Raw genomic sequence first — 55592 nt, 5'->3', positions numbered from 1 at the left:
TATGGCCCTGTGCGAGAAGCTTAAGCTGGACCGCGACACCTATTCAGTATCCATCCCGCTGGGAGCGACCATCAATATGGCGGGCGCGGCTATTACCATCACCGTGCTGACGCTGGCGGCGGTACACACCCTGAACGTTGGGGTCGACCTGCCGACTGCGCTGCTGCTGAGCGTGGTCGCCTCGCTTTGCGCCTGCGGCGCATCCGGTGTGGCGGGCGGCTCGCTGCTGCTGATCCCGCTGGCCTGCAATATGTTCGGCATCCCGAATGAAATCGCCATGCAGGTTGTCGCCGTTGGTTTCATCATCGGCGTTCTGCAGGACTCCTGCGAAACGGCGCTTAACTCCTCCACCGACGCGCTGTTCACCGCCGCGGCCTGCATGGCCGAAGAAGAGCGACTGGCGAAAAACGCCCTGCGTAATTAATCCGCCCTCCTCCGTCAACGGGCGGAGGGGGTCTCTTTTTGCATCGCGGTTTCGACTTTAAACGGGTCGATACCGCGTTTTTGCATCCGCCGGAAGCGAATAATATTCAGGCCGTTCATGACCAGAAAACTGCCTTCAATTAGCGTGCCGCCGATCGATCCCAGCCAGAAGTTATGTATCACCCAGCATGCCGTCGCACACCACATCACGCAGCGTACCGTTAAGCCCTTACAGCGAAACAGCGCCCAGGTGCTGGCCAGCGTACCGGCAATCGGCAGCAGCTCCATGCCATGCTGCAGTTTCGCCAGCCCAAGCACCAGCGTCAGCACGATAAAAACAATCATTACCCAGAGGTTACGGGTGCGCATCGAGACAAGCGTGCGCAGCGTATTAAGCTCAGCGCTCATCCCCGCAGGCCATGCCCCCATCAGAAAAAAGTGCACGCCAATGGTGGCGCTGTAGATAGCAAGCTGCAGCCTGAAGCGGCGTTCATCGCGGTTAAAAAAGGTGGTTATACCGATAAGAAAGGCGATAACGCCGACGCCCTGGGCAAGCCAATACGCGGACATGAAAGATCCTTGTGAGGAGAAAAAACAAACGGCGCTTCATATTATGAAACGCCGTTTCTGAAACGCCACTACTTTCTTCGTTTTACTACCCTCTACCGCGCCTGCTGTGCGACAAAGGCAATCTTATTACAGGGTGACGCCGCTTTTGAAAATCGCCAGTTCCCGGAACTCGTTACGCTCGTTGCAGGTCTGCTTGCCGTTAGCGAATTCAACAATCACATCAACAAACTCGCTTAGCAGTTGCGGCATGGTTTTGCCGTGAATAAGCTGGCCGGCGTCGAAGTCGATCCAGTGCTTTTTCTTCGCCGCCAGTTCACTGTTGGTGGCAATTTTCACCGTCGGCACAAACCCGCCGTAAGGCGTACCGCGACCAGTGCTGAACAGCACCATGTGGCAGCCCGCGCCGGCCAGCGCGCTGGTGGCGACGGCGTCGTTGCCCGGCGCGCTCAGCAGGTTAAGGCCGTGGCGCTGAAGACGTTCACCGTAGCGCAGAACATCAACCACCTGGCTGGCGCCCGCTTTTTGCGTGCAGCCCAGCGACTTCTCTTCCAGGGTGGTGATACCGCCTGCCTTATTGCCCGGCGATGGGTTTTCATAAATCGGCTGATTGTGCGCAATAAAGTACTGTTTGAAGTCGTTCACCATGGTGACGGTCTTTTCAAACGTCTCTTCGTCACGACAGTGGCTCATCAGGATCCGCTCTGCGCCGAACATTTCCGGCACTTCGGTCAGCACGGTGGTGCCACCGTTGCTGATAACAAAGTCAGAGAAGCGGCCCAGCATCGGGTTTGCGGTGATGCCGGACAGGCCATCTGAGCCGCCGCACTCCAGGCCGAATTTCAGCTCGCTCAGTTTACCCGGCTCGCGTTTGTCATGGCGCATCGCTTCGTACAGTTCGTACAGCTGCTCCACGCCCGCTTCCACTTCGTCGTCCTGGTGTTGGCAGACCATAAAGTGGACGCGTGCGGGATCGTACTCGCCTAGCGTTTCACGGAAGGCGTCGACCTGGTTATTTTCGCAGCCGAGACCAATCACCAGCACCGCGCCCGCGTTCGGGTGGCGCACCATGTTTTGCAGCATGGTGCGGGTGTTGATGTGATCGTCGCCAAGCTGTGAGCAGCCATAGGTATGGCTGAACAGATGCACACCATCAATATCTTCGGCGTTATGGGTCTCTTTCAGAAAGCGGGTCTGGATCTGGCGGGCAATGCCGTTGACGCAGCCCACCGTCGGCAGGATCCACAGCTCATTGCGGATGCCCACCTCGCCGTTCGCCCGGCGATAGATCTCAACATCGCGATCTCCCGCCGGCGCGCTTTCATCAATAAGATCGGGTTGATAGCTATACTCATCCAGATCGCTCAGATTGGTGCGCGCATTGTGGGAATGGATATGTTCGCCTGCGGCGATATCCGTTGTTGCATGCCCAATCGGCAGGCCGTACTTGATGACATTTTCCCCTGTGGCGATGGCCTGCAGAGCAAATTTATGCCCGCGGGATACCGCCTGGGGAAGCCGTATTTCCTGACCGTCAACAACGACTTCCGTGCCTTGCGCGAGATCCGCCAGCGCTACCGCGACGTTATCCAGCGAGTGGATCTTGATGTATTGCATATCAACCTCAAACGGCCTTAGTTCAGTTCAATCGCGAAGTAGTCACGCGCATTGTTAAAGCAGATGTTTTTCACCATCTCGCCCAGCAGTTGAATATCCGCTGGCGCTTCGCCCGCTTCCACCCAGCGGCCAATCATCTGGCACAGAATGCGGCGGAAATATTCATGACGGGTATAAGAAAGGAAACTGCGGCTGTCGGTCAGCATGCCCACAAAGCGGCTCAGCAGGCCGAGCTGCGCCAGCTGGGTCATCTGACGTTCCATACCGTCTTTCTGATCGTTAAACCACCAGCCGGAGCCGAACTGCATTTTGCCCGGCATTCCTTCGCCCTGGAAGTTACCGATCATGGTGCCCAGCACTTCGTTATCGCGCGGGTTCAGGCAGTAAAGGATGGTTTTCGGCAGCAGGTTCTCTTCGTTCTGCTTGCTCAGCAGTTTCGACAGCTCTTCGGCCAGCGGACGGTCGTTAATGGAGTCAAAGCCGACGTCCGGCCCCAGCAGTTTGAACTGGCGCAGGTTGTTATTACGCAGCGCGCCAATGTGGTACTGCTGTACCCATTCGCGACGGGCATATTCCGCACCGAGGAAGACCAGCACCGCGGTTTTAAACTGCGCCACTTCATGCTCGCTCAGGGTTTCACCCGCCAGGCGACGCGCCAGAATGCTGTCCAGTTCCGCTTCGCTCGCTTCGGCAAACAGCACCACGTCCAGCGCGTGGTCAGACACTTTACAGCCGTGGGCGGCAAAGTGATCCAGACGTTTGGTCAGGGCGGTTTGCAGGTCGGCAAAACGGCGGATGTCGGTATCAGACACTTCGCCCAGCTTCGCCATATAGTCGTTGAAGGTCGCCAGTTCGATATTGAACGCTTTATCGGGACGCCAGCTCGGCAGCACTTTAATGGTGAAGTCGGTATCTTTCGCTACGGCGGCATGGTGTTCCAGCGAATCGATCGGATCGTCAGTGGTGCCGACCATTTTTACATTCATCTGCTGCATGATTCCGCGCGCAGTAAAACTATCCTGAGCCAGCAATTCATTGCCGCGATCCCAGATTTCGTCCGCTGTTGCAGGCGAAAGCAGCTTACCTGTAATACCAAATGGGCGGCGAAGCTCCAGATGCGTCCAGTGGTATAACGGGTTGCCAATGGTGTGCGGTACGGTTGCTGCCCACGCGTCAAACTTCTCACGATCGCTCGCATCGCCAGTACACAGGCGCTCCGGCACGCCGTTGGTGCGCATCGCACGCCATTTGTAGTGGTCGCCTTTCAGCCAGATGTCATACAGATTTTTAAAACGGTAGTTATCTGCAATCTGCTGCGGAGGCAGGTGGCAGTGGAAATCAAAAATCGGCTGATCTTTCGCGTAGTCGTGGTACAGGCGGCGCGCAAATTCAGTATCTAACAGGAAATCTTCGGTCATAAACGGGGTCATTATCGTCTTCCTCTCAACGAGTGCGTCTGATGCTTACCTTTTATGCTGCAAAGTTATCACACCAATTTCTAGTAGCCGAAGAGTTTTTCGTGAGTTAGATCAATAAACGATGACAAATTTTTACAAAAACCCCCGGCGGATCGCGGCCCAACCCGCGCCGCGTCTGGCCTGGTGCGGGAAAGTTAAAGACCACACAAAGAAAAACACTTTTGTGATGTCACTCACCTTTTAAAGTTGTATGACAAGTTATCTTGCTGCCGTCGAATACATAAGCCGACGGAATGCATTGCCGATAACTATTCATCGGCCTTGACGGTAAGGATACCGAATTAAGCACACCCAATAGCAAGGTTCGGGTCGTACCGGGAAAGCGCCGGTGACGTCCTCCCGTTTTCACCGCCGTTCGCAACCGGCTGGTGACCGCGCAAGCGGAATTAACATGACGATGAGGTTTACATGCGTAAAATTAAAGGCTTACGTTGGTATATGATAGCGCTGGTGACCCTGGGCACCGTGCTGGGTTACCTGACGCGTAACACCGTGGCGGCGGCCGCGCCCACCCTGATGGAAGAGCTGCATATTTCCACCCAGCAGTACTCCTATATTATTGCGGCCTATTCCGCGGCTTATACCATTATGCAGCCCGTCGCCGGCTATGTGCTGGACATTCTGGGCACCAAAATCGGCTATGCTTTCTTCGCCATCACTTGGGCTATTTTCTGCGGCGCGACTGCGCTGGCGGGTAGCTGGGGCGGTCTGGCGCTGGCGCGTGGCGCAGTAGGCGCTGCCGAAGCGGCAATGATTCCGGCGGGTCTGAAAGCCAGCTCCGAGTGGTTCCCGGCGAAAGAGCGTTCTATCGCGGTAGGCTACTTTAACGTCGGCTCTTCTATTGGTGCAATGATTGCGCCGCCGCTGGTGGTCTGGGCCATCGTGATGCACAGCTGGGAGATGGCCTTCATTATCTCCGGCGTACTGAGCTTCGCCTGGGCGATGATGTGGCTGGTGTTCTATAAAAACCCGCGCGATCAGAAAAAACTCACCGACGAAGAGCGCGACTACATTATTAGCGGTCAGGAGTCTCAGCATCAGACCAATAACGCGAAGAAAATGACGCCGTGGCAGATCGTCCGCACCCGTCAGTTCTGGGGTATCGCTCTGCCGCGTTTCCTGGCAGAACCGGCCTGGGGTACGTTCAACGCCTGGATCCCGCTGTTCATGTTTAAGGTTTACGGCTTTAACCTGAAAGAGATCGCCATGTTCGCCTGGATGCCGATGCTGTTCGCTGACCTGGGCTGTATCGTGGGGGGTTACCTGCCGCCGCTGTTCCAGCGCTGGTTTGGCGTTAACCTGATCGTGTCCCGTAAAATGGTTGTCACCATGGGCGCGCTGCTGATGATTGGCCCAGGGATGATCGGCCTGTTCACCAGCCCGTATATTGCCATTGCGCTGCTGTGCGTTGGCGGCTTCGCTCACCAGTCTCTCTCTGGCGCGCTGATTACCCTCTCCTCTGACGTATTTGGACGTAACGAAGTGGCGACCGCCAACGGTCTGACCGGGATGGCGGCATGGACCGCGAGCACCATGTTTGCTCTGGTGGTCGGTGCGCTGGCCGACACTATCGGCTTTAGCCCGCTGTTCGCAGTTCTGGCGCTGTTTGACCTGATGGGCGCACTAGTTATCTGGACGGTGCTGAAAAGCAAACCGATCAGCGAACTGGAGAAAGAAAAATCGGTAGGCGGGCCCGCCACGCAAAGTTAGTTAATGCGTTGATTATCCTGCTCTCCCCCCAGGCCGCCCGCTAAAACCGGGCGGCTTTTTCATTCCCTGTTGTGGTGAGAAGGGTGTAAAAGTGGTATAACAAATCTATTATTGCCTTACCTCACCTGGAGCATATATGGAAATCTCCGAATCACGCCGTTTGTACCAGCAGCTTGCCGCTGAGCTGAAAAGCCGCATCGAGCAAGGCGTCTATCTTGTCGGCGACAAACTTCCTGCTGAACGTTTTATTGCCGACGAAAAAAGCGTTAGCCGTACCGTGGTTCGCGAAGCCATCATCATGCTTGAAGTTGAAGGCTACGTTGAAGTCCGTAAAGGTTCGGGTATCCATGTTATCGCCAATCAGCCACGCCATACCCAGGCGCCGGATGAGAACCTTGAGTTCGCCAACTACGGTCCGTTTGAGCTGTTGCAGGCCCGTCAGCTTATTGAAAGCAACATCGCCGAGTTCGCCGCAACGCAGGTGACCAAGCAGGACATCATGAAGCTGATGGAAATCCAGGAGAAGGCGCGCAAAGAGAAGTGCTTCCGCGACTCCGAATGGGACCTGCAGTTCCACGTTCAGGTGGCGCTGGCGACACAAAATAGCGCGCTGGCGGCAATTGTTGAAAAAATGTGGACTCAGCGCGTTCACAACCCGTACTGGAAAAAACTGCATGATCACATTGATTTACGCACGGTGGACAACTGGTGCGACGATCATGACCAAATCCTTAAAGCGTTGATTCGCAAAGACCCGCATGGCGCCAAACTGGCAATGTGGCAGCATCTGGAAAATACCAAGCAGATGCTGTTTAACGAAACCAGCGATGATTTCGAGTTCAATGCCGACCGCTATCTGTTTGCTGAAAACCCGGTCGTTCACCTGGATACAGCGGCAAGCGGCGCAAAATAACAGCTTTTATCGTCAGGCGCGCATTCCCTCTGCGCCTGACGTTTTTGGGTAAGCAAAAAGTATAGAGTGTCAGCGTTTGTAAATACCCTCGCCTCCCTACCCTCCGCAAAGCAAAATCATTTTCTGATATCGCGTAATTTCTCTGACGCAAAAGAAGGGCATTTGTTACAATTAGACGTAATTTTGCCACTTCGTGAGTTAGTGCTTGCTCACCGCGTTGTTATGTCTGTCAGGCAGCAGGATGTGCCACGAGCGACCATAATGTCATGATAATTAAATTCGCCGTGCTGTTTGACCGTAACTGACGTGCCGTAAACCGATGTACCAGGAATAGTGAATGGAACTTTTAAGCCAATTGCTGCATGCCTTGTGGAGCCAGGATTTCGAAACCCTGGCCAACCCGTCCATGATCGGCATGCTCTACTTTGTATTGTTTGTCATTTTATTTCTTGAGAATGGCCTTCTTCCTGCGGCGTTCCTGCCCGGCGACAGTTTACTGATTCTGGTAGGCGTGCTGATTTCCAAGGGCGCGATGGGCTACCCGCAAACGATCCTGCTGCTCACGGCGGCGGCCAGCCTCGGCTGCTGGCTCAGCTATATACAGGGAAGGTGGCTTGGTAATACCCGCATTGTGCAGAACTGGCTCTCCCATCTGCCCGCCCACTACCATCAACGGGCGCACCACCTTTTCCACAAGCACGGCCTTTCCGCCCTGCTGATGGGCCGGTTTATCGCCTTTGTCCGTACGCTGTTGCCGACCATTGCCGGGCTCTCCGGTCTGAACAACGCGCGGTTCCAGTTCTTCAACTGGATGAGCGGGCTGCTGTGGGTACTGATTTTAACGACGCTGGGCTATTTGCTGGGCATTACGCCGGTGTTTCGCAAATATGAAGATGCGCTGATGTCGTGTCTGATGCTGCTACCCGTGGTTCTGCTGGTCATTGGGCTGGTGGGCTCACTGGTAATGCTATGGAAGAAAAAATACGGAAACCGGGGTTAAGACATGGAATCGCAACGTCCTTTTTTACGCCGACTCGTCACCAGCGTCGCCGCCGTGGCGCTGTTTTGTTCGCTTTTTTTCGGCTGGGTAACGCTGCAAAACCGTGAGTCTACGCTGGCGATCCGCCCTATCGCCCAGAACGTTAGCGTGCCGGATGGGTTCTCCATCTGGCACCATCTCGACGCAAACGGCATTCATTTCAAAAGCATCACGCCGCTTAACGACACGCTGCTGATTAAGTTTGAATCCAGCGCGCAAAGCGCCGCCGCGAAAGCGGTGCTGGATAAATCCCTGCCCCACGGCTATATCATCGCCCAACAGGACGATGACAGCCAGACCGCCGCCTGGCTTAATCGCCTGCGGGGAACAACCCATCGCCTTGGGTGAATTTCCTGGATTCTGAATCTTTTCACTTACTTTGGTGCTTTAGCTTTTCACCATCTATGCTTGTGTAAAGGGAACCGGAGTCCATGTTATGTCACTGGATGCTGGCGCTAACAGTTAACGCCAGCCAACAACGGAAGGTTTCAATTATGAAATACCGCATCGCACTGGCGCTTACCTTTTTCTCGTTGAGCGCGGCCTCACAGGCCGCATCCCTCTGTCAGGAAAAGGAGCAGGAGATTCAACGTGAAATCAGCTATGCCGAAAAGCACCATAATCAGAGCCGGATCGATGGCCTGAATAAGGCGCTGCGTGAAGTGCGCGCTAACTGTTCTGACAGCGAGCTACGCGCGAATCATCAGCATAAAATCGCTGAGCAGCGAGAAGAGATCGCCGAACGTCGCCACGAGTTAGCCGAGGCAAAAGCGAAAGGCGATGCGGATAAAATCAGTAAACGCGAACACAAGCTGAAAGAGGCCGAGGACGAACTCAAGGCGCTGGAGGCGCGTGACTATTAGTTTAATGGAAGTTAACACTCACTCACTGGAGAGAATTATGGCTAAAGAGGCAAACACAGACTATCTGCGCGCTGAGTTGAAATCCCTGGCAGATACCCTTGAGGAAGTACTGAGTACGTCCGGCGAAAAATCGAAAGAAGAGATGAGTAAACTGCGTGCTAAAGCTGAGTACGCGCTGCAGGAGAGCCGCCAGCGTCTGGGTGAAACCGGCGACATTATCGCCCGTCAGACTCGTGAAGCGGCAGCAAAAACCGATGAATATGTTCGTGCAAACCCATGGGCCAGCGTGGGTATCGGCGCCGCAGTCGGCGTTGTACTGGGCGTCCTGCTGACGCGTCGCGGCTAATGGCGGATTCAAGATACGCACAGGGACCGGGCAAAAGCGTAATCGGAATCGGGCAGCGCATGGTTTCTATCGTGGTAGAAATGGTAGAAACGCGGTTGCGCCTTGCAATGGTTGAACTGGAAGAAGAGAAAGCGAATCTCTTTCAGTTACTGCTGATGGTAGGCTTAACCATGCTGTTTGCCGCTTTCGGTCTGATGAGCCTGATGGTATTAATCATCTGGGCCGTCGATGCGCAATACCGACTTAACGTCATGATCGCCACTACGGTGGTGCTCCTGGTGCTGGCGTTAATAGGCGGTATCTGGACGCTACGCAAAGCCCGTTCCTCAACCATTCTTCGCCACACGCGTCATGAACTGGCAAACGATCGTGCGCTGCTGGAGGAGGATAAGCATGAGTAGTAAAGCGGAGCGCTTAAAGCGTAAAGCCCAACTGCTTAGCGATATTCAGCAACAACGCCTGGATCTTACCGCCACTCGCCGTGACTGGCTGGAAGCGACCGGCGCTTACGACCGCGGCTGGAACACGTTCCTTAGCCTGCGTTCATGGGCGCTGGTTGGCAGCAGCGTTATGGCGCTATGGACGATTAAAAACCCCAATGTGCTTATCCGCTGGGGTAAGCGCGGTCTGGGGGTATGGAGCGTCTGGCGGCTGGTGAAATCCACAATTCGCGAGCAGCACCTGCGCGGTTAATATTCCGCCGTACACCTCTCCTCTTAGCCCCGGCCGCCTTGCGTTGCCGGGGCTATTATTTTCTGCCTTCTCCCACCCTATTTACTTCCTCAGAATCTTTGAAGAAGACAGACTGTTTTTCTGGCTAACAATCCGCTCTCGCCGCGTTTAATATCCTCTCCATCGACAGCATGCATGCGGCAGACGCCCGTCATAGCAGCGCTTTTAACAAAAAAAGACAATATGGTTCCCTGGAGAGAAAGATGAAAAAATTAGAAGATGTTGGTGTTCTGGCAGCGCGTATTTTGATGCCGATTCTGTTTATCACCGCGGGCTGGGGCAAAATCAGCGGCTACGCAGGCACCCAGCAGTATATGGAAGCGATGGGCGTTCCCGGCTTTATGCTGCCGCTGGTTATCCTGCTGGAGTTTGGCGGCGGCCTGGCCATTCTGTTTGGCTTCCTGACCCGCACCACGGCACTCTTTACCGCAGGCTTTACGCTGCTGACCGCATTTATCTTCCACAGCAACTTTGCGGAAGGGGTGAACTCGCTGATGTTTATGAAAAACCTGACTATCGCCGGTGGCTTCCTGCTGCTGGGCATCACCGGGCCGGGCGCGTTCAGCATTGACCGTCTGCTCAATAAAAAGTGGTAAGCCTTCTATACTGATGAGGCGAGGAGAGTGCTCCTCGCTTTTGCCCTCTGAAGGAGAATGCAACGTGGGACAACTTATCGACGGCGTCTGGCATGACACCTGGTACGACACCAAATCCACCGGCGGGCGGTTCCAGCGCTCTACCTCCGCATTTCGCAACTGGCTGACCGCTGACGGTTCAGCTGGCCCCTCCGGCGAAGGCGGCTTTGCGGCAGAAAAAGACCGTTACCATCTCTATGTCTCCCTCGCCTGCCCCTGGGCGCACCGTACCTTAATCATGCGCAAGCTCAAAGGCCTTGAAAACCTGCTCCCGGTGTCGGTGGTGAACCCGCTGATGTTTGAGAATGGCTGGACCTTTGCTGACGACTTCCCTGCCGCCACCGGCGACAGGCTCTACCAGCACGAGTTTCTTTACCAGCTCTATCTGCATGCCGATCCGCACTACAGCGGGCGAGTGACCGTACCGGTACTGTGGGACAAGAAAAATCACACCATTGTCAGCAACGAATCCGCTGACATCATCCGCATGCTGAACACGGCGTTCGATGCGCAGGGCGCGCGCGCTGGCGATTACTATCCGCAGGCGCTGCGTTCGCAGATCGATGAACTGAACGGCTGGATCTATGACACTGTGAATAACGGCGTCTATAAGGCCGGTTTCGCCACCAGCCAGGAGGCTTATGACGAAGCGGTTGAAAAGGTGTTTGAATCGCTCTCTCGCCTGGAGCAGATCCTCGGGCAGCACCGCTATTTAACCGGCGATCAGCTTACCGAGGCGGATATCCGCCTGTGGACAACGCTTATCCGCTTCGATCCGGTCTATGTTACCCACTTCAAGTGCGACAGGCACCGGATCGGCGACTATCTCAACCTGCACGGTTTCCTGCGCGATATTTATCAGATCCCAGGGATCGCGGAGACGGTGGATTTCGCCCATATCCGTAACCACTACTATCGCAGCCATAAAACCATCAACCCCACAGGCATCATCTCTGTGGGTCCGTGGCAGGATCTGGACGAGCCGCACGGGCGTGATGTGCGATTCGGCTAGCGAAACGGGCGCTGCGCACGCGCCCGAAAATAGTTAACGCAGCCTGATTTTGCCGTCTATTCTTACAATGATCGCTGATAAAACAATAAATTGACTGTTGATCGAGGTTGAGAAATGGACTGGTATTTCAAGGTGCTTCGTCACTACGCCCGCTTTAACGGCCGTGCGCACCGCCGTGAGTTCTGGATGTTTATGCTGGTCAATATCATCCTCTCTGGCGTTTTGATGGTGGTGGACGCCATCATCGGCTGGCAGCGCGTCGCCGGCGTCGGCATACTGAGCCTGATTTACGTTCTGCTGGTTTTTATCCCTTCTCTTGCCGTCCAGTCGCGCCGCCTGCATGACACCAATCGCAGCGCGAAATGGCTCTGGCTATGGTGCATTCCGCTGCTGGGCTGGATTATGCTGCTCTCATACTGGAGCCAGCACGGCACCCCCGCCGAGAACCGCTTCGGGCTGGAACCCAAAACGTTTCCATGAGCTACGAGGCTATTTTTGCGCAAACAGTTTGGGGATTTCGCGCAGGCACCAGGCTTTCGCTTCCCCCATGCTGTCACGACGCCAGGCCATAATGATATCGATCTCGCTGGTGGACTCCGGGCTGACCACCCGTAACCGCCCCTCGGCGATGTCCTGCTCGACCAGCGGATAGGGCATGGTCGCCACCCCCAATCCTGCCAGCAGCGCCTGGCGTTTGTCCTCAATGGTGCTTACCGTCAGCCGCGGCTGTTTATCCAGCAGCTGCACGGTCAGCACCGGCCGCTCGCGGGCCGTATCCGCCACCGCCACGCCCCGGTACTTCACGCGGGTGACTTCCGACAGCGGCTCCGGCTCCTGATGAATCGGGTGGTCCGGCGCGGCCACATAGACGTTCATCAGCGTGTAGAGCTTGCGGGAGTTGATTTCGGATGAAGAGCGGAAATGCATATCCGGGGCGATGACGATATCCGCCCGCCCCTGCTCCAGCCGCTCCCAGGCACCGGCCAGCACTTCTGTTATTAGCGAGAGCTGCGTATTGGCTTTCGCCGCCAGCCGGTCGATAAGCGGGAACAGCGCGGGCGTTGGCACCAGCGCCTCGGTGACCAGCGTCAGGTGTGTTTCCCATCCGCGGGCCAGCGCCTCGGCGTCGGTGGTCAGTTTATCCGCCGCCTCCAGCAGGACGCGCCCGCGCTCCAGCAGCATGCGGCCAACGTTTGTGAATTTAGTCCGGTGGCCGGAGCGGTCAAACAGCACCACGTCCAGCTCTTCTTCCAGTTTTTGCATGGTGTAGCTGAGCGCGGAAGGTACGCGCCCCAGCTCGTCCGCTGCGGCAGCAAAACTACCGCGCCGATCAATCGCGTCCATTACGCGTAATGCTTCCAGGGTCAGGGCTCTGTCTTTCGCCATTATTTGTTCTCATTCAGGAAATTTGAACATACCGGGCAGAATATCTGGCTAACAATGCACCGTCCAGCCCCTTAACATGATAGGACGCAATGAGAGGTAAAGAACTATGATTACTACCCGAACAGCCAGGCAGTGTGGACAGGCAGATTATGGATGGTTGCAGGCCCGCTACACTTTCTCCTTTGGGCACTATTTTGACCCTAAACTGCTGGGTTATGCGTCCCTGCGCGTCCTTAATCAGGAGGTGCTGGCTCCCGGCGCCTCATTCCAGCCGCGCACCTACCCAAAAGTCGATATTCTGAATCTGATTCTTGACGGCCAGGCGGAATACCGCGACAGCGAAGGCAACCATATTCAGGCTAAAGCGGGTGAGGCCTTGCTCATCGCCACGCAGCCGGGCATCAGCTATAGCGAGCATAACCTGAGCAAAGATAAGCCGCTTACCCGTATGCAGCTGTGGCTGGATGCCTGCCCGGAGCGGGAGAGCCCGGCGGTGCAAAAGGTGTCACTTAGCGGAACGGCGCGCCAGCTGCTGGCCTCCCCCGACGGCAGCGACGACAGCCTGCAACTCCGCCAGCAGGTCTGGTTGCACCATATCGCTCTCGAACAGGGAGAAGCGTTGAATTTTCAGCTGCACGGGCCGCGCGCCTATTTGCAGTCTATCCACGGTACAGTACACGCGGTCATGCCTTGTGAATCACGCGAGGCGCTCACCTGCGGCGACGGCGCTTTTATTCGTGATGAGGCTAACATTACGCTGGTCGCAGATACGCCGCTGCGCGCTTTGCTGATAGATTTGCCGGTGTAAATACGTGGGATTTACGGAGTACGAAAGTGAAAAAGAGTAATAGCAGAACGTCAAAGAACGTTTCCACACAGCAAACTCTTCCGGCAGCATCGCCTCAGACGTTTGGTTACGACGAGATGCTCAGCGAACTGGAAGCTATCGTCGCCGATGCAGAGCGTCGGCTTGTCGAAGAAGAAGAAACGGCGTAACAGAAGCCCAGGCGAGAGCCGGGGCTTTTTTTCAGGCGCCGGGCAGGATGTCGGATGCGCTACGCTTATCCGACCTACGGACAGTAGCCACGGTAAGCGCAGCGCACCGTGGACAGAAAAGCAAAACCCCGCCATTTGGCGGGGTTTTTATAAAGAGTGAAACTGACCGATAAGCCGCGTTCTTTCCTGTATAGCGTCGTGGACAGTCATTCATCTTTGGTTATCTAAAACAAAACCCCGCCGAAGCGGGGTTTATATAAAGAGTGAAACTGACCGATAAGCCGGGTTCTGTCGTGGACAGTCATTCATCTAGGCCAGCAATCGCTCACTGGCTCAAGCAGCCTACCCGGGTTCAGTACGGGCCGTACCTTGTGAACCCCTATTTGGCCTTGCTCCGGGTGGAGTTTACCGTGCCGCGAACTGTTACCAGCCGCGCGGTGCGCTCTTACCGCACCCTTTCACCCTTACCTGATCCCACTTGCGTGGGCCATCGGCGGTTTGCTCTCTGTTGCACTGGTCGTAGGCTCTCGCCCCCCAGGCGTTACCTGGCACCCTGCCCTATGGAGCCCGGACTTTCCTCCCCTCCGCCCGTCTCCCCCGAAGAGGACGACGACGAAGCGGCGACTGTCTGGTCAGCTTCGGCGCGCAGTATAGAGGGTTTGCGCGCCGATGTCACCCCTCGGCCAACATCCCCACGCGTAAGGTGGCGGCAATGTTGCGCGAAGCGCGATAAATATTGTCAAATGCGCCCCGGAAGGCCTCCTCCAGCGTCCCGATACTGGTCAGCACGCTAAACACCGCATCGATACCGTATTGATGGACGACGCCCACGTCGCGCGTCAGGCTGCCAGCGATGCCGATAACGGGTTTATGGTATTTTTTGGCGACGTGCGCCACGCCGACCGGCACTTTCCCGTGGATACTCTGGCTATCGATACGGCCTTCGCCGGTCACTACCAGCGTGCAGTCGTGGATATGCTCTTCCAGATTCAGCGCCTGGGTAACAATCTCGATGCCGCTTTTAAGCTCCGCGCCAAGGAATGCCATCAACGCGGCGCCCATTCCGCCCGCCGCGCCAGCGCCCGGTACGTTTTTGACGTCAACGTGCAGCGATTTTTTAATCACCTGCGCGTAGTGGTCAAGATTGCGATCCAGTTCGACAATCAGCGCTTCTGTCGCCCCTTTCTGCGGGCCGAAGATACGAGAAGCGCCTTTTTCACCGGTCAGCGGGTTGGTCACATCGCAGGCCACGCGGATCGCGCAGTCGCTCAGACGGGGGTCCAGACCGGAGATATCAATAGAGTTCAGGCTCATCAGGCTACCGCCGCCGTGGCCGATATCGGTGCCGTTAGCGTCGCATAGCTTCGCCCCCAGCGCCTGTACCATGCCCGCGCCGCCATCGTTGGTTGCGCTGCCGCCGATACCGATAATAATATTTTTCGCCCCCTGTTCCAGCGCGTGCAGAATTAACTCTCCCGTGCCGCGCGACGTGGTAATCAGAGGATTGCGTTTTTCAGGAGGAACGAGCGCCAGCCCGCTGGCGGCGGCCATTTCAATAAAAGCCGTTTTACCGTCGCCGGACATTCCCCAGAATGCATCAACGGTTTCACCTAACGGACCGGTTACTCTGGCTGAATGCTGAGTTCCTTTCGTGGCGGCAATCATGGCTTCAACTGTCCCTTCGCCGCCATCTGCGACCGGAACAGAAACGTAGTGAGCATCAGGAAAAATTTCCCGAAATCCTTTTTCTATCGCCTGGGCTACCTCGGTAGCAGAAAGGCTTTCTTTATAAGAGTCTGGGGCGATTACGATTTTCATAGTTGATTAGCCTGACATTGCCGCGCAAGGCATTCATTCCACCCTGCCAACAGCTTGCGACAGGGTGTTGATGCATAAGAAATTCAGGGCGCGCCGCCGCGCCCTTCTTATTAGCGAGAGATTTCTACCTTCGCCAGTTTTTCGTAGTAGCACGCAAGGGCGCTATGGTCATCACTGCCATGACCGTCAGCGCGCAGCGCCTGCATCATCTCCATTACCGCCGCGGTTAACGGCAGCTGTGCGCCCACGCCATGAGACGTATCCAGCGCGTTAGAGAGATCTTTAATGTGCAGGTCGATACGGAAGCCCGGCTTGAAGTTCCGGTCCATCACCATCGGCGCTTTAGCGTCCAGCACGGTGCTGCCCGCCAGGCCGCCGCGGATCGCCTGATAAACCAGATCCGGGTTAACGCCCGCTTTGGTCGCCAGAGACAGCGCTTCGGACATGGCCGCGATATTCAGCGCCACGATCACCTGGTTTGCCAGCTTGGTCACGTTGCCCGCACCGATATCGCCGGTGTGAACCACGGAGCCCGCCATCGCTTTCATCAGGTCGTAGTACTTATCGAAAATCGCTTTGTCGCCGCCGACCATAACGGACAGGGTGCCGTCGATCGCTTTCGGTTCGCCGCCGCTTACCGGGGCGTCCAGCATATCCACACCTTTCGCTTTCAGGGCTTCGCTGATTTCGCGGCTGGCCAGCGGGGCAATGGAGCTCATATCGATCAGAACAGTACCCGCCTTCGCGCCTTCAATAATGCCGCCTTCACCCAGCGCAACCTCTTTTACGTGCGGGGAGTTCGGCAGCATGGTGATGATGACATCACACTGCTCAGCAACTTCTTTTGCGGTTTTTGCAGACTGCGCGCCAGCAGCGGTCACTTCCGCCACGGCGTCTGCGTTACGGTCCAGGACCACCAGCGAGTAACCTGCTTTAATGAGGTTTTTACTCATTGGTTTACCCATGATGCCCAGGCCAATGAAACCAACTTTCATCGTCATAATTGCGTCTCTCTTTTCGTTAAATGGTGGTTTTATTTTTTAAAGGTATCTGCCAGTTTCTGCGTGGCGCCGCGGAACACGCCCAGGTCGCTGCCAACGGCAACAACCGTCGCGCCCCACTCCAGGTAACGGCGCGCATCGGCCTCAACCGGCGCCAGGATACCGCTCGGTTTGCCGTGCGCTTTCGCACGGGCGAAAATGTGCTGGATGGTGCGCTGCACTTCCGGGTGACCCGCATTGCCGATGTAGCCAAGCGTTGCCGCCAGGTCGCTTGGGCCAACAAAGACGCCGTCAACACCGTCGGTGGACAGAATCGCGTCGAGATTATCGACGCCCGCCTGGCTTTCAATCTGTACAATGATGGTGATGTTTTTGTTCGACTGCGCGAAGTAGTCCGGCACGGTGCCAAACATATTGGCGCGGTGGGAGACGGATACGCCGCGAATACCTTCCGGCGGGTAGCGAGTCGCCGCGACGGCAAGGGCCGCTTCATCGGCGGTTTCAACAAACGGCACCAGGAAGTTATAGAAACCGATATCCAGCAGGCGCTTGATCACAACCGGATCGTTAGTTGGAATACGCACTACCGGCGCGCTGACGCTGCCTTTCAGCGCCATCAGCTGCGGTATAAAAGAGAGCACGTCGTTCGGCGCATGTTCGCCATCCAGCAGCAGCCAGTCGAAACCGGCCAGACCCAGCACCTCAGTGCTTACCGGGCTACCCAGCGCGGACCAACAACCGATCTGCACCTGATTCGCCGCCAGGGCCGCTTTAAATTTGTTCGGGAAGATATCGTTACTCATCTTTTGCACCTTAATTTATTAGCCGTTGCTTACTTTTTCAGTTCCATACGTTTGATGTCGCCTACCACGAACAGGTAGCACACCATCATCATCAGCGCGGAGCAGCCGACGAAAATCAACGCACCGTTGAAAGAGTGCAACTCTTTGACCATGTATCCAATGACCAGCGGGGTAACAATGGACGCCACATTACCAAACACGTTAAACACGCCGCCGCACAAACCTACAATCTCTTTCGGCGCGGTATCCGAAATAACCGGCCAGCCCAGCGCGCCGAAGCCTTTGCCGAAGAACGCCAGCGCCATCAGGGCGATAACCAGCGGCGTACTCTCAGTGTAATTACACAGGATGATGCTGGAAGCCAGCAGCATTCCAAGAACGATGGGCAGTTTACGCGCCATGGTTAACGTGCAGCCACGTTTGATCAGATGGTCGGAGAAGAGACCGCCCAGCACGCCGCCGGCAAAACCGCACAGCGCCGGAATAGAGGCGACCAAACCCACCTTCAGAATCGACATGCCTTTCTCCTGCACCAGGTAGATAGGGAACCATGTCAGGAAGAACCAGGTGATGGTGTTCAGGAAGTACTGCCCAAAGAACACGCCCAGCATCATACGGCTGGAGAGCAGCTGCTTAATGTAATCGAGTTTCGGGCCGGACTGAGCGGCATCGGTTTTCTTGTGGTCCATATCCACCACCGCGCCGTTAGCAGAGATATAATCCAGCTCTTCGCGGCTCATACGCGGATGATCGGTGGGGTTGTGGACAAACTTCACCCACGCGGCGGTTAACACGAAGCCGATGACGCCCATAACGGTAAAGACGTGCTCCCAGCCCCATTCAAAGGTCAGCCACCCCAGCAGCGGGGAGAAGAGCGCCAGGGAAAAGTACTGCGCCGCGTTGAAAATCGCTGACGCGGTGCCGCGCTCTTTCGCCGGGAACCAGGCGGCGACGATACGCGCGTTGGCCGGGAAGGACGGCGCTTCGGAGAAGCCCAGCATAAAGCGCATACAGAACATGGAGATCCCCGCCCAGGCGATGGGGAAGACGTCGACAAAGCCCTGCAGGAAGGTGAACAGCGACCAGAAGAACAGGCTAAAGGTATAGACTTTCTTCGAGCCGAAGCGGTCAAGCAGCCAGCCGCCGGGGATCTGCATCAGCAGATAGGCCCAGCCAAAGGCGGAGAAGATATAACCCATTGATACCGAATCGAGCCGCAGCTCCTTCGCCACTTCCGTTCCCGCAATGGAGAGCGTAGCGCGATCCGCATAGTTAACTGCCGTTACAATGAATATTATCAGCAGAATTAAATAGCGGGTCGGTATCCCCCGTTTTACTTCAACAGAATCTTGTACAGCCATGATTATTCCTCGGGCACTACTGAATTTAAAATATAATTTTTTTGATGTGTTAAGTTACCTGAATTAAATTAATGCGCGGGTGTAGCCAAATATCAGGTAATAGCATGTGCAAATTTATTACCGCTCAGTATAATCAGGCTTACCGGGTGACGCATTGTTACCTTGCTCAATTTTGAACGTCTTGCAAGAGATTATTTTGAGCATATGCACATAAGCCTGGGCGCTGATGCACAGATCTTGTAATTGCTACGCCTGCTGGCCGGGCGATGGCGAAAATAAGTGACGTAGATCACATTTTAATATGAGAACTCCTGACATCCTTTATTCATCAAGCAAGGCTTTCATTTCTGATAATAACAGAAACGTCCCTTTTTTATTTTGAGTAATGCATCGTATAGTTAGCTGGAGATTATTTAACAATGGCCGACATTGAAATTAGACAGCAGTCGCCTACGGCGTTTTATATTAAAGTCCACGATACTGACAATGTCGCTATCATCGTTAATGATAATGGCTTAAAAGCAGGCACCCGTTTTCCTGACGGGCTGGAATTAATTGAACATATTCCTCAGGGCCATAAAGTTGCGCTGGTAGATATTCCCCATCATGGCGAAATCATCCGCTATGGCGAAGTGATTGGTTATGCTGTGCGTGACATTCCGCGCGGCAGCTGGATTGATGAGTCGACGGTAGAACTGCCGAAAGCGCCGCCGCTGAATACGCTGCCGCTGGCAACTAAAGTGCCGGAGCCTTTACCGCCGCTGGAAGGCTATACCTTCGAAGGCTACCGTAACGCCGATGGCAGCGTCGGCACCAAAAACCTGCTTGGTATTACCACCAGCGTTCACTGCGTGGCGGGCGTTGTTGATTACGTCGTGAAACTTATCGAGCGCGACCTGCTGCCCAAATACCCCAACGTGGACGGCGTAGTCGGTCTGAATCACCTTTACGGCTGCGGCGTGGCGATCAATGCCCCGGCTGCCGTGGTGCCAATCCGCACGATTCATAATATCGCCCTGAACCCCAACTTTGGCGGCGAAGTGATGGTGATTGGTCTGGGCTGCGAGAAATTGCAGCCTGAGCGCCTGTTAAAGGGCACCGAAGATGTGCAGCCCATTGCGGTGGACAGCGCCAGCATCGTCAGCCTGCAGGATGAAAAACACGTCGGCTTCCAGTCGATGGTGGAAGATATTCTGCAGGTGGCGGAACGTCATCTGCAAAAACTAAACCAGCGTAAGCGCGAAACCTGCTCGGCCTCTGAACTGGTGGTGGGCATGCAGTGCGGCGGCAGCGACGCCTTCTCCGGCGTGACCGCGAACCCGGCGGTCGGCTTCGCCTCTGACCTGCTGATCCGCTGCGGCGGCACGGTGATGTTCTCGGAAGTCACCGAAGTGCGCGACGCCATCCACCTGTTAACGCCGCGCGCCATCAACGAAGAGGTGGGCAAGCGCCTGCTGGAAGAGATGGCCTGGTACGATAACTATCTGGATATGGGGCAGACCGACCGCAGCGCTAACCCCTCTCCCGGCAATAAAAAAGGCGGCCTCGCCAACGTGGTGGAGAAAGCGCTGGGCTCTATCGCCAAATCCGGCAAGAGCGCCATTTCTGAAGTGCTGTCGCCGGGCCAGCGTCCGACTAAACGCGGCCTGATCTACGCGGCGACCCCCGCCAGCGACTTTGTGTGCGGCACCCAGCAGGTGGCATCCGGCATTACCGTGCAGGTCTTCACCACCGGTCGCGGCACGCCGTACGGCCTGATGGCAGTACCGGTGATTAAAATGGCAACCCGTACCGAGCTGGCAAACCGCTGGTTCGATCTGATGGACATCAACGCGGGCACCATCGCCACCGGCGAAGAGACCATTGAGCAGGTAGGCTGGAGGCTGTTCCACTTTATTCTGGACGTGGCGAGCGGCCGTAAGAAAACCTTCTCGGATCAGTGGGGGCTGCATAACCAGCTGGCGGTCTTTAACCCGGCGCCGGTGACCTGACAGGAAACGATACCCGGATGGCCTGTCCGGGTGATAAACAACCGCACAGCATGGCTTCGGCCATGCTTTTTTATGCGCTAATCAATACCACTTCAATACCGAGCTTGCGCAAACCATTCAGGCTCTCAGCCGGGATGCCTTCGTCCGTGATAATCATATCAATGCGCTGCGTATCGATAATTTTATGCAAACTTGATGAGTTAAATTTGGTGGAGTCCGTGACCACAATAATGCGCTCTACTACTTCACACATGCGGCGGTTTAAGCGCGCTTCATCTTCGTTATGCGTACTAATCCCCCGCTCAACGTCAATGGCGTCCACACCGAGAAAAAGCATATCAAAGTGATAATTTTGCAGGGATTGTTCAGCGCGATCGCCATAAAAAGAGAGCGACTGGCGCCGTAAGTGTCCACCTGTCAGCAAGAGTTCCACACCCTGCGCCTCCAGTAACGCATTCGCCACATTCATTCCGTTCGTCATAACGATAATGTCAGTATGCTGACGCAGCAAACGCGCTAATTCATAGGTGGTCGTCCCGGAATCGAGGATCACACGATGACCCGGCTGGATAAGCGCCGCCGCTGCACGGGCAATGTGCTGTTTTAGCGAGGTATTCAGCGTGCTTTTATCTTCAAGAGTAGGTTCAAGCGGGGGGGTATTCGCATCGCAAATCAGTGCGCCGCCGTAGGCCCTTACGGCAATACCCTGTTTTTCCAGAAACGCCAGGTCATTGCGGATAGTCACGGTTGAGACGCCAAATAGCTCAGAAAGATCGTTAACCTGCACGCTACCATTCTCGCGGAGCAGCTGAATAATATGCTCCCGCCTTCCGCTGGTTCCCGTTGCGCGCTTTGCCGTAAAAGAGTCGGTACTCGTCATGAGATTTTCCTGTGAGTAGCTTTCGTTTCATTTCGATTCGTTTATTAACTCTTTTCTTTACCCGAAATGCAACCGTTCGTAATGCAACCAGCGCGAGCGCACGATCTTTTTGGTTTCATTTTGCTTCTTTTGTGACCCAGATCGTGCTTTGATGATCTTTCATTTTCCTTCGAATAGATATTGAAACAGTATAAAAGAAATCAATCGAAAGAAAAATGATCAATTACAGCCCTCGGGAGAAGAAAGTGAAGAGTATCGTCGATTTAGTTAACGCCCATAAGAAAGATAACACAGCAGGCATTTACGCTGTCTGCTCAGCACATCCCATTGTGCTGGAAGCCGCACTACGTTATTCACTTACCACGGGCAGAACTTTGCTTATTGAAGCCACCTCAAACCAGGTCGATCAGTTTGGTGGCTATACCGGCATGACGCCAAAAGACTTTCGTCAGTTTGTCCTGCAGCTGGCTTTACAGCTGAACTTTCCCTCTGAACAACTGATTCTGGGGGGCGATCACCTTGGCCCTAACCGCTGGCAAAACAAACCGGCCGCCGAAGCGATGGCGCAGGCCGAATGCCTGATCAGAAGCTATGTCGAAGCCGGATTTAAAAAGATACACCTTGATTGCAGCATGTCTTGCGCCGATGACCCGGTGCCGCTAACGGATGAAATCGTGGCGCAAAGGGCGGCCCGACTGGCGAAGCTCGCAGAAGAGACCTGCCTTGCCTGTTTCGGCACACAAGATTTAGCGTATGTGATAGGTACGGAAGTCCCCATTCCTGGCGGTGCGCATGAAACGCTAACAGAGCTGACGATCACTACCCCGGAGGCAGCAATAAAGACGCTGCAGGCGCATATCAGCGCCTTCGCCCAACTGGGGATTGAAGCAATATGGCCTCGCGTTGCGGCCCTTGTTGTACAACCCGGCGTTGAGTTTGATCACGCCAGCGTGATTGATTACATCCCAGCGAAAGCGCAGGCTCTTAGTCGCGTTGTTGAGGATTTCGACTCGCTGATTTTCGAGGCTCACTCGACGGATTACCAGACACCGCAGGCGTTACAGCAGCTGGTGCATGACCACTTCGCCATCCTGAAAGTCGGACCTGAATTGACGTTCGCCTTGCGTGAGGCGTTATACGGTCTGGCAGCCATTGAAGAAGAGATGCTGCCAGCGCATGCATGTTCAGGGCTGCGGGAGGTACTGGAGAGCGTCATGCTTGATAAGCCCGAGTTCTGGCGCAGCCACTATGAAGGTACTACGCAGGAGCGGCATCTGGCGCGAAGCTACAGTTATTCTGACCGCGTACGTTATTACTGGCCAGACAGGGAAATTGACGCGGCGATGTCCCGCCTGATGGATAATTTATCCGCCGCCCCGCTCCCCTTACCGTTAGTGAGCCAGTATCTGCCTTTGCAATACGCCAGGGTACGGGAGGGTAAACTGCGCGCGACGCCGCATTTCCTGGTTATTGACCATATTCAGGATGTCTTACGTAAGTATGATGCGGCAACACACAGTAGTCATTAGCCGCTCCACCAGCACCTGGAACGCTTTCTCGCAGGAGATAAACAATGTTAGGCATTATTCTTACCGGCCACGGTGGCTTCGCTTCCGGCATGGAAAAAGCAATGAAACAGATACTTGGCGAGCAGGAGCAGTTCATCGCCATAGATTTTCCAGCAGATTCCAGCACGGCTTTATTGACCTCGCAGATGGAGTCTGCGCTGGCAGAACTGGATCAGACGGAGGGTATCGTCTTTTTAACCGACCTGCTGGGTGGAACCCCCTTTCGCGTCGCGTCAACGATGGCATTACAGCAGCCGGGTTGGGAAGTGATTACCGGTACAAACCTGCAACTCTTGCTGGAGATGGCGATGGAGCGCGAGGGGCTCGATGGCGAAACTTTTCGCCTGCAGGCATTGGAGTGCGGCCATCGCGGCTTGACCAGCCTTGCGGATGAACTCCTGCGCGCCCCGGTTGCAACGGAATGTGAGGACGGCATCTGATTCTTTTCCGCCAGCATGACATTTGTTAACGCAACGGATGCTGGCGTTTCTTTTCCTTTCTTTCCGCCATTTTTCCGTCATAACGCGCTTTCCCTTTCGTTCTCCATGGTAATCAGCCGCTTAAAGTTAAAAAGCGCAAGATTTGCGATTATTCTTACTTATGTTTCCTTGATCACAATTTTCGTTTTATTCTTAGACACGCAATTGACCTTTCATTTTCTTTCTAATAGATTCATCGAAGCACCATAAAGTTTTTATCGAAATGAAACGAAAGCCAATGGTAAGACAGTTACAGGCTTTGACGTTGATGAAATAAAGGAAAGCAAAATGAGTGAAGACGTTACCCCTGTATCGGGAACCGGGACCTGGACTGAACAAGAAATTCGCCAGCAGCCTGAGAGCTGGCTGCGTTCACTTGATAGCATTGCCGCACAGAGAGCGCAAATTGAGGCTTTTCTGGCGCTCGCTTTATCGGACGACGCTTACACCCGTATCATCCTGACAGGGGCAGGAACCTCAGCCTTTATCGGCGACATTATTTCGCCGTGGCTTTCACGCCACACCGGGAAAAACATTACGGCCGTTCCCACAACCGATCTGGTCACTAATCCTGCTGACTATCTGGCCGAGGATGAAAGAACGCTGCTGGTTTCGTTCGCCCGTTCGGGTAACAGCCCGGAGAGCGTCGCCGCTGTCGCTTTAGCGAATCAGCTGGTTAAACAGTGCTATCACCTTGTCATTACCTGCAATGAAAAAGGCAGCCTGTACCAGAATGCGGTCATTAGCAAAAACGCTTATGCACTGCTGATGCCTGCTGAAACGCACGATCGCGGTTTCGCAATGACGAGCAGCATTACGACGATGATGGTCAGCTGCCTGTCCGTCTTCGCGCCGGAGGTCATTAACCGGACCAGATTTCAGGATGTCGCCCTACGCTGCCAGCAGATCCTTGATGCACACCGTGATTTCAGCAAGCCCGTCTTTGGCGATCTTCCCTTTCGCCGTATTGTCTACCTCGGCAGCGGCGGATTACAGAGCGCCGCACGCGAGTCGGCACTCAAGGTACTGGAGTTGACCGCCGGTAAGCTTGTCGCTTTTTACGATTCCCCCACCGGCTTTCGACATGGCCCTAAATCGCTGATCGACAAAGAAACGCTGGTTGTCATGTTTATCTCCAGCCATCCCTATACCCGTCAGTACGATCTGGATTTATTGGCGGAGCTACGTCGGGACGGCGAAGCAATGCGGGTGGTGGCAATTTCTGCCGCGGAGGATTTCGCCGCTGAAAACGAACTGCACATTACGCTTCCGCCAGCACGCGATTTTATCGATGTTGAGCAGGCGTTCTGCTTTTTGATCTACGCGCAGATGTTCGCGCTCAGCGAATCATTAAAAGCGGGAATGACGCCGGATACCCCTTCGGTAAACGGTACGGTTAACCGCGTGGTTCAGGGCGTTATTATCCACCCCTGGCAGCAGGAGGTATAAAATGGGCATCATTTCGACTAAATATCTTTTGCAGGATGCGCAGGTGAACGGCTATGCCATTCCCGCCTTTAACATTCATAATGCGGAAACTATTCAGGCGATCCTTGAAGTGTGCCAGGAAATGCAATCTCCGGTCATTCTTGCAGGCACGCCGGGCACCTATAAACATATCGCGTTTGAAGAGATTTTCGCCCTGTGCGAAGCCTATTCGCACAGCTACAAAATGCCGGTGGCACTGCATCTTGATCACCACGAAACTCTCGAAGATATCAGCCATAAAGTTAATGCTGGCGTGCGTAGCGCAATGATTGACGGCAGTCACTTTCCCTTCGACGAAAATGTCAAACTGGTGAAGGCGGTTGTCGACTATTGTCATCGTCACGATTGCAGCGTAGAAGCGGAGCTGGGGCGTCTCGGCGGGGTAGAAGATGACATGAGCGTAGACGCAGAAAGCGCCTTTCTTACCGATCCCGAAGAAGCGCGCCGCTTTGTTGAGCTGACCGGCGTGGATAGCCTCGCCGTTGCTATCGGCACGGCACACGGCCTGTACGCCAAAACGCCCAAAATTGATTTTGAACGACTCGCGGAAATTCGCCAGGTTGTGAATATTCCGCTGGTTTTGCATGGTGCCAGTGATGTACCGGATGATTATGTTCGTCGCGCTATTACGCTTGGGGTCTGTAAAGTGAACGTAGCGACCGAACTTAAAATTGCCTTTGCCGCTGCGGTAAAAGAGTGGTTTGCGGAAAATCCGCAAGGTAATGACCCTCGTTACTATATGCGTACAGGGATGAATGCAATGAAGGAAATTGTCAGACACAAAATTACGGTTTGCGGTTCGGCAAACAGGATTACAGTGAACCAGGGAACTTATTAAATGCGTTGCCGGAGCCATCGGAATTATTTAACGATTAACTACCGATGAAACTCTCAATCAACAGTAAATTACGGCAGGTTAATATGAACACACCCAATATTTTACTTACCCGAATTGATAACCGTCTGGTACATGGCCAGGTCGGTGTCACCTGGACGTCAACGATAGGCGCTAATCTTGTTATCGTGGTTGATGACGAGGTAGCGGGCGACGACATCCAGCAAAAACTGATGGGGATCACAGCGGAAACGTATGATTTTGGTATTCGTTTCTTTACCATTGAAAAGACAATCAATGTTATCGCTAAAGCCGCTCCGCACCAGAAAATTTTCCTCATATGCCGCACGCCTCAGGTCGTCAGGAAGCTTATAGAAGGCGGCGTCCCGTTAAAAGACGTTAACGTAGGTAATATGCACTTTACGCAAGGCAAAAAACAAATCAGCAGTAAAGTTTACGTCGACGAAAGCGATCTTATCGATCTCCGTTTCATTCGGGATAAAGGCGTCAATGTATTTATCCAGGATGTTCCCGGCGACAGTAAAGAGTCGGTTCCTGATTAACTTGCATTATTCCAGATAAAACACCAATTATTATGAGGCGTGAAAATGCATGAAATAACACTTATCCAGGGAATATCGCTGGCGGCGCTGGTCTTTATCCTTGGCATCGATTTTTGGTTAGAAGCACTCTTTTTATTCCGCCCTATTATCGTTTGTACCCTTACCGGGGCTATCCTCGGCGATATTCATATCGGCCTGATCACGGGCGGTTTGACCGAACTCGCCTTTGCCGGATTGACGCCAGCAGGCGGCGTTCAGCCGCCAAACCCAATAATGGCAGGGGTGATGACAACCGTGATTGCCTGGTCAACGGGGGTGGATGCGAAAACGGCGATTGGGCTGGGGTTACCGTTTAGTCTGCTGATGCAATATGTGATTCTGTTTTTTTACTCCGCCTTCTCTCTGTTTATGAGTAAAGCGGATAAATGCGCGCAAAATGCTGATACTGGCGCTTTCGCACGCATGAACCTGACGACGACGTTAATTGTCGCCTTCTCTTACGCCATTATCGCTTTTTTGTGTACCTATCTCGCGCAGGGAGCAATGCAGGCACTGGTCAAATCCATGCCAGCCTGGCTCACGCACGGCTTTGAGGTTGCTGGCGGCATCCTTCCGGCCGTGGGTTTTGGGCTGTTGCTGCGCGTGATGTTCAAAGCGCAATACATTCCCTATCTTATCGCTGGCTTCCTGTTCGTTTGTTATATCCAGGTAAGCAACCTCTTACCTGTTGCGGTGCTCGGTGCAGGCTTCGCGGTTTATGAGTTCTTCAATGCGAAAGCAAAAAGTCAGAATCAACCTCAGCCACAAACTAACGATAACGAGAAAGAGGACTACAGCAATGGCATCTGAAATCAGCAAAAAAGATATTACCCGGCTGGGCTTTCGCTCCTCACTTCTTCAGGCCAGTTTCAACTATGAGAGGATGCAGGCAGGCGGTTTTACGTGGGCAATGCTGCCAATCCTTAAAAAGATTTATAAGAACGATAAAGACGGCCTGAGCGCCGCAATGAAAGACCATCTGGAATTTATCAACACTCACCCAAACCTGGTGGGCTTCCTGATGGGTCTGCTGATTTCCATGGAAGAGAAAGGCGAAAACCGCAGCACTATCAAAGGCCTTAAAGTTGCGCTTTTTGGTCCTATCGCCGGGATTGGCGATGCCATTTTCTGGTTTACGTTGTTACCCATCATGGCGGGCATCTGTTCATCTTTTGCCAGCCAGGGAAATCTGCTTGGCCCGATTCTCTTTTTTGCCGTTTACCTGGCCATTTTCTTCCTGCGGGTCGGCTGGACGCACGTCGGCTATTCGGTAGGGGTGAAGGCTATCGACAAAGTGCGGGAAAACTCGCAGATGATCGCCCGTTCCGCCACGATTTTAGGGATAACCGTCATCGGTGGACTGATTGCCTCGTATGTTCATATCAATGTCGTCACCACTTTCGCCATTGACGCGACCCACAGCGTGGCGCTGCAAAAGGACTTTTTCGATAAAGTTTTCCCGAACATCTTACCTATGGCCTATACCCTGCTGATGTACTATCTGCTGCGGGTGAAAAAAGCGCATCCGGTTCTGTTGATTGGCGTAACGTTTGTACTTTCTATTTTAGGTTCGGCGCTGGGAGTGCTGTAAATGGCGGAGATGATTTTCAAAGGATGCGCTGACTATCAGTCTCTGAGTGAATACACCAGCCAGTACCTGCTTGATGTCATCCGCGCTAAACCTACAGCGACAATATGTCTGGCGACCGGAGGGTCGCCTGCGCTGGCCTACTCGCTGTTTGTTGAGCAGGTAAAGCGCCAGCAACTGGATGTCAGCCACGTGACTTTCGTCAAACTTGACGAGTGGGCAGGCGTACCGCTCAACGCTCCCGGCACGTGCGAAACCTTTTTACGTCAGCATCTGCTCACGCCGCTGGGTATCGACGAAAACCACTATATCTCTTTCGACACAGAGGGGAGCGCGGAGCATGCCTGTGAACAGGTTACTCACCAAATCAGGCAAAGAGGCGGGCTGGATTTGTGTCTGCTTGGGCTGGGGAAAAATGGTCATCTTGGTCTAAACGAACCGGCGAAGTCGCTGGAGCCGTTCACCCATGTCGCTCAGCTGGATGAGCGTACTCAAGGCCACGCGATGTTAAAAGCGCTTTCAGCGCCGGTTACTCAGGGTGTGACGTTGGGGCTAAAAGAGATCCTGGCGGCGAAAGCGATTCTTTTTCTGGTGACGGGGGAGGGAAAACAGCAGGCCTTCTCTGAATTTTTGACCAGGAAGGTTAGCACGCAGCTTCCGGCATCCTTTTTATGGCTTCATCAGCACGTCACCTGTCTCTATGATGAAAGTGTCTGTTAATCACCGCTGACGGGGCGTTTTAGCGCCCCGGTCGCCGCAAGTGGCGCAATAGTTACCCCTGCTGCTCCAGCGCATACTTATACAGCGCGTTCTTCTTCACCCCGTGGATTTCCGCGGCCAGCGCGGCGGCTTTTTTCAGCGGCAGCTCCGCCTGTAGCAGCGCCAGGGTACGCAGGGCATCTGCGGGCAGCGCGTCTTCCTGCGCCTTGTGGCCCTCGACGATCAGCACCATCTCCCCTTTGCGACGGTTCTCATCCTCTTTCACCCAGGCCAGCAGGTCGCCCACCGGCGCGCCGTAAATGGACTCCCAGGTTTTGGTGAGTTCGCGCGCCAGCACCACATAACGGGACGCTCCCAGCACGGCGACCATATCCTCAAGGCTTTCCAGCAGACGGTGGGTGGACTCGTAAAAAATCAGCGTGCGCGATTCGGTTTCTAACGCTTTTAACGTGTCGCGGCGGCCTTTTGATTTGGCAGGCAGAAAACCCTCGTAGCAGAAACGGTCCGAGGGCAGCCCGGCCGCGCTCAGGGCCGCAATCGCCGCGCAGGGGCCGGGCAGCGGCACCACGCGAATACCCGCCTCGCGGCAGGTGCGCACCAGATGGTAGCCGGGGTCGTTAATCAGGGGCGTACCGGCATCGGAAACCAGCGCGATGTTCTGCCCCTCCTGTAACTTCGCCAGCAGCGTTTGCGCTTTTTGTTGTTCATTATGATCGTGCAGAGCAAACAGACGCGCGTTAATGGCGAAGTGCGAAAGCAACAGCCCGGTGTGGCGCGTATCCTCGGCGGCGATCAGGTCGACATCCTGCAACACGGTAAGCGCGCGCTGGGTGATATCAGCCAGATTGCCGATGGGCGTGGGCACAATGTAGAGCTGGCCCTGAGAATTGTCTGCTGATTCGTGTTGTTTCATTGTTTGATCCGTATTGCCGATTTAATATTGAGCATTGCGTAAAAAATCACTGGATACAGTATGCTACCGTCAACATTTCTACGTTCGAAAGCTATGCGTTGCGTGCCCGTTCTGCTGGCCGCGCTGCTGTTCGCAGGCTGCGGCACTCAGCCTGTCGATCAAAGCACCAGCCACCTTGAAGGAACTGCGCAGGCCGATTCGGGCTATTACCTGCATCAGATGCAGCAAAGCGCAGATGATAGCAAGACCAACTGGCAATTACTCGCCATTCGTGCACTGCTGAAAGAGGGCCAGACCCAGCGGGCAGGCGAGCTGTTCAGCCAGTTGCCGCAGGATCTCAATGACGCGCAGCGCAGCGAGCAGGCCTTGCTGGCGGCAGAGCTTAAACTCAGCCAGAAAGATTACAACGCCGCGCTGGCGCTGCTTGGCAAGATTTCCCCGACCGAGTTAAGCCAGAATCAGCAGGCGCGCTACTGGCAGGATGTGATTGCCGCTAACCAGAATAAACCTTCGCTGGCGCTGCTGCGGGCGTTAATCGCTCAACAGCCGCTGCTGGGCCCCGTGCCGGAAAAACAGAAGAATATCGACGCCACCTGGCAGGCGCTGTCATCCATGACGCCGGATCAGGCGAAAACGCTGGTGATCAACGCCGACGAAAACGTATTACAGGGGTGGCTGGATCTGCAGCGCGTCTGGTTTGATAACCGCAACGATCCGGACATGCTTAAAGCCGGAATCTTAGACTGGCGGCAGCGCTATCCGCACAATCCCGGGGCGAGCATTCTGCCCAGCCAGTTAGCCAACGTGCAGAATTTCCGCCCGGCCTCCGTCAATCAAATCGCCTTATTGATACCGCTTAACGGCCAGGCTGCCGTATTTGGCCGCGCCATTCAGCAGGGTTTTGAGGCGGCAAAAAACGGCGTTGCGCCGGTTTCAGGCCCGGCGGTGCCCCAGCAGGTGGCCCAGGCGGCGAACGCGAACATGAACGACGTGGTCAGCCCGTCACAAACCGATGTTAACGACCTGACCAAAGAACAGACCGCCGATCAAGCGCAGCCGGCACAGACTGAGCAGAGCGCCGCAACGCAGCCATCGCAGCCCGTCCAGCAGCCGCAGCAAGACCCGGCGGCACCGGCAAACCAGCCCGTGGACGCCCCGGTGGTCACCAGCGCGCCAGCTAACCCCGGCGCATCGCTTAAGATTTACGACACCAGCTCCATGCCGCTGAATCAAATCCTCACTCAGGTTCAGCAGGACGGCGCCAGCATTGTTGTCGGCCCGCTGCTGAAAAACCAGGTTGAAGAGCTGATGCGCAGCCAGACCAGCCTTAACGTGCTGGCGCTGAACCAGCCGGAAAACGTCGAAAACCGCGCCAATATCTGTTACTTCGCCCTGTCGCCGGAAGATGAAGCCCGCGACGCCGCGCGCCATATGCGCGACCAGGGGCGCCAGGCACCGCTGCTGCTGCTGCCGAGCAGCTCTCTTGGCGACCGCGTGGCTACCGCCTTCGCCGAAGAGTGGCAGAAGCTTGGCGGCGGGATCGTGCTTGAACAACGGTTCGGCTCTGTCGCCGAGCTGCGCATGGGCATTAACAGCGGCTCCGGCATCGCCATGACCGGCAGCCCGGTCAACGCCAGCCTACCGCAGCAGCAGGGCGTCACCATTGGCGGACTGAACATCCCTGCCCCGCCGACCGAAGCGCAAATTACCGGCGGCGGCAACGTCGACGCCGCGTATATTCTGGCCACCCGGAGCGAAATCGCGCTGATTAAGCCGATGATCGCTATGCGCAACGGCAGCCGCAGCAGCGTGATGCTGTATGCCAGCTCCCGCAGCGCGCAGGGCGGCGCAGGGGCCGACTTCCGCCTGGAAATGGAAGGGCTGCAGTTTAGCGAAATCCCGATGCTGGCAGGCAGCAACCCGGCGCTGATGCAGCAGGCGCTCTCCCGCACCAATAACGATTACTCGCTGGCGCGGCTGTATGCGATGGGTGCGGACGCCTGGACGCTGGCCAACCACTTCTCGCAGATGCGCCAGGTGCCTGGCTACGAGATCAACGGCAACACCGGCGACTTAACCGCCACTCAGGATTGTGTGATTAACAGGAAGTTATCGTGGCTCAAATACCAGCAGGGGCAGATCGTTCCCGCCAGTTAACCCGTAAGCAGACCGGCGACGCGTGGGAAATGCAGGCGCGTCGCTGGCTGGAGCGCAAGGGACTGCGCTTTATCGCCGCCAACGTGCGTGAGCGCGGCGGCGAGATCGACCTGATTATGCAGGACAGTTCCACAACGGTGTTCGTGGAGGTGCGCTTTCGGAAGTCGTCGCTGTTTGGCGGCGCGGCGGCCAGCGTTACCGCCAGCAAGCAGCGCAGGCTTCTGCTCGCCGCCCGTTTGTGGCTTGCCCGGCACAATGGGAGTTTTGACACTGTGGATTGCCGGTTTGATGTGGTAGCCTTCACCGGCAATGACGTTGAGTGGATACAAAACGCGTTTAACGACCACTCATGATGATAATGATAGGGATCACCGTGCTCGATAGAATTAAAGTTTGCTTTACCGAAAGTATTCAAACCCAGATTGCGGCGGCGGAAGCGCTGCCGGACGCCATTTCCCGCGCGGCTATGACCCTGGTGCACTCCCTGCTCAACGGCAACAAAATCCTCTGTTGTGGCAACGGCACGTCCGCCGCCAACGCACAGCATTTTGCTGCCAGTATGATCAACCGCTTCGAAACGGAACGCCCGAGTTTACCCGCCATTGCACTAAATACCGATAATGTGGTCTTAACCGCGATTGCAAACGATCGTCTGCAGGACGAAATCTATGCCAAACAGGTGCGGGCGCTTGGACATGCTGGCGATATTTTGCTGGCCATTTCCACCCGGGGAAACAGCCGCGATATCGTCAAAGCGGTGGAAGCGGCGGTAACGCGCGATATGACTATCGTGGCGCTCACCGGTTATGACGGCGGCGAACTGGCCGGGCTGTTAGGGCCGCAGGATGTCGAAATACGTATTCCTTCCCACCGTAGCGCGCGCATTCATGAGATGCATATGCTGACGGTCAACTGTTTATGCGATCTGATTGATAACACGCTTTTTCCTCACCAGGATGATTAAGGAGTACACATGAAGGCATTAACGCCCCTCGCGGTCCTTATTTCCGTGCTGCTGTTGCAGGGTTGCGTTGCGGCGGCTGTCGTGGGCACCGCGGCTGTCGGCACCAAAGCGGCGACCGACCCGCGCACCGTAGGCACTCAGGTCGATGACGGCACGCTGGAACTGCGCGTTAATAGCGCGCTGTCGAAAGACGAACAGATTAAGAAAGAAACCCGCATCAACGTTACTGCCTATCAGGGGAAAGTGCTGCTGGTCGGCCAGACACCCGTAGCCGATCTTGCCGCCCGCGCCAAACAGATTGCGATGGGCGTAGAGGGCGCGACCGAAGTCTATAACGAAGTTCGCCAGGGCCAGCCTATTGGCATGGGCACCGCCGCCAGCGATACCTGGATCACCTCGAAAGTACGCACCCAGCTGCTGGGCAGCGATCAGGTGAAATCTTCCAATGTGAAAGTGACTACCGAGAATGGCGAAGTGTTCCTGATGGGACTAGTAACCGCCCGCGAAGGTCAGGCGGCGGCGGATATCGCCAGCCGCGTTAGCGGCGTAAAACGCGTAACGACGGCGTTTACCCTGATTAAATAGTCCGCCTTTACTCCCTCTCCCTGTGGGAGAGGGTTGGGGTGAGGGCATCAAACCGCACCAGTATAAAAAACCACCACGCCGGTCATTGCGCCGCCTGCGGCCACCAGCGCTGCCGTCAGCCACAGCGCTTTGGCGGGGAACGCCTTGCGGAGCATCATCAGCGACGGCAGGCTCACTGCCGGTAACGTCATCAGCAGCGCCATCGCGGGCGCGGCGCCCATCCCCGCCAGCATCATCGCCTGCGCAATGGGAATCTCCGCCGCGGTCGGAATCACGAACAGGCAGCCAGCAATCGCCATGGCGATTATCCATAAAAGCGAATTATCGATCGCGCCATCCGCATGCGGGAACAGCCAGACGCGCGCCGCGCCCAGGATCAGCACCGCCAGGATATAGACCGGAATTGTGCTCCAGAACAGGGTCCACAGCGCCCTTCCCCAGCGAGCCAGAAAGTGGCCCTGCGGCTCTGCTACGGGCATGTCCAGCGGGGCCGTCTGCTGCGCATCGTCTTTTACCAGATACTGAACCAGCGAAGCGACGCCCACCACCATGACCAGCCCGGCGACGAGGCGAACCGCTGCGAACTGCCACCCCAGCACGAAGCCCATAAAGACCAGCGTTGCCGGGTTAAGCAGCGGGTTGCCCATCCAGAAAGCCAGCGCCCCGCCCATGGAGATCTGCTGGCGACGCATCCCCGCCGCCACCGGTGCCGCGCAGCAGGAACACATCATACCAGGCAGCGAAAAGAGCGTGCCGAACAGCGTACCGCTCAGGCGCTTTTGCCCCAGCGTGCGCAGCAGCCAGTTACGCGGAATCAACACCTGCACCAGCGAACCCAGCAGTACGCCGAGTACCGCTGCTTTCCACACCGCCAGGAAATAGACCAGCGCGTAATCAAGCGCCGCCTGAAGCGGATTGTCATTAGCCTGGGCGAGAATAGATTTGCCGATGCTGTGGGTCTCGGCAGCCGTGAAAGCCTTGCCATAATAGGGCTGCCATTTGACGTACCACAGGCCGACAATCACCACGAGAAAAAAGAGCGCGGGCTTCCACCATTGCACAGGTGCCGCCGCATGAGATGAAGACTGACCAGCCATACCATTCTCCGGGGAGTAAGAGCCTGTTCACCAGGCTCCGGGATAAATTTTCCCGGCGAATACTACGCCTGGCTTCGCGGTTTGGAAATGATTAATCGTTGGCCCTTTGTCGCAGTTCGGAAGAGGAGAGGATAATAACCTGCTCTGCCATCGGCGAAAATGCCGTGTTGAGCATAGCGCTGGCAACGTCGCGGGCCTCAATTGATTTCCAGTCACCCGGAAGCAGGCGAAACAGCGGCGCAAACAGCGATTCATTCACCCGCCGTTTTTTGCGCTCGCCGATTAACATCGCAGGGCGCGCAATGGTCAGCCGCGGCCAGCCCTGCTCCGTCAGCGTCTGCTCCATTTTGCCCTTCACCCGGTTATAGAAAAAAGGCGAATTCAGGCTGGCCCCCATCGCGCTGACCACCAGCATATGCCGCGCCCCCTGCCGCAGGCCGGTCAGAGCCGTATCTACTACCAGCGTGTAATCGGCAAGTACGAAGGCCTCTTTGCTTCCCGCCTCCCGCCGCGTAGTGCCAAGGCAGCAAAAGACAATATCCACCGGGTCGGTTACCTGCGCCAGCGCATCCGTCAGCTGCGGATCGTGGGGGTTAAATATCCCGGCTCCGGCATGCAGAGGCCGACGCGTCGGCGCGGCAATGGCGCTGACGCGCGGATCGTTTTGCAGCATGCGCAGCAGAATGCCGCCTACCAGCCCGGTAGCCCCGGTTATCAATACCCGACTCATATCTCCCCCGTTTTACAGACGAGTCTGGGTTGCAATGTCACGCTGCTGAACCAGACTTATTAATCCTGATTGTCATTATTGATGAAAATGACGAGTCTGAATGGAATAACGGAGGAAACATGAGCAAGAAAATTGCGGTCTTGATCACCGACGAGTTTGAAGATTCAGAATTTACGTCTCCGGCGGCAGAGTTCCGCAAAGCAGGCCATGAAGTGGTCACGATTGAGAAAGAAGCGGGGAAAACCGTTAAGGGCAAACAAGGCGAAGCCAGCGTCACCATCGACAAGGCGATTGATGAAGTCAGCCCCGCCGAGTTTGACGCCCTGCTGCTGCCTGGCGGCCATTCGCCGGACCAGCTTCGCGGCGATGACCGGTTTGTTACCTTCACCCGTGATTTTGTTAACAGCGGCAGGCCGGTATTTGCCATCTGTCACGGCCCGCAGCTGCTGATTAGCGCCGACGTGATTCGCGGCAGAAAACTGACCGCGGTGAAACCTATCGTGGTGGACGTGAAAAATGCGGGCGCTGAGTTCCACGATCAGGAAGTGGTGGTCGATAAAGACCAGCTGGTCACCAGCCGTACGCCGGACGATCTGCCCGCCTTTAACCGGGAAGCCCTGCGTTTACTGGGTGCCTGATTCCCTTAACCAGTAAAGCTTCTTGCCAAACCCCAGCGTATTGTCGGTGAACTTAAGTTCGTGAAGGCGAATTTCCCACATCGGCGCTGACAATACGCGGGCTACTGGAAAGCGTCGGTTATACCGCGCGCGCGGTTCGACGCTTTCTTCCTCGCTCAGGCGACGGATCTCGCCGCTAAACTGTAAGCCCCGAATCAGCGCCACCGTTTTCGGCTGTCCGCTCACCGTGCCTGCCACCTTTGCCTGTTCGCCGGTCATCCGGGCGTGGCGCGTTTTATCTTCGCTAAGCAGGTAAAAAGCTACCTTTTGCGGATCAAAGACGAAAAAGGCGTTGGCGCACCATAGCGCGTCGCCGCTGGACACGCACCAGCTCACCACGTGCTGCTTTGCCAGCCACCGGCTAATTGTCGCAAGTGTTTCCATTTCTTAGCATCCCCGTGTTATTTTTCTTCCACATTAGCATAACGACAGACGGTCATGACGCTCTGGTTTCTCTACCTTATCCGCACCCCCGATAACCGCCTCTACACGGGTATCACCACCGACGTCACACGCCGCTTTGCCGAGCATCAGCGCGGAAAGGGCGCGAAAGCGCTGCGGGGTAAAGGCGAGCTGGCGTTGGCCTTTTCGGCGCAGGTAGGGGAACGGTCGCTGGCGCTGCGCATCGAGTACCGCATCAAGCAGCTGACGAAACAACAGAAAGAGCGCCTCGTCGCCGGAGATGGCGTATTCGAGGCGCTACTGCAGAGCCTGAAACCGCAGGCGGTTAAAAGCGATTGAAATGAGTGTGGTACGCCACCAGGCCGTTAACGTTCTCCAGCGCGTCGTCCGCCAGCGGATGGAGCTGGAAGGCCGCTTCGCTGCCCGGCCACTGGCAATGGAGGCCATGCTGCGCGGCAGGGGTAAAGCCAAGGCGGCTGTAAAGAGCGGGATCGCCAAGCGCCACGACCGCCGCATAGCCAAACTCATTGAGTGAATCCAGCCCTTCATAGACCAGCTGTCGCGCAATGCCCTGATGGCGAAAAGCGTCATCTACCGCCAGCGGCGCCAGGCCGACCCACTGGCGATCTTCACCCTCTACCGTGACCGGGCTAAAGGCGACATAGCCTACCACCTGCCCTTCGTCGTCCGTGGCGACCAGGCCCAGCGTGATCAAACCGTCTTCGCGCAGGTCGTGCACCAGCGTCGCCTCCCGCTCATCCGCAAAAGTGCGGCGCAGAAGCGCATCGATTCCCGGCGCATCAATTCCAATTTCGACTCGAATCAGCATGGTTCACCTACAGAAGGTTGTGGCGTTGATGGCGGCGTTTGCAGGCCCGCCTCAACAAAATCCGCCAGTTGCAGCAGGACAACGCGCAGCGTTTTCGGCATCTGCTCCAGCTCAATGGCGTCCATCAGGTTTTTCACATACAGCCCAAGCTCGGTGTCGCCTTCAATAACCAGCCGACGCTGGAAAAAGAGCGTGTCCGGATCCTGTTTACGCGCGGCGATCATCAGCAAATCGCTGGCGTCCGCGCTAAAGCTCACATCAGCGGTGGCGGTTTCGCGCACGATCAGGCGTGAATTCTCCACTGAGGTATACCACGACAGGCCAATATCGCGAACCTGGATACTTAACCAGCGGCCTTCGAGAAACTCCAGCTCCCCATCCGCCAGCGCCTGCTGGAATTGCCAGCGCAGCATCTGCTCCAGCACCTGTCGTTTAAGAGCAAAAGGTGCCAGTTTAACCGGCACGCTCAGCAATGACGGGCCAAAATGAACGAGCTGTGAGCGCAGTTTTTGCAACACGAGCTTTACTCCCTGCAATAAAAAATTCCGTCTATTCTGCCATATCAGATAAACGACATAGCGGCGTAAATCAACAATTACGTCAGAAGGGCGCGTCGATTATTACCGTCACCAATACACAATTAACTGCCTCAAATCAAAAATTGTCGCAGGCAGGTTAACTAAAATCCCAGTTCGTTAACAATTTTGCGACCCCAGAGGGTTGCCTGGGCCAACGCGCCCCGGATTTCAGGATAAACTATGGAGTTGCTCTGCCCTGCCGGAAACCTCCCGGCGCTGAAGGCGGCCATCGAAAACGGCGCCGATGCGGTCTATATCGGCCTGAAAGATGACACCAACGCCCGCCATTTTGCCGGCCTTAACTTTACCGAAAAGAAATTGCAGGAAGCGGTCAGCTTCGTGCACCAGCACCGCCGCAAACTGCATATCGCTATTAACACTTTCGCTCACCCTGACGGCTACCAGCGCTGGGAGCGGGCTGTTGACATGGCGGCACAGATTGGCGCGGACGCGCTGATCCTGGCCGATCTGGCAATGCTGGAATATGCCGCAGAGCGTTATCCCCATATCGAACGCCATGTCTCGGTGCAGGCCTCCGCCACCAATGAAGAGGCGGTGAACTTTTATCATCGCAACTTCGACGTCGCGCGCGTGGTATTACCGCGCGTACTGTCGATTCATCAGGTGAAACAGCTGGCCCGCGTGACGCCGGTGCCGCTGGAGGTCTTCGCCTTCGGCAGCCTGTGCATTATGGCGGAAGGCCGCTGCTACCTGTCCTCATACCTGACGGGCGAATCGCCGAACACCGTCGGCGCCTGCTCGCCTGCCCGCTTCGTGCGCTGGCAGCAAACGCCGCAGGGGCTGGAGTCACGCCTGAACGAAGTGCTGATTGACCGCTATCAGGATGGCGAAAATGCCGGTTACCCGACGCTATGCAAAGGCCGCTATCTGGTAGACGGCGAGCGCTACCATGCGCTGGAGGAGCCCACCAGCCTCAATACGCTGGAGCTGCTGCCGGAGCTGCTGGCGGCGAATATCGCCTCGGTGAAAATTGAAGGCCGCCAGCGCAGCCCGGCCTACGTAAGCCAGGTGGCGAAGGTCTGGCGGCAGGCGATTGACCGCTGCATGGCCGACCCGCAGAACTTTGTGCCGCAGCCCGCGTGGATGAACACGCTGGGCGCGATGTCCGAAGGCACGCAGACCACCCTTGGCGCTTATCACCGCAAATGGCAGTAGGAAAAACGATGAAATATTCACTCGGGCCGGTGCTTTACTACTGGCCGAAAGAGACGCTGGAAGATTTTTACCGCCAGGCCGCCGACAGTCATGCCGATGTGGTTTATCTTGGCGAAGCGGTGTGCAGCAAGCGTCGCGCCACCAAAGTGGGCGACTGGCTCGACATGGCGAAATCCCTTGCCGGAAGCGGTAAGCAGGTGGTGCTTTCTACTCTGGCGCTGGTGCAGGCCTCTTCCGAACTCAATGAGCTGAAACGCTACGTCGAAAACGGCGAGTTTTTACTGGAGGCCAGCGACCTTGGCGTGGTGAACCTGTGCGCGGAGCGCAAACTGCCGTTTGTGGCGGGCCATGCGCTGAACTGCTACAACGCGGTCACCCTGCGCCTGCTGCTCAAACAGGGGATGGTGCGCTGGTGTATGCCGGTGGAGCTCTCCCGCGACTGGCTGGCGAACCTGCTCAATCAGTGCGACGAACTGGGCATTCGCAACCAGTTTGAGGTGGAAGTGCTGAGCTACGGTCACCTGCCGCTGGCGTACTCCGCCCGCTGCTTTACCGCCCGTTCCGAAGACCGTCCGAAAGACGAATGCGAAACCTGCTGCATCAAATATCCCAACGGGCGCAGCCTGCTCTCGCAGGAAAACCAGCAGGTGTTCGTGCTTAACGGCATCCAGACCATGAGCGGCTATGTCTACAACCTCGGCAACGAACTGGCGTCGATGAAGGGGCTGGTGGATATGGTGCGCCTGTCGCCGCTGGGTAGCGAGACATTTGCGATGATTGACGCCTTCCGCGCCAATGAAAATGGCGAAGCGCCCCTGCCGCTTGCCGCCAACAGCGACTGCAACGGTTACTGGAAACGTCTGGCCGGTCTGGAACTGCAGGCCTGATAAATAGCTCACTTTGTTAACAGACCTGGCTAATCTTTAATGCAGTATTAAAAGATTAACCGGTAACAAAGTGAGCCGTTATGTCTGATAAAACTGTTTCGTTCTCGGTGCTGGACCTGGCGCCGATCCCCGCAGGCTCCTCCGCGAAGGAGGCCTTTTCCCATTCGCTCGATCTGGCGCGCCTTGCCGAACGGCGCGGCTACCATCGTTTCTGGCTGGCGGAGCACCACAATATGGTCGGCATCGCCAGCGCCGCTACCTCGGTGCTGATTGGTTACCTGGCGGCTAACACCTCCACCCTGCATCTGGGGTCCGGCGGCGTCATGCTGCCCAACCACTCGCCGCTGGTGATCGCCGAGCAGTTCGGCACGCTGAATACGCTCTATCCCGGGCGCATCGATCTGGGGCTGGGACGCGCGCCGGGCAGCGACCAGCGCACGATGATGGCGCTGCGCCGTCATATGAGCGGCGATATCGATAACTTCCCGCGTGATGTGGCCGAACTGGTGGACTGGTTCGACGCCCGCGACCCGAATCCCCACGTGCGGCCGGTGCCCGGCTACGGCGAGAAGATCCCGGTCTGGCTGCTGGGCTCCAGCCTGTACAGCGCCCAGCTGGCGGCGCAGCTTGGCCTGCCCTTCGCCTTTGCCTCCCACTTCGCCCCGGATATGCTGTTCCAGGCGCTGCACCTGTACCGCACCCAGTTCAAGCCGTCGGCGCGGCTGGATAAACCGTACGCGATGGTCTGTATTAACATCGTCGCCGCCGACAGCAACCGCGACGCGGAGTTCCTGTTTACCTCCATGCAGCAGGCCTTCGTCAAGCTGCGCCGGGGCGAAACCGGGCAGCTGCCGCCGCCCATCGAGAATATGGATCAGTTCTGGTCGCCTTCGGAGCAGTATGGCGTGCAGCAGGCGCTGAGCATGTCGCTGGTGGGGGATAAAGCCAAAGTGCGTCACGGGCTGGAGTCAATCCTGCGGGAAACCCAGGCGGACGAAATCATGGTCAACGGCCAGATCTTCGATCATCAGGCGCGTCTGCATTCGTTTGACCTGGCGATGCAGGTGAAAGAAGAACTGCTGGGATAGTGAGCGATGCGGCATTTTTGCCGCATTTCTTCGGGCCCGCAAAAGCGTTTTGTGATCGTCTTCATTCATATTTCCGCATAATCCCCGCCTTATTACGTTGAGCGTAATTACATTACCTCTGGCGTAATTGTTCCTGCAAATTAACGGTGTTAGTTTTCCTCTGTTTTATTTCTCAACCCTGAACCTGGTAAAAGAGAATAACCATGAGCCAACCAACTGCCCGTGCTATGTGGATCGGCGAGTGCTTATTAAAAGCGCTATTAATGGAGGTCTCCGCCTGGCCTAAACCCGGCCTGGTCACACCTCACTCGCAAGGGGCGCATAATGATATGGATATCTGGTTATTCATTACCAGCTCATCGGCTATTGCTCCCTGTTTTAGCGCCTGCGCCCATGCCGGGGAAAATCATCAGGGCTCGCTGGCGGAACTTTTCACCGCCATCCGCGCTATTGGCATTCAATACGAAAATACGCTGCTGCGCGCAACCCAACAGGTTAATACCCAGCGCGGCATCCTTTTTTCCGGCGCGGTTCTGGCGACAGCGGCAGGATGGCTTTCCGGGCGCGGGGAAACGCTCTCTTACCGCGCCTTAAGCCACTGTGTTGCAGAGCTGTGCCGCGATCTTTGCCGCCGTGATTATGCCGCGCTGGCCGTACGCCCGGCCCGGACGCACGGCGAGAAACTGTATGCCGAGTTCGGCATTACCGGCGTGCGCGGCGAGGCGGAGCAAGGTTTTCCCCTGGCCTGCCAGGTCGGCTTGCCCGCCCTGCATCAGGCGCTGGACAACGGACTGGGCTGGCGCGAATCGCTTATTCATACGCTGCTCACGTTGATGGCCCATTGCGACGACACCACGGTGCTCTTTCGCGGCGGCCAGCAGGCGCTGGCAGAGATGCAGCAATATGCCCGGCGTCTGGTGGCGCAGGGAGGAATGTTTAACCCCGCGATTGAGCGGGAACTGGATAATTTTAATTCGTGGTGTCTGGATAAATGGGTCAGCCCTGGGGGTTCGGCCGATTTATTAGCGCTGTGTCTGGCGATGTATTTTCTCTGCCGCCAGCCGCAAGGGGATATGACAGAAGGAAGGATATGAACATCTATTTATATACTTTATTAACGTATGGCTTAACGATTGTAATTTCATTTGCGGTTGTCGGCATCATTGTTGGCGTCAACAAAATGATGAATAAGTTAAATATCACCGACGATTAATCTGCGAACTTTATCTTTGCCATCAGGAATATTTTTATGGATATCTTTGTTAAGCTCTTTTCGGGCATAGGTACCTTTTTTATTGAAGATCCGAAAATAGCCATCGCGCGTTTTCTGCTCATTGTACTGGGCTTTGTATTAGCCTGGATGGGGTTCCGTCGAAAACTGGAACCGTTAATTATGGTGCCGATGGGTCTCGGCATGATTGCCGTTAACGCCGGGGTGCTGTTTCTGGCGGGCGGGGAAACCGGCACGCTCATCCTTGACCCGATGGTCAGCGAACCTAATGCGCTGGTTAACCTGATGCAGGTGAACTTCCTGCAGCCGGTCTATAACTTCACCTTTAGTAACGGCCTCATCGCCTGCATCGTTTTCTTCGGCATTGGCGCGATGAGTGACATCAGCTTTATTCTGCTCCGTCCCTGGGCCAGCATCGTTGTCGCCCTGTTCGCCGAGGCGGGAACCTTCGCCGCGCTGCTGCTGGGTATTGAACTGTTCGGCCTGCCCGCTAACGAAGCCGCGTCGATTGCCACCATCGGCGGCGCGGACGGACCGATGGTGCTCTTTGCTTCCCTTATCCTCGCGCCGAACCTGTTCGTCCCCATCGCCATTATCGCTTATCTCTACCTGAGCCTGACCTACGCCGGTTATCCATACCTGGTGCGTCTGCTGGTACCGAAGAAATACCGTGGCCTGGAAGTTGACATTGAATACCCCACCGTATCGAAGAAAGCGAAATTCATCTTTACCGTCTGCGCTTGCCTGCTGCTGTGCCTGCTGCTGCCGGTCGCCGCGCCGCTGATCCTCTCCTTCTTCCTTGGGATTGCCATTAAAGAGGCGGAGATCGAGCCGTTCCAGAAACTACTGGAATCCACGCTGACCTATACCGCGACCCTGTTCCTCGGTCTGCTGCTGGGCACGCTGTGTGAAGCGCAAACCATTCTCGACCCGAAAGTCGCCATCATCCTGATCCTCGGTATTGGCGCGCTGGCCATCTCCGCCGTAGGCGCCCTGCTGGGCGGCTGGTTTATCTGGCTTATCTCGAAAGGGCGTTATAACCCGGCCATCGGTATCGCGGGCGTCTCCTGCCTGCCGACCACGGCAAAAATCGCGCAGAAAGAGGTTAACCATGAGAACCCCTACGCCATCATCCTGCCGCTGGCAATGGGTGCGGGCGTGAGCGGCCTGATCGTCTCGGCTATCGCCACCGGGATCTTTATCTCCACGCTATTCCTGCTGAATTAATGGAGTCAACACATGCTAAAAGAGCACAACTGGCATCAACTCAAGGACGATACGGCACAGCGCCTGAATCAGCTGGCCCCGTATTTCCGTGACGGCAAAATAATCGACGCGAAAGATACCGTCGCCGCGCTGGAAGCCGTTATCCGAAGCCACGATCGCGTCAATATCGAAGGCAACAACCAGAAGCAGGCAGATTTTCTCTCTGAATGTCTGTGCCAGCTTGATCCGCAAAAGATCTCCGGCCTGCATATGGTGCAGTCTTCCGTACCGCTGTCCAGCCATCTGGATCTGTTCGAAAAAGGGGTCGCCGAAAAGCTCGACTTCGCCTATGCCGGGCCGCAGGATGGCCGTCTGGCGAAGCTGATTCAGGAAGGTAAGATCAAGCTTGGCGCTATTCATACCTATCTGGAACTGTTCAGCCGCTACTTTGTTGACCTTACGCCGCGCGTGTCGCTGATCACCGCCTTTGAGGCAGATAAAGACGGCAACCTTTACACCGGCTTTAACACCGAAGATACCCCGGTCATTACCGAAGCGACCCACTTCCGCCAGGGGATCGTGATCGCGCAGGTTAACAAGATTGTCGATAAAGTGGCGCGCGTCGATATTCCCGGCGACTGGGTAAATGCGGTGATCGAAGCGCCGCGCCCGTTCTACGTCGAACCGCTGTTTACCCGCGATCCGGGGTTAATTACCGATACCCAGGTTCTGATGGCAATGATGGCGCTGAAAGGCATCTATGCCGAATACGGCGTTGAGCGTATTAACCACGGGATCGGCTTCTTCACCGCCGCCATTGAACTGCTGCTGCCCACCTACGGCGAAGAGCTGGGGCTGAAAGGCAAAGTCTGTACCCATATGGTGCTCAACCCGCACCCGACGCTGATCCCGGCCATCGAAAGCGGCTGGATCCAGTCGGTGCACTGCTTCGGCGGCGAACTGGGCATGGAGAAATATGTCTCCGAGCGCCCAGACGTCTTCTATATCGGCCAGGACGGCACCTTACGCTCCAACCGCGCCTTCGCCCAGGCCGCGGGTCACTACGCGCTGGATATGTTTATCGGCGGCACGCTGCAGATCGATAAGTACGGTAACAGCAGCACCGCCACCGCCAGCCGCGTCTCGGGCTTTGGCGGCGCGCCGAATATGGGCTGCGATGCCAAAGGCCGTCGTCATGCCACGCAATCCTGGCTGAAATGCGGCGAAGAGTTTAACCCCACCCAGCAGCAGCTGATTGGCGATATGCCGCGCGGCAAACGTCTGGTTGTGCAGATGCAGGAGACCTTCCGCGAGAAGCGCCAGCCCGCGTTCGTCGACAGGCTGGACGCCTGGGAACTGGCGGAAAAAGCCAACCTCGCCCTGCCGCCGGTCATGGTGTATGCCGATGACGTCACCCACGTTCTGACCGAAGAGGGCATCGCCTATCTGCACCGCTGCGAGGGGCTGGAACAGCGCATGGCGGCTATTCGCGCCGTGGCGGGTTACTCCGAAATCGGCCTTGCCGCCGATCCGGCGCAGACACAGCAGCTGCGTGAGGCAGGCATTGTCAAAACGCCGGAAGATTTGGGCATCGATCGCCGCCGCGCGAATCGTCAGATGCTGGCGGCGAAAAGTATCCGCGATCTGGTCAACTGGTCTGGTGGGCTCTATAACCCGCCCGCTCGATTCCGTAACTGGTAGGGGAAAAGGACATGGCTCTACATCAAATATCACATCATTTCAGCGGCACCAGCGAAAAGGCATCTCTGCCGCAAACCGTCCACTGCGGCGTTGTTGGCTCCGGCGATCTGGAGGTCCTGCTGGAGCCGAAAGCGCTGGCGGGCGGCATTGAAGTCCGCATCTGCACGCCGGTGACCGGTTTTGACCATATCTGGGAAATCGTCCTCAAGCGTTTTCTGGAAAACGGACCGCTGGGAAATATGCTGGTCAGCATTAACGACAACAACGCTACGCCTGCGGTCGTGGCGTTACGAATTCAGCAAGCGTTACAGCAGGCTATGCCGGGAGAAACCCATCATGAATGACATGCGTTTTCTGGAGGCCAGCGCCCGCGTTCGCGCCAGTTCGCTGGTGGATAAAGGCACCTTTACTGAACTGATCGGCCCGGCGGATAAACGAACCAGCCCGCACCTGCCCGTACTCAATGAGGCGGTGGAGTTTGATGACGGCATCGTCACCGGCATCGGCCTGCTGGGCCAGCACCCGGCGATTGTCATCTCCCAGGAAGGACGCTTTATCGGCGGCGCGGTGGGCGAAGTGGGCGGCGCAAAAATGGTCGGCGCGCTGATGCTGGCGGACGAACTGGCGGCGCAGACCACCGATCCGGCCCGCCGCCCCATCGTACTTATCTCCTTTGAAACCGGCGGTGTGCGTCTGCATGAGGCTAACGCCGGGCTGTTGGCCCATGCCGAGTGCATGGACATGCTGCAAACCCTGCGCGGTCGCGTCCCGGTCGTGGCGATGATCGGCAGCAAGATCGGCTGTTTTGGCGGGATGGGCTTTGTGGCCGCCGCCACCGATATCATCGTGATGAGCGAATCGGGCCGCCTGGGGCTGACCGGGCCAGAAGTCATTGAACAGGAGATGGGCCGCAGCGAATTTGACGCCTCGGACCGCGCGCTGGTGTTCCGCACCACCGGCGGTAAGCACAAGTACATCGTCGGCGACTGTAACTATCTGATTGCCGACTCGCTTGCGGCATTCCACCAGCAGGCCGCGCTGATTGCCGACCTGGACTGGCCGCAGATTGAAGCCATGCGCCGCATTGGCAGCGAAGCGAAAGTGCGCGCCCAGATGGCGTTAACGCGGAAAATCAGCGAGTCAGAGCCGTCAGATGCGCGGGATGTCTGGGCGATGGCGGGCAATACCGCGCCCCAGACGCTGGTGGATATGGATCTGGAGACGTTCCTGAGCAACGTTAAACGCCTGCCGGTGGAGGAAGCATAATGGAAAATTTACTCGGCCAGGGCCGCGCCGCTATCGACCTGATTGTCGACGAAAACAGTTTTGCAGAGAACGCGCTGCCGGACCTCAACCTGCCTTATGAGGATTACGGCCCCGGCGCCGTTGTCGGCAGCGCCCGTATTAACAGCGAAGTCTGCACCGTTATCGCCAACGACGCCATGACCTTTAACCCGCGCTTCCCGGTGGTGTACGCCGGAGTCATCGGCCTGGAAGAGGGGTACAAAATGGCGCTGGCGGTCTATCGCACGCTGGCGATGGATAAAGACAAGCCCTTCACAGAAAAACGTCCGCTGGTGCTGATTGTCGACACCCCAGGCAACGGACCGGGCAAGCTGGAAGAGATAATCGGCATGAATAAAGCCACCGGCGCCTATCAGCTGGCGCTGGCGGAGGCACGCCACGCCGGGCACCCGATTATTGCGATGGTGATTGGTCGCGCCATTAGCGGCGCGTTCCTCTGCCACGGTTTGCAGGCTGACCATATCCTGAGCCTGACGTCGGAGTTTGGCACCATGATCCACGTGATGCCGCTGAGCAGTATCGCGCGTATTACCCGCCAGGACGTAGAGCGCCTGAGCGAGCTTTCCCGCACCAATCCGGTCTTCGCGGCCGGGCCGGAATTCTTCTGGCAACTGGGCGGCGTGGAAGAGCTGATCAAGGCGATCCCGGAGATGAAAGCGGCGATCGTGCGCCACATCGCAGAGGTCCGCCAGCAGAAACAGACGGCAGGCGTGACGGCGACGGGCCCGCAGGGGCGCGGGATCGCAGGCGAAGAGCGCGGCGGCAGAAAAATGCGCAATGTCATTCTGGCGCAGATGCGCGAGGAGTACCAGGCGGTCGCGGCGCGTTATCAGCCGGCCTGATTCAGGAGGACGCGCTATGAACGATCCTATCGCCACGCTCGAATGGCTGGTTGATGCCCAGCAGGGTATCCCTACGTTAACGGAGATGCCCCGCCGTACGCTGAGCGATAAAGGTATCGCTGGCCCAACGGCGGCGCATGTTATCGAGGAGATCCACACGCCGCTGAACCTTGCGCTGGTTACCTTTACCACGGGCAGCAGCGCATTTCAGAACATCGTTGGCGTAACGCAGAACGAACTGCCGCTGCGTATCGCCGCGGGCAAGCGTGTGCTGGCGGAAAGCGGTGTAACCGCGGGGCAGTATATGGTGGTGACCTACGCGCCGCTGGTCAATGTGTTCACGCGTCAGGCGCTGGATGAGAGCGGCCTTCACTGGTCGTTTTTATCCCGCTCCTGTCGGGACGCGTTGCTGGTTGCCCTGTGTCGCCAGCAGCCGAATGTGGTGGTGGGAGAGTCCTCGTTTTTACGCGCCACGCTGGAGCAGGCGCTGAAGATGAATCTGCAGGCGTATTTACCCAAGGCGCTGACACTGATAACCGCGGGCACGCCTCTTGATGAAGCGCTGGTTCCGCTGTGCGCTTCGCTGGGCTATGCGCTGCATGACGTCTACGGTTGCCAGGAGTTCGGCTGGCTGATACTGGACGGTACGCCGGTTCGGGACGATATCTCCCTGGTCGCCGCGCCGCAGGGCGGCGACTGGCGGGAGGTGATTGTTGGCGGTCTGCCCACCGGCGACAGCTTTCCCGTCGCGGCGAACGGCCATCTGTGTAATGCGCAGGGCAAAATCCAGACCTGGAAGCGTCAGCGCACCACCCCGGAATATGACATGGTGGTCATGGCGACCACCGCGCATCACCAGGAAATTGTGGAGCGGACGGCGAGGACGATCTTGCGCATCAAGGGGCGCATCTGCCGGGTCAGCGCACGGCTACAAACCGATGCCAGCGCCACCCATATTCGCCTCTTTCCCGTTTCTGTGCCGGGCGATGAAGCGGCGAAGGCGGAGGCGGTCGATATTATCGGTCCACAGGCCACCGCACAGTTTGACGCCCTGCTTTCGGCGCAGCGGGATTTGCAGCAGCAGGCGAAAAACGATCCGGCCTGGAGCAAGCAACGATGAGCGCTCTGCAACGCCATACCCTGTGCTGGCTGGAGAGCGCTGAACTTCGGCTGATTGCCAGGCAGTTAAACGGCGCGTTTAGCGCCCTGCCCGCCTCGTTGCGCGAAGAAGCCCGGGACTTTCTGCTCTCCGGGTATCTGCCCGGCATTGTACGCAGGGGCATCCGTGATGAGGCAAGCATTTCGCTGGGCTTTTGCTTTCCCCAGCGCTGGCAGGGGCAGCGTTTACGCCTGGCGACGGTTGCGTCATTACAGGCGGTCACGCGGGTATCAACGCCGGAGCAAACGGCTACCCTGCCCGCCGTCAGCCGTACCAGCGCGATACGCGCCTTTAACGCACTGCGCCAGGCGTGGCGCGGGCCGGAAACCGGACTCGGCGTGTGGGGTTCGGTGGCGCTGGAGATGACGACGCCCTGGCTATGGACGGACAGTCGCTCCGATTTAGATATTCGCATAACGCCCCGGCACGAAGTGGCGTTACGCGATTGTCACTCGCTTCTGGCTGATATTGCTCAGCAATACGCAGTGCGTATTGATGGCGAAATTGATTTACGCAATGGTTTTTCCATCAATATCAAAGAGTGGTTTAGCGGGAGTCAGACCCTGCTGGCTAAAGGTGAGACCGATGTAGAGTTAATGCCGCGACATGAGGTCGCCGGGTTAATAAAACATCTTTATATTTAATATATTAAAGGAAATTAATATGTCTGAAGTTAAATCAAAAGTTCCGGGCGTTGTGGATGAAGTTAAAGCTGCCGTGGGCGATAAAATTGAAAAAGGCCAACCGGTAGTGATTCTCGAAGCAATGAAAATGAAAATGCCTGTGGCTTCCCCGGAAGCTGGCGTGCTGAAAACTCTGGCGGTAAATCCCGGCGATCGCGTTAACCCCGGCATGGTTTTATTTGAAATTGCTGCTGAGTGAGCCATCACGTTTTTTATTAATAAAAAAGTTGTGCGGCATTCCTTTGTGATATAACCATTATGCCTGCGTCATATCAGCGGCAGACACTTCGCTGATATGACCGGCAAGGGTGTTTACGTATATACCCTTAATAATTCGAGCCGCAGAAAATTCAATGTATACGCAGCTCGATACAGGACGGGTATAAATTACTGTTGAATGCACGCATTATAAAAACACACTGTGCTAAAAGTCTTTGTATCTTTTTATTGTGATTTCCCGGCCTGGCTGGCCGGATTTATATTTCACTTTTAGTATAGGGATAAAAAAAGAGAGACATCATGATTATTTATGGATTGATGTTAATGGGATTGTGTATGTTCGCCGGGTTAATAATCGGCGACGTTCTGGGCTTGCTACTTGGTATTTCCGCAAATATTGGCGGCGTCGGCTTCGCCATGCTGTTTTTAGTCGTTATTTCCCAGAAGCTGACGGAAAAGGGACTACTGTCTAAACCCGCCGAACAGGGGGTGGGATTCTGGAACGCGATGTATATCCCGATTGTTGTCGCCATGTCCGCGAACCAGAACGTGGTGGCTGCCCTTAAAGGGGGCCCCGTTGCGCTCATTGCTGGCCTTGGCGCGGTGGTGATTGGTTTTCTGCTGATTAAGCCTCTGAGCAAAATCGGCAGCAAAAACACAATGGCGCGTTCAGCAGACTAACCGGTGGAGGGAATAAAGAATGGAACAACTCACAAAAATTCTTACCAGTAACTTCACCAGCAATGCCCTGATCACCGCTTTTGTGGTCGTCGGTCTTATCTGCTGGGCCGCCGCCTGGCTCTCTACCCACGTGTTTCGCGGCAAAATTCACAGCTCGGCTATCGCTATTGTCGCCGGTCTGCTGCTGGCCTGGCTCGGCGGGGAACTCACCGGCGGCAAAAAAGGGCTTTCTGATATCACCCTCTTTAGCGGTATCGCCCTTATGGGCGGCGGCATGTTCCGTGATTTCGCCATTATCGCTACCGCCTTTGGGGTGAAGCTTGAAGAGCTGAAAAAAGCAGGCCTGGCGGGCGCGCTGGCGCTGGTCGTTTCCACCGTGCTCTCCTTCTACCTGGGAGCGATTGTTTCGTGGGCCTTTGGCTATACCGATGCCGTCAGCATGGCGACCATCGGCGGCGGCGCGGTGACTTTTATCGTCGGTCCCGTAACCGGCGCAGCGCTTGGCGCAAGCTCGGACGTTATCGCGCTGAGTATCGCTACCGGGGTTATTAAGTCCATCGCCATTATGATTGTCACGCCGCTGGTCGCAAAAGCGGCCGGGCTGAACTCTCCTACCGCGGCTATCGTATACGGCGGATTAATGGGCTCGACCAGCGGCGTGGCCGCGGGACTTGCCGCCACCGATCCGAAGCTTGTCCCTTATGGCGCAATGACCGCAACCTTCTATACCGGTCTGGGCTGCCTGCTGGCGCCGTCTGCGCTCTACCTCTCTTTAGCCCCGTTCTTTTAACCACACGCGCCTGTTGTTTTACGCAACAGGCGCCAGGAATTCCTATGCACGCATTTCAGCGAATGAAACCCGGACAAATTGCGATCCAGGCCTCCCTGTGTACGCAGGAAGAGGAAGAAATTTTCCGGCAAAAGCTGCTGGCGGATAAACCCGAACACCGAATCGGTTTTGCCTTTATCAGCGGCACATCGGATGAACTGAGAAACAAACTCCAGCGCTGCGTCATCGGCTGCGCGTTGAAGAACCAGATCATCGCCAGGCAGGAGTCGGCCATTTTCACCCTGTGTTCAGTCAGCCGCCAGGCGCTGACCCACGCCTTAACCAACACCATCACCGGCGATCATATCCGCCTGAAAATCGCCTTAGTCAGCAACCCCCGGTGGCTCGCCGTCGCAATGTACGGCGAAGCCCAGGTTTATCAGCGCATTACCCAGGAAATCATGGGGCTTTGTTTACATCGTTATTCTCCCGCATAAGCTGCCTGGCATACATACGGCATTCCGCTAATAGCGAAAGCAGGCTGGGGTGACTCTCCTGGCTGCGAGGGAAAACCAGGGAGATCTCCTGCTCCATGCGGTAAGCCTCCTGCAACGGCAGCAGACGAATACCGCTTCTGAACAGCCCGCGCATTCTGCCAGGAATCAGCGTATACCCGACGCCCGCATTAACCATGCTCATCAGTGAAAACACATCATGAACCCGTACGGCGATGTCCGGAACGAAACCGGCAATTTGAAACGCTTCCTGAAAACCACGCCAGGTGGCAAAGCCTTCGCTAAGGGCAATAAACTTTTTATTCTGTAATTTACGCAAATCGACAGGGGTGGCCAAATCATCCACATCCGTGACGGGCACGGCCAGGAATATGGAGTCAGAAAATATGGTCCAGGTCTCAAACAGCTGGGTATTGTAATCATCCGGCGTGGAGATCAGCACCGCATCAACTTTTCCTTCATTGAGCGCTTCCAGTAATTTCTTATTAGAGTTCATAATAAATTCAATGGAGAGTTCAGGGCGCCTTTTCTTGAGACCCTGAACAATTTGCGGGGCGGTTTTCAATACCAGGGAATATAGCAGCCCAAGGCGCAAAACAGGAGAGTGATAACCGGCAGCTTCACGCGTCAGATATATACATCGCTCCAGCGCGTTCATCACTTCGCGGGCCTGTTCCTGCATAACTCTGGCACCGGGAAGCGGATGAAGATTACGCCCATTATGCGTGAACAAAGAGCAACGTAAATTATCTTCCAGCGAATGTAAGGCGCGATGCACGCTTACCGGCGAAATATTCATGGCCTCTGCGGTTTTTGAGACATTCATTGATTCCATATAGCTAAGGAAAATCTCAAGTTTACGCAGGGTAATATCACTGTTTTGCATCTAAATATTCCCTTATTTAAAAATAACTTAATAATAAGGGAGAATAAGAAGATATTGTTTGAGCCAGATCGTTAAATCTGGCTCCGAAGATAATAGTGTTACTGGTAGACCGGCAGAATATTAAATGTCGACAGAATATGCACGACTGCGTTGCCGACGCCAAACAGCAGAATAAGCATAATCATCGGCTTGCCGCCCCAAACGCGGAATGTCGGGCTACCAAAGCGCTGGCGGGAAGCGCGGGCCAGCAGCGCAGGGACAATCGCCGCCCACACCGTCGCCGCCAGCCCCGCATAGCCGATGGCGTACAGAAAACCATTGGGCCATAACAGACCGCCGACGATCGGCGGCAGGAAGGTGAGCAACGCGGTTTTAAAGCGCCCCGAGGCCGAATCATCGAAGCCGAACAGATCCGCCAGATAGTCAAACAGGCCGAGCGTGACGCCCAGGAACGAGCTTGCCACCGCAAAGTTGGAAAAGACCACCAGCAGCAGGTCCAGCCCGCGACTGTTCAGCACGCCGCTCAGCGCCTGAACCAGCACGTCAATATTGCCGCCCTCTTTCGCAATGCCAATAAATTGCGGGCGCGGGATGTTCCCCATCGTAGCCAGCAGCCAGACGCTGTACAGAACCAGCGCCAGCAGCGTACCCAGGATCACACATTTGGCAATGGTGCGCGGATCCTTGCCGTAATATTTCATCAGGCTTGGCACGTTGCCGTGATAGCCAAACGACGCCAGGCAGAACGGGAGCGTCATCAGGATATAGGGTGTGTAAGAGGCGTTGCTCTCCGCCACGTTGAATAACGTCGCGGGCTGTACATGGCCCAGCAGGCTGCCGAAAGTCAGAAAGAAGGTGATGACTTTTGCGCCCAGCACTATCGCCGTCATCCGGCTGACGGCTTTCGTACTCAGCCAGACCACAAAGGCCACCAGCAGGGCGAAGCCGAATCCCGCCGCGCGGGCTGGCACGTTCAGCGACATCTCCGCAAAGGTGTGATGCAGTATCGAGCCGCTCGCTGAAATATAGGCGTAGGTCAGAATGTAGAGCACAAAGGCAATAGACAGGCCATTGACCACATTCCAGCCGTTGCCCAGCAAATCTTTGGTAATGGTGTCGAAGCTGGCGCCAATACGATAATTGAGGTTCGCCTCCAGAATCATCAGCCCTGAATGGAGCATGCAGAACCAGGTAAAAACCAGCGCCGCCATCGACCAGAAGAACCATGCGCCTGACATCATGACCGGAAGGGAAAACATCCCTGCGCCAATCACCGTACCGCCAATTATCACCACGCCAGCCAGCAACGAGGGGGTTGCCTGCGTGGTTGTCAGTGTCGCCATTCTTTCTTCTCCTGTAAGGCACCAATGCCGCTGCATTGTACCAGTACAAGAGTACAAAAATAAAAAAGAAACCCCGATGGTTCGCATCGGGGTTGTATCATTTACTTTACAAAGCGTAAAGAGAACTTACAGCGCGATTATGCGTCACCGAAACGACGGCGACCGGTGCTGCTCTCTTCACGATCGCGGCGCGGCGCACGACGTTCACCGCTGAAGCTGCGGCCTTCGCCACGACCGCCTTCACGACGTTCGCCACCGAAGCTGCGACCGCCTTCACGACGCTCGCCGCCGAAGTTACGACCACCGCCGCGACGCTCACCGCCACGATCCGGACGCGGCTGCGCATCACCCAGCAGCTGCATATTCATCGGCTTGTTCAGAATACGCGTACGGGTAAAGTGCTGCAGAACCTCACCCGGCATACCTTTCGGCAGCTCAATGGTGGAGTGAGAAGCAAACAGCTTGATGTTACCAATGTAGCGGCTGCTGATATCACCTTCGTTAGCAATAGCGCCAACGATATGACGAACTTCAACGCCGTCATCACGGCCAACTTCAATACGGTACAGTTCCATATCGCCTGCATCACGGCGCTCACGACGCGGACGATCTTCACCGCCACGCTCGCCACGCGGACCACGATCGTTACGATCGCGACGTTCGAAGCGATCGTCACGCTCGCGGAACTCACGCTTAGGACGCATCGGCGCATCTGGCGGAACAATCAGGGTACGTTCGCCCTGCGCCATTTTCAGCAGCGCGGCGGCCAGCGTTTCCAGATCCAGCTCTTCGTCTTCTGCGGTCGGCTGGATTTTCGCCAGCAGCGCGCGGTACTGATCCAGATCGCTGCTTTCCAGCTGCTGCTGTACTTTCGCGGCGAATTTTTCCAGACGGCGTTTGCCCAGCAGCTCTGCGTTCGGCAGCTCCACTTCCGGAATGGTCAGCTTCATGGTGCGTTCAATGTTGCGCAGCAGACGACGCTCGCGGTTCTCAACGAACAGCAGCGCGCGGCCAGCACGACCCGCACGACCGGTACGGCCAATACGGTGAACGTAAGACTCAGAATCCATCGGGATATCGTAGTTTACTACCAGGCTGATGCGCTCAACGTCCAGGCCACGGGCCGCAACGTCGGTGGCGATCAGAATATCCAGACGACCGTCTTTCAGGCGCTCCAGGGTCTGCTCACGCAGCGCCTGGTTCATGTCGCCGTTCAGCGCAGCGCTGTTATAGCCGTTACGCTCCAGCGCTTCGGCCACTTCCAGGGTCGCGTTTTTGGTACGAACGAAGATAATCGCCGCATCAAAATCTTCCGCTTCCAGGAAACGCACCAGCGCTTCATTTTTACGCATGCCCCAGACAGTCCAGTAGCTCTGGCTGATGTCAGGACGGGTGGTCACGCTGGACTGAATGCGCACTTCCTGCGGCTCTTTCATAAAGCGGCGGGTAATGCGGCGAATCGCTTCCGGCATGGTAGCGGAGAACAGGGCGGTCTGATGACCTTCCGGGATCTGCGCCATAATGGTTTCAACGTCTTCGATAAAGCCCATACGCAGCATTTCGTCAGCTTCGTCCAGCACCAGACCGCTCAGTTTAGAGAGATCCAGCGTGCCGCGTTTTAAGTGATCGAGCAGACGTCCCGGCGTACCGACGACGATCTGCGGCCCCTGACGCAGGGCGCGTAACTGCACGTCATAACGCTGGCCGCCGTACAGGGCCACCACGTTTACGCCGCGCATATGTTTAGAGAAATCCGTCATGGCTTCGGCAACCTGTACCGCCAGTTCGCGGGTCGGCGCCAGCACCAGAATCTGCGGTGCTTTCAGCTCGGGATCGAGATTGTTGAGCAGCGGTAAAGAGAACGCTGCAGTTTTGCCGCTACCGGTCTGGGCCATACCCAGAACGTCACGACCGCCCAGCAGGTGCGGAATGCACTCAGCCTGGATTGGAGATGGTTTTTCGTAACCCAGATCGTTAAGGGCTTCAAGGATAGGAGCCTTCAGGCCCAGATCTGCAAAAGTGGTTTCGAATTCAGCCATGTAGTACGTGTGCCTCAATGTCAATGGCGGCCAGTCTACATAACTCATCGTGAAAATTTTCGGTAATTTTCATTGAAAA

General features: G+C 56.0%; 63 protein-coding genes and 1 other RNA gene (1 of these 64 running past the window's edge). 44 read left to right on the top strand and 20 right to left on the bottom strand.

Translation table 11 applies throughout. The annotated features are described in order from the left end of the window. On the top strand, positions 1-424 hold the 3' end of the coding sequence (sstT, locus tag ENTHG_RS11365; RefSeq protein WP_044179768.1) for a serine/threonine transporter SstT. The gene continues 821 nt to the left of window position 1, outside the view; 424 of the gene's 1245 nt are visible here — the last part of the coding sequence; the start codon falls outside the window, past its left edge; its stop codon occupies positions 422-424. A 14-nt stretch (positions 425-438) separates the two neighbouring features. Here the strand turns inward: sstT and ENTHG_RS11360 are convergent, their stop codons facing one another. The 3 genes from ENTHG_RS11360 to uxaC all read right to left on the bottom strand — a co-directional run bounded on the left by ENTHG_RS11360 (position 439) and on the right by uxaC (position 4037). After that, positions 439-993, bottom strand: coding sequence for a YgjV family protein (locus tag ENTHG_RS11360; protein ID WP_044179766.1), 555 nt, complete (start codon positions 991-993; stop codon positions 439-441). Between the two features lie 126 nt (positions 994-1119). Next, entirely contained in the window at positions 1120-2607 is a 1488-nt protein-coding gene (locus ENTHG_RS11355) for a UxaA family hydrolase (protein WP_044179764.1), read from the bottom strand. Between the two features lie 17 nt (positions 2608-2624). After that, on the bottom strand, positions 2625-4037 hold the full coding sequence (gene uxaC, locus ENTHG_RS11350; RefSeq protein WP_044179762.1) for a glucuronate isomerase: 1413 nt from the start codon (positions 4035-4037) through the stop codon (positions 2625-2627). A 456-nt stretch (positions 4038-4493) separates the two neighbouring features. On the opposite strand from uxaC, the gene ENTHG_RS11345 reads away from it, so the two are divergent. The 11 genes from ENTHG_RS11345 to ENTHG_RS11295 all read left to right on the top strand — a co-directional run bounded on the left by ENTHG_RS11345 (position 4494) and on the right by ENTHG_RS11295 (position 11815). After that, a complete protein-coding gene (locus ENTHG_RS11345; RefSeq protein ID WP_044179760.1) occupies positions 4494-5795 on the top strand; it encodes an MFS transporter in 1302 nt (433 codons plus the stop codon). 136 nt (positions 5796-5931) lie between these two features. Continuing rightward, on the top strand, positions 5932-6708 hold the full coding sequence (gene exuR, locus ENTHG_RS11340) for a transcriptional regulator ExuR (protein WP_044179757.1): 777 nt from the start codon (positions 5932-5934) through the stop codon (positions 6706-6708). A gap of 337 nt (positions 6709-7045) precedes the next feature. Beyond that, on the top strand, positions 7046-7708 hold the full coding sequence (gene yqjA, locus ENTHG_RS11335; protein WP_044179755.1) for a DedA family general envelope maintenance protein YqjA: 663 nt from the start codon (positions 7046-7048) through the stop codon (positions 7706-7708). 3 nt (positions 7709-7711) lie between these two features. After that, positions 7712-8095 (top strand): EnvZ/OmpR regulon moderator MzrA, encoded by a 384-nt coding sequence (gene mzrA, locus ENTHG_RS11330; RefSeq protein ID WP_044179753.1) that lies wholly within the window; start codon positions 7712-7714, stop codon positions 8093-8095. 146 nt (positions 8096-8241) lie between these two features. Further along, positions 8242-8610 (top strand): DUF1090 domain-containing protein, encoded by a 369-nt coding sequence (locus ENTHG_RS11325; protein WP_044179751.1) that lies wholly within the window; start codon positions 8242-8244, stop codon positions 8608-8610. A 37-nt stretch (positions 8611-8647) separates the two neighbouring features. Then, a complete protein-coding gene (locus ENTHG_RS11320; protein ID WP_044179749.1) occupies positions 8648-8956 on the top strand; it encodes an ElaB/YgaM/YqjD family protein in 309 nt (102 codons plus the stop codon). Then, a complete protein-coding gene (locus ENTHG_RS11315) occupies positions 8956-9357 on the top strand; it encodes a phage holin family protein (RefSeq protein WP_044179747.1) in 402 nt (133 codons plus the stop codon). Before ENTHG_RS11320 ends, ENTHG_RS11315 begins: the two co-directional genes overlap by 1 nt. Continuing rightward, positions 9350-9649 (top strand): YqjK-like family protein, encoded by a 300-nt coding sequence (locus ENTHG_RS11310; protein ID WP_044179745.1) that lies wholly within the window; start codon positions 9350-9352, stop codon positions 9647-9649. The genes ENTHG_RS11315 and ENTHG_RS11310 overlap by 8 nt, the downstream gene beginning before the upstream one ends. A 242-nt stretch (positions 9650-9891) precedes the next feature. Further along, positions 9892-10284 (top strand): DoxX family protein, encoded by a 393-nt coding sequence (locus tag ENTHG_RS11305; protein WP_044179743.1) that lies wholly within the window; start codon positions 9892-9894, stop codon positions 10282-10284. A 64-nt stretch (positions 10285-10348) separates the two neighbouring features. Further along, entirely contained in the window at positions 10349-11335 is a 987-nt protein-coding gene (locus tag ENTHG_RS11300; RefSeq protein ID WP_044179741.1) for a glutathione S-transferase family protein, read from the top strand. Between the two features lie 114 nt (positions 11336-11449). After that, positions 11450-11815 (top strand): DUF805 domain-containing protein, encoded by a 366-nt coding sequence (locus tag ENTHG_RS11295; protein ID WP_044179739.1) that lies wholly within the window; start codon positions 11450-11452, stop codon positions 11813-11815. Positions 11816-11824: 9 nt separating this feature from the next. On the opposite strand, the gene yhaJ is transcribed toward ENTHG_RS11295, so the two are convergent. After that, the gene (yhaJ, locus tag ENTHG_RS11290) at positions 11825-12721 is read right to left on the bottom strand and encodes a DNA-binding transcriptional regulator YhaJ (RefSeq protein ID WP_044179737.1); all 897 of its coding nucleotides are present in this window, start codon (positions 12719-12721) and stop codon (positions 11825-11827) included. A gap of 106 nt (positions 12722-12827) precedes the next feature. On the opposite strand from yhaJ, the gene ENTHG_RS11285 reads away from it, so the two are divergent. Together ENTHG_RS11285 and ENTHG_RS26535 are read left to right on the top strand one after the other, a co-directional pair. Beyond that, positions 12828-13529 (top strand): pirin family protein, encoded by a 702-nt coding sequence (locus ENTHG_RS11285; RefSeq protein ID WP_044179735.1) that lies wholly within the window; start codon positions 12828-12830, stop codon positions 13527-13529. 26 nt (positions 13530-13555) lie between these two features. Beyond that, a complete protein-coding gene (locus ENTHG_RS26535; RefSeq protein ID WP_187371645.1) occupies positions 13556-13717 on the top strand; it encodes a hypothetical protein in 162 nt (53 codons plus the stop codon). 261 nt (positions 13718-13978) lie between these two features. Here ENTHG_RS26535 and rnpB read toward each other — a convergent pair. From rnpB to ENTHG_RS11265, 5 genes are all read right to left on the bottom strand, one after another. Beyond that, positions 13979-14357, bottom strand: an RNA gene (gene rnpB, locus ENTHG_RS23745) — RNase P RNA component class A. Positions 14358-14389: 32 nt separating this feature from the next. Next, complete coding sequence (gene garK / locus ENTHG_RS11280) at positions 14390-15535, bottom strand: glycerate 2-kinase (RefSeq protein WP_044179733.1); 1146 nt, start codon at positions 15533-15535, stop codon at positions 14390-14392. 110 nt (positions 15536-15645) lie between these two features. Beyond that, complete coding sequence (gene garR, locus ENTHG_RS11275) at positions 15646-16536, bottom strand: 2-hydroxy-3-oxopropionate reductase (RefSeq protein WP_044179731.1); 891 nt, start codon at positions 16534-16536, stop codon at positions 15646-15648. A gap of 32 nt (positions 16537-16568) precedes the next feature. Then, positions 16569-17339, bottom strand: a complete 771-nt coding sequence (gene garL / locus ENTHG_RS11270) for a 2-dehydro-3-deoxyglucarate aldolase (protein ID WP_044179729.1) — start codon at positions 17337-17339, stop codon at positions 16569-16571. 29 nt (positions 17340-17368) lie between these two features. Beyond that, the gene (locus ENTHG_RS11265) at positions 17369-18700 is read right to left on the bottom strand and encodes an MFS transporter (protein ID WP_044179726.1); all 1332 of its coding nucleotides are present in this window, start codon (positions 18698-18700) and stop codon (positions 17369-17371) included. Between the two features lie 419 nt (positions 18701-19119). Here ENTHG_RS11265 and garD point away from each other — a divergent pair, with 419 nt between their 5' ends. Continuing rightward, on the top strand, positions 19120-20691 hold the full coding sequence (gene garD, locus ENTHG_RS11260) for a galactarate dehydratase (RefSeq protein ID WP_044179724.1): 1572 nt from the start codon (positions 19120-19122) through the stop codon (positions 20689-20691). Positions 20692-20761: 70 nt separating this feature from the next. On the opposite strand, the gene ENTHG_RS11255 is transcribed toward garD, so the two are convergent. Next, complete coding sequence (locus tag ENTHG_RS11255) at positions 20762-21571, bottom strand: DeoR family transcriptional regulator (protein WP_044179721.1); 810 nt, start codon at positions 21569-21571, stop codon at positions 20762-20764. A gap of 245 nt (positions 21572-21816) precedes the next feature. Between ENTHG_RS11255 and kbaZ the strand changes: the two genes are divergently transcribed. The 8 genes from kbaZ to ENTHG_RS11215 all read left to right on the top strand — a co-directional run bounded on the left by kbaZ (position 21817) and on the right by ENTHG_RS11215 (position 28851). Beyond that, on the top strand, positions 21817-23100 hold the full coding sequence (kbaZ, locus tag ENTHG_RS11250) for a tagatose-bisphosphate aldolase subunit KbaZ (RefSeq protein WP_071825863.1): 1284 nt from the start codon (positions 21817-21819) through the stop codon (positions 23098-23100). A gap of 44 nt (positions 23101-23144) precedes the next feature. Next, positions 23145-23579, top strand: coding sequence for a PTS galactosamine/N-acetylgalactosamine transporter subunit IIA (gene agaF, locus ENTHG_RS11245; protein WP_044179716.1), 435 nt, complete (start codon positions 23145-23147; stop codon positions 23577-23579). Between the two features lie 327 nt (positions 23580-23906). Beyond that, positions 23907-25067 (top strand): SIS domain-containing protein, encoded by a 1161-nt coding sequence (locus ENTHG_RS11240; RefSeq protein ID WP_044179714.1) that lies wholly within the window; start codon positions 23907-23909, stop codon positions 25065-25067. Position 25068: 1 nt separating this feature from the next. Next, positions 25069-25944: a tagatose-bisphosphate aldolase subunit KbaY gene (kbaY, locus tag ENTHG_RS11235; RefSeq protein WP_044179713.1), complete on the top strand. Its 876-nt coding sequence runs from the start codon at positions 25069-25071 to the stop codon at positions 25942-25944. 83 nt (positions 25945-26027) lie between these two features. Beyond that, positions 26028-26504, top strand: a complete 477-nt coding sequence (agaB, locus tag ENTHG_RS11230) for a PTS galactosamine transporter subunit IIB (protein ID WP_044180672.1) — start codon at positions 26028-26030, stop codon at positions 26502-26504. A gap of 45 nt (positions 26505-26549) precedes the next feature. Then, complete coding sequence (gene agaC, locus ENTHG_RS11225; RefSeq protein ID WP_044179712.1) at positions 26550-27353, top strand: PTS galactosamine transporter subunit IIC; 804 nt, start codon at positions 26550-26552, stop codon at positions 27351-27353. Next, positions 27343-28134 carry a PTS galactosamine transporter subunit IID gene (agaD, locus tag ENTHG_RS11220; RefSeq protein WP_044179710.1) on the top strand — a complete coding sequence of 264 codons (792 nt, stop codon included), beginning with the start codon at positions 27343-27345 and terminating at the stop codon, positions 28132-28134. The genes agaC and agaD overlap by 11 nt, the downstream gene beginning before the upstream one ends. Before the next feature lie 9 nt (positions 28135-28143). Then, on the top strand, positions 28144-28851 hold the full coding sequence (locus ENTHG_RS11215) for a galactosamine-6-phosphate isomerase (RefSeq protein WP_044180669.1): 708 nt from the start codon (positions 28144-28146) through the stop codon (positions 28849-28851). A gap of 52 nt (positions 28852-28903) precedes the next feature. On the opposite strand, the gene rsmI is transcribed toward ENTHG_RS11215, so the two are convergent. Next, a complete protein-coding gene (gene rsmI / locus ENTHG_RS11210) occupies positions 28904-29764 on the bottom strand; it encodes a 16S rRNA (cytidine(1402)-2'-O)-methyltransferase (RefSeq protein ID WP_044179708.1) in 861 nt (286 codons plus the stop codon). A 60-nt stretch (positions 29765-29824) separates the two neighbouring features. Between rsmI and ENTHG_RS11205 the strand changes: the two genes are divergently transcribed. From ENTHG_RS11205 to dolP, 4 genes are read left to right on the top strand one after another with little or no spacing between them, the layout of a single operon-like run. Beyond that, the gene (locus tag ENTHG_RS11205) at positions 29825-31921 is read left to right on the top strand and encodes a penicillin-binding protein activator (protein WP_044179706.1); all 2097 of its coding nucleotides are present in this window, start codon (positions 29825-29827) and stop codon (positions 31919-31921) included. Continuing rightward, positions 31879-32274 carry a YraN family protein gene (locus tag ENTHG_RS11200; RefSeq protein ID WP_044179704.1) on the top strand — a complete coding sequence of 132 codons (396 nt, stop codon included), beginning with the start codon at positions 31879-31881 and terminating at the stop codon, positions 32272-32274. Before ENTHG_RS11205 ends, ENTHG_RS11200 begins: the two co-directional genes overlap by 43 nt. Positions 32275-32294: 20 nt before the next feature. After that, positions 32295-32885: a DnaA initiator-associating protein DiaA gene (diaA, locus tag ENTHG_RS11195; RefSeq protein ID WP_044180667.1), complete on the top strand. Its 591-nt coding sequence runs from the start codon at positions 32295-32297 to the stop codon at positions 32883-32885. 9 nt (positions 32886-32894) lie between these two features. Then, entirely contained in the window at positions 32895-33470 is a 576-nt protein-coding gene (gene dolP / locus ENTHG_RS11190; protein WP_044179702.1) for a division/outer membrane stress-associated lipid-binding lipoprotein, read from the top strand. A 47-nt stretch (positions 33471-33517) separates the two neighbouring features. On the opposite strand, the gene ENTHG_RS11185 is transcribed toward dolP, so the two are convergent. Further along, positions 33518-34567: a permease gene (locus ENTHG_RS11185; protein WP_044179700.1), complete on the bottom strand. Its 1050-nt coding sequence runs from the start codon at positions 34565-34567 to the stop codon at positions 33518-33520. 91 nt (positions 34568-34658) lie between these two features. Then, positions 34659-35297, bottom strand: coding sequence for an NAD(P)H-binding protein (locus ENTHG_RS11180; RefSeq protein ID WP_044179698.1), 639 nt, complete (start codon positions 35295-35297; stop codon positions 34659-34661). A 119-nt stretch (positions 35298-35416) separates the two neighbouring features. Between ENTHG_RS11180 and ENTHG_RS11175 the strand changes: the two genes are divergently transcribed. Next, positions 35417-35935 carry a type 1 glutamine amidotransferase domain-containing protein gene (locus tag ENTHG_RS11175; RefSeq protein ID WP_044179696.1) on the top strand — a complete coding sequence of 173 codons (519 nt, stop codon included), beginning with the start codon at positions 35417-35419 and terminating at the stop codon, positions 35933-35935. On the opposite strand, the gene ENTHG_RS11170 is transcribed toward ENTHG_RS11175, so the two are convergent. Continuing rightward, positions 35921-36358 (bottom strand): YhbP family protein, encoded by a 438-nt coding sequence (locus ENTHG_RS11170; protein WP_044179694.1) that lies wholly within the window; start codon positions 36356-36358, stop codon positions 35921-35923. The genes ENTHG_RS11175 and ENTHG_RS11170 overlap by 15 nt on opposite strands. 54 nt (positions 36359-36412) lie before the next feature. Between ENTHG_RS11170 and ENTHG_RS11165 the strand changes: the two genes are divergently transcribed. Beyond that, positions 36413-36715: a GIY-YIG nuclease family protein gene (locus ENTHG_RS11165; RefSeq protein WP_044179691.1), complete on the top strand. Its 303-nt coding sequence runs from the start codon at positions 36413-36415 to the stop codon at positions 36713-36715. Here ENTHG_RS11165 and ENTHG_RS11160 read toward each other — a convergent pair. Continuing rightward, positions 36702-37205 carry a GNAT family N-acetyltransferase gene (locus ENTHG_RS11160; RefSeq protein WP_044179689.1) on the bottom strand — a complete coding sequence of 168 codons (504 nt, stop codon included), beginning with the start codon at positions 37203-37205 and terminating at the stop codon, positions 36702-36704. The two genes, ENTHG_RS11165 and ENTHG_RS11160, sit on opposite strands and share 14 nt — an antisense overlap. Then, positions 37199-37723, bottom strand: coding sequence for a ubiquinone anaerobic biosynthesis accessory factor UbiT (gene ubiT, locus ENTHG_RS11155; protein ID WP_044179688.1), 525 nt, complete (start codon positions 37721-37723; stop codon positions 37199-37201). Before ubiT ends, ENTHG_RS11160 begins: the two co-directional genes overlap by 7 nt. Before the next feature lie 240 nt (positions 37724-37963). Here ubiT and ubiU point away from each other — a divergent pair, with 240 nt between their 5' ends. The 15 genes from ubiU to ENTHG_RS11080 all read left to right on the top strand — a co-directional run bounded on the left by ubiU (position 37964) and on the right by ENTHG_RS11080 (position 51227). Then, on the top strand, positions 37964-38959 hold the full coding sequence (gene ubiU / locus ENTHG_RS11150) for a ubiquinone anaerobic biosynthesis protein UbiU (protein WP_044179687.1): 996 nt from the start codon (positions 37964-37966) through the stop codon (positions 38957-38959). 8 nt (positions 38960-38967) lie between these two features. Continuing rightward, entirely contained in the window at positions 38968-39846 is an 879-nt protein-coding gene (locus ENTHG_RS11145) for a U32 family peptidase (protein ID WP_044180663.1), read from the top strand. Positions 39847-39926: 80 nt separating this feature from the next. Beyond that, on the top strand, positions 39927-40934 hold the full coding sequence (locus ENTHG_RS11140) for a luciferase-like monooxygenase (RefSeq protein ID WP_044179684.1): 1008 nt from the start codon (positions 39927-39929) through the stop codon (positions 40932-40934). A gap of 203 nt (positions 40935-41137) precedes the next feature. Further along, on the top strand, positions 41138-42028 hold the full coding sequence (locus ENTHG_RS11135; protein ID WP_044179682.1) for a triphosphoribosyl-dephospho-CoA synthase: 891 nt from the start codon (positions 41138-41140) through the stop codon (positions 42026-42028). 155 nt (positions 42029-42183) lie between these two features. Then, positions 42184-43392, top strand: coding sequence for a Na+-transporting malonate decarboxylase, carboxybiotin decarboxylase subunit (gene madB, locus ENTHG_RS11130; RefSeq protein WP_044179680.1), 1209 nt, complete (start codon positions 42184-42186; stop codon positions 43390-43392). A gap of 12 nt (positions 43393-43404) precedes the next feature. Continuing rightward, positions 43405-45072, top strand: coding sequence for a malonate decarboxylase subunit alpha (gene mdcA / locus ENTHG_RS11125; protein ID WP_044179678.1), 1668 nt, complete (start codon positions 43405-43407; stop codon positions 45070-45072). An 11-nt stretch (positions 45073-45083) separates the two neighbouring features. After that, positions 45084-45416 (top strand): malonate decarboxylase acyl carrier protein, encoded by a 333-nt coding sequence (gene mdcC, locus ENTHG_RS11120; RefSeq protein WP_052332701.1) that lies wholly within the window; start codon positions 45084-45086, stop codon positions 45414-45416. Continuing rightward, a complete protein-coding gene (locus ENTHG_RS11115; protein WP_044179676.1) occupies positions 45409-46338 on the top strand; it encodes a biotin-independent malonate decarboxylase subunit beta in 930 nt (309 codons plus the stop codon). Before mdcC ends, ENTHG_RS11115 begins: the two co-directional genes overlap by 8 nt. Continuing rightward, positions 46338-47219, top strand: a complete 882-nt coding sequence (gene mdcE, locus ENTHG_RS11110) for a biotin-independent malonate decarboxylase subunit gamma (RefSeq protein ID WP_044179674.1) — start codon at positions 46338-46340, stop codon at positions 47217-47219. Before ENTHG_RS11115 ends, mdcE begins: the two co-directional genes overlap by 1 nt. Positions 47220-47235: 16 nt before the next feature. Beyond that, the gene (locus ENTHG_RS11105) at positions 47236-48339 is read left to right on the top strand and encodes a hypothetical protein (protein ID WP_044179669.1); all 1104 of its coding nucleotides are present in this window, start codon (positions 47236-47238) and stop codon (positions 48337-48339) included. Beyond that, positions 48336-49022: a malonate decarboxylase holo-[acyl-carrier-protein] synthase gene (gene mdcG, locus ENTHG_RS11100; protein ID WP_044179668.1), complete on the top strand. Its 687-nt coding sequence runs from the start codon at positions 48336-48338 to the stop codon at positions 49020-49022. Before ENTHG_RS11105 ends, mdcG begins: the two co-directional genes overlap by 4 nt. Before the next feature lie 19 nt (positions 49023-49041). Continuing rightward, complete coding sequence (locus ENTHG_RS11095) at positions 49042-49260, top strand: acyl-CoA carboxylase biotin carboxyl carrier protein subunit (RefSeq protein ID WP_044179666.1); 219 nt, start codon at positions 49042-49044, stop codon at positions 49258-49260. A 320-nt stretch (positions 49261-49580) separates the two neighbouring features. After that, on the top strand, positions 49581-49961 hold the full coding sequence (gene madL, locus ENTHG_RS11090) for a malonate transporter subunit MadL (RefSeq protein ID WP_044179664.1): 381 nt from the start codon (positions 49581-49583) through the stop codon (positions 49959-49961). A 19-nt stretch (positions 49962-49980) separates the two neighbouring features. Beyond that, entirely contained in the window at positions 49981-50751 is a 771-nt protein-coding gene (gene madM / locus ENTHG_RS11085; RefSeq protein WP_044179661.1) for a malonate transporter subunit MadM, read from the top strand. A 44-nt stretch (positions 50752-50795) separates the two neighbouring features. Then, complete coding sequence (locus ENTHG_RS11080) at positions 50796-51227, top strand: HutP family protein (RefSeq protein WP_044179659.1); 432 nt, start codon at positions 50796-50798, stop codon at positions 51225-51227. Here ENTHG_RS11080 and ENTHG_RS11075 read toward each other — a convergent pair. The 4 genes from ENTHG_RS11075 to yrbN all read right to left on the bottom strand — a co-directional run bounded on the left by ENTHG_RS11075 (position 51190) and on the right by yrbN (position 55586). Then, complete coding sequence (locus ENTHG_RS11075) at positions 51190-52131, bottom strand: LysR family transcriptional regulator (protein ID WP_044179657.1); 942 nt, start codon at positions 52129-52131, stop codon at positions 51190-51192. The genes ENTHG_RS11080 and ENTHG_RS11075 overlap by 38 nt on opposite strands. Positions 52132-52229: 98 nt before the next feature. Next, complete coding sequence (gene mtr, locus ENTHG_RS11070; protein WP_044179655.1) at positions 52230-53474, bottom strand: tryptophan permease; 1245 nt, start codon at positions 53472-53474, stop codon at positions 52230-52232. A 137-nt stretch (positions 53475-53611) separates the two neighbouring features. Next, entirely contained in the window at positions 53612-55513 is a 1902-nt protein-coding gene (deaD, locus tag ENTHG_RS11065) for an ATP-dependent RNA helicase DeaD (protein WP_044179653.1), read from the bottom strand. Further along, on the bottom strand, positions 55506-55586 hold the full coding sequence (gene yrbN / locus ENTHG_RS25080; protein ID WP_122959175.1) for a protein YrbN: 81 nt from the start codon (positions 55584-55586) through the stop codon (positions 55506-55508). The genes deaD and yrbN overlap by 8 nt, the downstream gene beginning before the upstream one ends. Between the last annotated feature and the right edge of the window lie 6 nt (positions 55587-55592).

Source organism: Phytobacter massiliensis JC163, assembly GCF_000321045.1.
Classification (GTDB): domain Bacteria; phylum Pseudomonadota; class Gammaproteobacteria; order Enterobacterales; family Enterobacteriaceae; genus Phytobacter_A; species Phytobacter_A massiliensis.
The sequence above is the reverse complement of the archived record's forward strand: the minus strand, read 5'-3'. Positions and strand labels throughout refer to the sequence as shown.

Bases quoted from the DNA above. Each gene is read 5' to 3' on its own strand.
- ENTHG_RS11310 (WP_044179745.1), top strand. From the start codon at position 9,350: ATGAGTAGTAAAGCGGAGCGCTTAAAGCGTAAAGCCCAACTGCTTAGC.
- mdcC (WP_052332701.1), top strand. From the start codon at position 45,084: ATGGCTCTACATCAAATATCACATCATTTCAGCGGCACCAGCGAAAAG.
- agaD (WP_044179710.1), top strand. From the start codon at position 27,343: ATGGCATCTGAAATCAGCAAAAAAGATATTACCCGGCTGGGCTTTCGC.
- madB (WP_044179680.1), top strand. From the start codon at position 42,184: ATGGATATCTTTGTTAAGCTCTTTTCGGGCATAGGTACCTTTTTTATT.
- ENTHG_RS11360 (WP_044179766.1), bottom strand. From the start codon at position 993: ATGTCCGCGTATTGGCTTGCCCAGGGCGTCGGCGTTATCGCCTTTCTT.
- kbaY (WP_044179713.1), top strand. From the start codon at position 25,069: ATGGGCATCATTTCGACTAAATATCTTTTGCAGGATGCGCAGGTGAAC.
- ENTHG_RS11165 (WP_044179691.1), top strand. From the start codon at position 36,413: ATGACGCTCTGGTTTCTCTACCTTATCCGCACCCCCGATAACCGCCTC.
- ENTHG_RS11205 (WP_044179706.1), top strand. From the start codon at position 29,825: ATGCTACCGTCAACATTTCTACGTTCGAAAGCTATGCGTTGCGTGCCC.
- ENTHG_RS11140 (WP_044179684.1), top strand. From the start codon at position 39,927: ATGTCTGATAAAACTGTTTCGTTCTCGGTGCTGGACCTGGCGCCGATC.
- mzrA (WP_044179753.1), top strand. From the start codon at position 7,712: ATGGAATCGCAACGTCCTTTTTTACGCCGACTCGTCACCAGCGTCGCC.
- exuR (WP_044179757.1), top strand. From the start codon at position 5,932: ATGGAAATCTCCGAATCACGCCGTTTGTACCAGCAGCTTGCCGCTGAG.
- garD (WP_044179724.1), top strand. From the start codon at position 19,120: ATGGCCGACATTGAAATTAGACAGCAGTCGCCTACGGCGTTTTATATT.
- dolP (WP_044179702.1), top strand. From the start codon at position 32,895: ATGAAGGCATTAACGCCCCTCGCGGTCCTTATTTCCGTGCTGCTGTTG.
- ENTHG_RS11305 (WP_044179743.1), top strand. From the start codon at position 9,892: ATGAAAAAATTAGAAGATGTTGGTGTTCTGGCAGCGCGTATTTTGATG.
- ENTHG_RS11075 (WP_044179657.1), bottom strand. From the start codon at position 52,131: ATGCAAAACAGTGATATTACCCTGCGTAAACTTGAGATTTTCCTTAGC.
- ENTHG_RS11135 (WP_044179682.1), top strand. From the start codon at position 41,138: ATGAGCCAACCAACTGCCCGTGCTATGTGGATCGGCGAGTGCTTATTA.
- mdcE (WP_044179674.1), top strand. From the start codon at position 46,338: ATGGAAAATTTACTCGGCCAGGGCCGCGCCGCTATCGACCTGATTGTC.
- deaD (WP_044179653.1), bottom strand. From the start codon at position 55,513: ATGGCTGAATTCGAAACCACTTTTGCAGATCTGGGCCTGAAGGCTCCT.
- ENTHG_RS11345 (WP_044179760.1), top strand. From the start codon at position 4,494: ATGCGTAAAATTAAAGGCTTACGTTGGTATATGATAGCGCTGGTGACC.
- ENTHG_RS11295 (WP_044179739.1), top strand. From the start codon at position 11,450: ATGGACTGGTATTTCAAGGTGCTTCGTCACTACGCCCGCTTTAACGGC.
- ENTHG_RS11355 (WP_044179764.1), bottom strand. From the start codon at position 2,607: ATGCAATACATCAAGATCCACTCGCTGGATAACGTCGCGGTAGCGCTG.
- ENTHG_RS11215 (WP_044180669.1), top strand. From the start codon at position 28,144: ATGATTTTCAAAGGATGCGCTGACTATCAGTCTCTGAGTGAATACACC.
- mtr (WP_044179655.1), bottom strand. From the start codon at position 53,474: ATGGCGACACTGACAACCACGCAGGCAACCCCCTCGTTGCTGGCTGGC.
- agaC (WP_044179712.1), top strand. From the start codon at position 26,550: ATGCATGAAATAACACTTATCCAGGGAATATCGCTGGCGGCGCTGGTC.
- ENTHG_RS11175 (WP_044179696.1), top strand. From the start codon at position 35,417: ATGAGCAAGAAAATTGCGGTCTTGATCACCGACGAGTTTGAAGATTCA.
- ENTHG_RS11095 (WP_044179666.1), top strand. From the start codon at position 49,042: ATGTCTGAAGTTAAATCAAAAGTTCCGGGCGTTGTGGATGAAGTTAAA.
- ENTHG_RS11325 (WP_044179751.1), top strand. From the start codon at position 8,242: ATGAAATACCGCATCGCACTGGCGCTTACCTTTTTCTCGTTGAGCGCG.
- yrbN (WP_122959175.1), bottom strand. From the start codon at position 55,586: ATGAAAATTACCGAAAATTTTCACGATGAGTTATGTAGACTGGCCGCC.
- ENTHG_RS11080 (WP_044179659.1), top strand. From the start codon at position 50,796: ATGCACGCATTTCAGCGAATGAAACCCGGACAAATTGCGATCCAGGCC.
- ENTHG_RS11105 (WP_044179669.1), top strand. From the start codon at position 47,236: ATGAACGATCCTATCGCCACGCTCGAATGGCTGGTTGATGCCCAGCAG.
- ENTHG_RS11315 (WP_044179747.1), top strand. From the start codon at position 8,956: ATGGCGGATTCAAGATACGCACAGGGACCGGGCAAAAGCGTAATCGGA.
- garK (WP_044179733.1), bottom strand. From the start codon at position 15,535: ATGAAAATCGTAATCGCCCCAGACTCTTATAAAGAAAGCCTTTCTGCT.
- yqjA (WP_044179755.1), top strand. From the start codon at position 7,046: ATGGAACTTTTAAGCCAATTGCTGCATGCCTTGTGGAGCCAGGATTTC.
- yhaJ (WP_044179737.1), bottom strand. From the start codon at position 12,721: ATGGCGAAAGACAGAGCCCTGACCCTGGAAGCATTACGCGTAATGGAC.
- mdcA (WP_044179678.1), top strand. From the start codon at position 43,405: ATGCTAAAAGAGCACAACTGGCATCAACTCAAGGACGATACGGCACAG.
- ENTHG_RS11170 (WP_044179694.1), bottom strand. From the start codon at position 36,358: ATGGAAACACTTGCGACAATTAGCCGGTGGCTGGCAAAGCAGCACGTG.
- madL (WP_044179664.1), top strand. From the start codon at position 49,581: ATGATTATTTATGGATTGATGTTAATGGGATTGTGTATGTTCGCCGGG.
- ENTHG_RS11185 (WP_044179700.1), bottom strand. From the start codon at position 34,567: ATGGCTGGTCAGTCTTCATCTCATGCGGCGGCACCTGTGCAATGGTGG.
- ENTHG_RS11255 (WP_044179721.1), bottom strand. From the start codon at position 21,571: ATGACGAGTACCGACTCTTTTACGGCAAAGCGCGCAACGGGAACCAGC.
- garR (WP_044179731.1), bottom strand. From the start codon at position 16,536: ATGACGATGAAAGTTGGTTTCATTGGCCTGGGCATCATGGGTAAACCA.
- mdcG (WP_044179668.1), top strand. From the start codon at position 48,336: ATGAGCGCTCTGCAACGCCATACCCTGTGCTGGCTGGAGAGCGCTGAA.
- ENTHG_RS11160 (WP_044179689.1), bottom strand. From the start codon at position 37,205: ATGCTGATTCGAGTCGAAATTGGAATTGATGCGCCGGGAATCGATGCG.
- ENTHG_RS11285 (WP_044179735.1), top strand. From the start codon at position 12,828: ATGATTACTACCCGAACAGCCAGGCAGTGTGGACAGGCAGATTATGGA.
- ENTHG_RS11115 (WP_044179676.1), top strand. From the start codon at position 45,409: ATGAATGACATGCGTTTTCTGGAGGCCAGCGCCCGCGTTCGCGCCAGT.
- rsmI (WP_044179708.1), bottom strand. From the start codon at position 29,764: ATGAAACAACACGAATCAGCAGACAATTCTCAGGGCCAGCTCTACATT.
- agaB (WP_044180672.1), top strand. From the start codon at position 26,028: ATGAACACACCCAATATTTTACTTACCCGAATTGATAACCGTCTGGTA.
- ENTHG_RS11320 (WP_044179749.1), top strand. From the start codon at position 8,648: ATGGCTAAAGAGGCAAACACAGACTATCTGCGCGCTGAGTTGAAATCC.
- ENTHG_RS11180 (WP_044179698.1), bottom strand. From the start codon at position 35,297: ATGAGTCGGGTATTGATAACCGGGGCTACCGGGCTGGTAGGCGGCATT.
- agaF (WP_044179716.1), top strand. From the start codon at position 23,145: ATGTTAGGCATTATTCTTACCGGCCACGGTGGCTTCGCTTCCGGCATG.
- ENTHG_RS11240 (WP_044179714.1), top strand. From the start codon at position 23,907: ATGAGTGAAGACGTTACCCCTGTATCGGGAACCGGGACCTGGACTGAA.
- madM (WP_044179661.1), top strand. From the start codon at position 49,981: ATGGAACAACTCACAAAAATTCTTACCAGTAACTTCACCAGCAATGCC.
- ENTHG_RS11265 (WP_044179726.1), bottom strand. From the start codon at position 18,700: ATGGCTGTACAAGATTCTGTTGAAGTAAAACGGGGGATACCGACCCGC.
- ENTHG_RS11145 (WP_044180663.1), top strand. From the start codon at position 38,968: ATGAAATATTCACTCGGGCCGGTGCTTTACTACTGGCCGAAAGAGACG.
- garL (WP_044179729.1), bottom strand. From the start codon at position 17,339: ATGAGTAACGATATCTTCCCGAACAAATTTAAAGCGGCCCTGGCGGCG.
- uxaC (WP_044179762.1), bottom strand. From the start codon at position 4,037: ATGACCCCGTTTATGACCGAAGATTTCCTGTTAGATACTGAATTTGCG.
- ubiU (WP_044179687.1), top strand. From the start codon at position 37,964: ATGGAGTTGCTCTGCCCTGCCGGAAACCTCCCGGCGCTGAAGGCGGCC.